At 59.9% G+C, this 57,671-nt stretch carries 36 protein-coding genes (1 of these 36 running past the window's edge); 21 read left to right on the top strand and 15 right to left on the bottom strand.

The features are described 5' to 3' along the window. Window positions 1–135: 135 nt before the first annotated feature. Window positions 136–522 carry a hypothetical protein gene (locus JNN07_01915; GenBank protein MBL9166478.1) on the bottom strand — a complete coding sequence of 129 codons (387 nt, stop codon included), beginning with the start codon at window positions 520–522 and terminating at the stop codon, window positions 136–138. A 228-nt stretch (window positions 523–750) separates the two neighbouring features. After that, window positions 751–2,064: an SGNH/GDSL hydrolase family protein gene (locus JNN07_01920; protein MBL9166479.1), complete on the bottom strand. Its 1,314-nt coding sequence runs from the start codon at window positions 2,062–2,064 to the stop codon at window positions 751–753. 345 nt (window positions 2,065–2,409) lie between these two features. On the opposite strand from JNN07_01920, the gene JNN07_01925 reads away from it, so the two are divergent. Then, a complete protein-coding gene (locus JNN07_01925; protein MBL9166480.1) occupies window positions 2,410–5,796 on the top strand; it encodes a hypothetical protein in 3,387 nt (1,128 codons plus the stop codon). A 275-nt stretch (window positions 5,797–6,071) separates the two neighbouring features. Here the strand turns inward: JNN07_01925 and JNN07_01930 are convergent, their stop codons facing one another. Further along, window positions 6,072–8,477, bottom strand: coding sequence for a hypothetical protein (locus JNN07_01930; protein ID MBL9166481.1), 2,406 nt, complete (start codon window positions 8,475–8,477; stop codon window positions 6,072–6,074). A 3-nt stretch (window positions 8,478–8,480) separates the two neighbouring features. Next, entirely contained in the window at window positions 8,481–9,275 is a 795-nt protein-coding gene (locus JNN07_01935) for a hypothetical protein (GenBank protein MBL9166482.1), read from the bottom strand. 186 nt (window positions 9,276–9,461) lie between these two features. Here JNN07_01935 and JNN07_01940 point away from each other — a divergent pair, with 186 nt between their 5' ends. The 5 genes from JNN07_01940 to JNN07_01960 all read left to right on the top strand — a co-directional run bounded on the left by JNN07_01940 (window position 9,462) and on the right by JNN07_01960 (window position 14,108). Further along, on the top strand, window positions 9,462–10,805 hold the full coding sequence (locus JNN07_01940; GenBank protein ID MBL9166483.1) for a class I SAM-dependent methyltransferase: 1,344 nt from the start codon (window positions 9,462–9,464) through the stop codon (window positions 10,803–10,805). Window positions 10,806–10,828: 23 nt separating this feature from the next. Beyond that, complete coding sequence (locus tag JNN07_01945; GenBank protein ID MBL9166484.1) at window positions 10,829–11,371, top strand: hypothetical protein; 543 nt, start codon at window positions 10,829–10,831, stop codon at window positions 11,369–11,371. A gap of 44 nt (window positions 11,372–11,415) precedes the next feature. Next, on the top strand, window positions 11,416–11,895 hold the full coding sequence (locus JNN07_01950; protein MBL9166485.1) for an Lrp/AsnC family transcriptional regulator: 480 nt from the start codon (window positions 11,416–11,418) through the stop codon (window positions 11,893–11,895). Between the two features lie 32 nt (window positions 11,896–11,927). After that, a complete protein-coding gene (locus JNN07_01955; GenBank protein MBL9166486.1) occupies window positions 11,928–12,434 on the top strand; it encodes a helix-turn-helix domain-containing protein in 507 nt (168 codons plus the stop codon). Between the two features lie 354 nt (window positions 12,435–12,788). Then, window positions 12,789–14,108 (top strand): AGE family epimerase/isomerase, encoded by a 1,320-nt coding sequence (locus JNN07_01960; protein ID MBL9166487.1) that lies wholly within the window; start codon window positions 12,789–12,791, stop codon window positions 14,106–14,108. Between the two features lie 232 nt (window positions 14,109–14,340). On the opposite strand, the gene JNN07_01965 is transcribed toward JNN07_01960, so the two are convergent. Next, entirely contained in the window at window positions 14,341–16,899 is a 2,559-nt protein-coding gene (locus tag JNN07_01965; protein ID MBL9166488.1) for a hypothetical protein, read from the bottom strand. A gap of 348 nt (window positions 16,900–17,247) precedes the next feature. Between JNN07_01965 and JNN07_01970 the strand changes: the two genes are divergently transcribed. Beyond that, window positions 17,248–18,411: a right-handed parallel beta-helix repeat-containing protein gene (locus tag JNN07_01970; protein MBL9166489.1), complete on the top strand. Its 1,164-nt coding sequence runs from the start codon at window positions 17,248–17,250 to the stop codon at window positions 18,409–18,411. 5 nt (window positions 18,412–18,416) lie between these two features. On the opposite strand, the gene JNN07_01975 is transcribed toward JNN07_01970, so the two are convergent. The 5 genes from JNN07_01975 to JNN07_01995 all read right to left on the bottom strand — a co-directional run bounded on the left by JNN07_01975 (window position 18,417) and on the right by JNN07_01995 (window position 33,894). Continuing rightward, entirely contained in the window at window positions 18,417–20,405 is a 1,989-nt protein-coding gene (locus JNN07_01975) for a CRTAC1 family protein (protein MBL9166490.1), read from the bottom strand. Next, window positions 20,402–21,235 (bottom strand): formylglycine-generating enzyme family protein, encoded by an 834-nt coding sequence (locus JNN07_01980; protein MBL9166491.1) that lies wholly within the window; start codon window positions 21,233–21,235, stop codon window positions 20,402–20,404. Before JNN07_01980 ends, JNN07_01975 begins: the two co-directional genes overlap by 4 nt. Further along, window positions 21,222–24,920, bottom strand: a complete 3,699-nt coding sequence (locus tag JNN07_01985) for a VCBS repeat-containing protein (GenBank protein ID MBL9166492.1) — start codon at window positions 24,918–24,920, stop codon at window positions 21,222–21,224. The genes JNN07_01980 and JNN07_01985 overlap by 14 nt, the downstream gene beginning before the upstream one ends. A 131-nt stretch (window positions 24,921–25,051) precedes the next feature. Continuing rightward, entirely contained in the window at window positions 25,052–32,107 is a 7,056-nt protein-coding gene (locus JNN07_01990) for a lamin tail domain-containing protein (protein MBL9166493.1), read from the bottom strand. A 143-nt stretch (window positions 32,108–32,250) separates the two neighbouring features. Then, the gene (locus JNN07_01995) at window positions 32,251–33,894 is read right to left on the bottom strand and encodes a hypothetical protein (GenBank protein MBL9166494.1); all 1,644 of its coding nucleotides are present in this window, start codon (window positions 33,892–33,894) and stop codon (window positions 32,251–32,253) included. Window positions 33,895–34,331: 437 nt separating this feature from the next. Between JNN07_01995 and JNN07_02000 the strand changes: the two genes are divergently transcribed. From JNN07_02000 to JNN07_02045, 10 genes are read left to right on the top strand one after another with little or no spacing between them, the layout of a single operon-like run. Beyond that, window positions 34,332–35,579: a hypothetical protein gene (locus JNN07_02000; protein ID MBL9166495.1), complete on the top strand. Its 1,248-nt coding sequence runs from the start codon at window positions 34,332–34,334 to the stop codon at window positions 35,577–35,579. After that, complete coding sequence (locus tag JNN07_02005; GenBank protein ID MBL9166496.1) at window positions 35,576–36,826, top strand: glycosyltransferase; 1,251 nt, start codon at window positions 35,576–35,578, stop codon at window positions 36,824–36,826. Before JNN07_02000 ends, JNN07_02005 begins: the two co-directional genes overlap by 4 nt. Further along, entirely contained in the window at window positions 36,823–38,022 is a 1,200-nt protein-coding gene (locus tag JNN07_02010) for a glycosyltransferase family 4 protein (protein MBL9166497.1), read from the top strand. Before JNN07_02005 ends, JNN07_02010 begins: the two co-directional genes overlap by 4 nt. A 6-nt stretch (window positions 38,023–38,028) precedes the next feature. Beyond that, window positions 38,029–39,879 carry an ABC transporter ATP-binding protein gene (locus JNN07_02015; protein ID MBL9166498.1) on the top strand — a complete coding sequence of 617 codons (1,851 nt, stop codon included), beginning with the start codon at window positions 38,029–38,031 and terminating at the stop codon, window positions 39,877–39,879. Continuing rightward, on the top strand, window positions 39,863–40,768 hold the full coding sequence (locus tag JNN07_02020) for an aminoglycoside phosphotransferase family protein (protein MBL9166499.1): 906 nt from the start codon (window positions 39,863–39,865) through the stop codon (window positions 40,766–40,768). The genes JNN07_02015 and JNN07_02020 overlap by 17 nt, the downstream gene beginning before the upstream one ends. Continuing rightward, window positions 40,765–41,877, top strand: a complete 1,113-nt coding sequence (locus tag JNN07_02025) for a glycosyltransferase (protein ID MBL9166500.1) — start codon at window positions 40,765–40,767, stop codon at window positions 41,875–41,877. The genes JNN07_02020 and JNN07_02025 overlap by 4 nt, the downstream gene beginning before the upstream one ends. Before the next feature lie 8 nt (window positions 41,878–41,885). Continuing rightward, window positions 41,886–43,013: an aminoglycoside phosphotransferase family protein gene (locus JNN07_02030; GenBank protein ID MBL9166501.1), complete on the top strand. Its 1,128-nt coding sequence runs from the start codon at window positions 41,886–41,888 to the stop codon at window positions 43,011–43,013. 2 nt (window positions 43,014–43,015) lie between these two features. Continuing rightward, window positions 43,016–44,731 carry a hypothetical protein gene (locus tag JNN07_02035; GenBank protein ID MBL9166502.1) on the top strand — a complete coding sequence of 572 codons (1,716 nt, stop codon included), beginning with the start codon at window positions 43,016–43,018 and terminating at the stop codon, window positions 44,729–44,731. An 11-nt stretch (window positions 44,732–44,742) separates the two neighbouring features. After that, the gene (locus JNN07_02040; protein ID MBL9166503.1) at window positions 44,743–45,579 is read left to right on the top strand and encodes a type II secretion system protein; all 837 of its coding nucleotides are present in this window, start codon (window positions 44,743–44,745) and stop codon (window positions 45,577–45,579) included. Window position 45,580: 1 nt separating this feature from the next. Beyond that, window positions 45,581–46,252, top strand: coding sequence for a hypothetical protein (locus JNN07_02045; GenBank protein ID MBL9166504.1), 672 nt, complete (start codon window positions 45,581–45,583; stop codon window positions 46,250–46,252). Here JNN07_02045 and JNN07_02050 read toward each other — a convergent pair. The 4 genes from JNN07_02050 to tnpA all read right to left on the bottom strand — a co-directional run bounded on the left by JNN07_02050 (window position 46,249) and on the right by tnpA (window position 52,577). Then, on the bottom strand, window positions 46,249–47,730 hold the full coding sequence (locus JNN07_02050; protein ID MBL9166505.1) for a DUF1501 domain-containing protein: 1,482 nt from the start codon (window positions 47,728–47,730) through the stop codon (window positions 46,249–46,251). The two genes, JNN07_02045 and JNN07_02050, sit on opposite strands and share 4 nt — an antisense overlap. A 15-nt stretch (window positions 47,731–47,745) precedes the next feature. After that, a complete protein-coding gene (locus JNN07_02055; GenBank protein MBL9166506.1) occupies window positions 47,746–50,697 on the bottom strand; it encodes a DUF1553 domain-containing protein in 2,952 nt (983 codons plus the stop codon). A gap of 75 nt (window positions 50,698–50,772) precedes the next feature. Further along, window positions 50,773–51,726 (bottom strand): PQQ-binding-like beta-propeller repeat protein, encoded by a 954-nt coding sequence (locus tag JNN07_02060; GenBank protein MBL9166507.1) that lies wholly within the window; start codon window positions 51,724–51,726, stop codon window positions 50,773–50,775. A 398-nt stretch (window positions 51,727–52,124) separates the two neighbouring features. Continuing rightward, window positions 52,125–52,577 (bottom strand): IS200/IS605 family transposase, encoded by a 453-nt coding sequence (gene tnpA / locus JNN07_02065; protein MBL9166508.1) that lies wholly within the window; start codon window positions 52,575–52,577, stop codon window positions 52,125–52,127. Between the two features lie 701 nt (window positions 52,578–53,278). Between tnpA and pxpB the strand changes: the two genes are divergently transcribed. The 3 genes from pxpB to JNN07_02080 are packed head-to-tail and all read left to right on the top strand — an operon-like array spanning window position 53,279 to window position 55,538. Next, a complete protein-coding gene (pxpB, locus tag JNN07_02070; GenBank protein ID MBL9166509.1) occupies window positions 53,279–53,947 on the top strand; it encodes a 5-oxoprolinase subunit PxpB in 669 nt (222 codons plus the stop codon). Between the two features lies 1 nt (window position 53,948). Continuing rightward, window positions 53,949–54,812, top strand: coding sequence for a biotin-dependent carboxyltransferase family protein (locus JNN07_02075; protein ID MBL9166510.1), 864 nt, complete (start codon window positions 53,949–53,951; stop codon window positions 54,810–54,812). A gap of 6 nt (window positions 54,813–54,818) precedes the next feature. Next, window positions 54,819–55,538, top strand: a complete 720-nt coding sequence (locus JNN07_02080) for a LamB/YcsF family protein (GenBank protein ID MBL9166511.1) — start codon at window positions 54,819–54,821, stop codon at window positions 55,536–55,538. A 79-nt stretch (window positions 55,539–55,617) separates the two neighbouring features. Here JNN07_02080 and JNN07_02085 read toward each other — a convergent pair whose 3' ends face one another. Beyond that, the gene (locus JNN07_02085) at window positions 55,618–55,989 is read right to left on the bottom strand and encodes a four helix bundle protein (protein ID MBL9166512.1); all 372 of its coding nucleotides are present in this window, start codon (window positions 55,987–55,989) and stop codon (window positions 55,618–55,620) included. 122 nt (window positions 55,990–56,111) lie between these two features. Here JNN07_02085 and JNN07_02090 point away from each other — a divergent pair, with 122 nt between their 5' ends. Beyond that, on the top strand, window positions 56,112–57,671 hold the 5' portion of the coding sequence (locus tag JNN07_02090) for a YjhG/YagF family D-xylonate dehydratase (GenBank protein ID MBL9166513.1). Its footprint extends 405 nt past the window's final position; only the first 1,560 of its 1,965 coding nucleotides appear in the window; the start codon lies at window positions 56,112–56,114; its stop codon lies off the right edge, out of view.

Here is a 57,671-nt window from a genome sequence, read left to right on the forward strand (position 1 = left end):
ACTGGTTCTGGGACTTCATTGCCAAAACTCCGCAAGAACTCTCCGATCGGCTTTGCAAAGCCCTCAAGAGCTTCATCGATGATCCGACCAAAACCGCGTCCAATTGCTCGATTCGGAAATGACTTCTGTCATTCACTATAGCAGATCGAGGGAGTCCTTGCCGGAATCCATGACGTGCCAGTATCGCACAGCGATGCCCAGTTCTTGGGCCATGTCGAGCACTCCCGATTCTTCCATCCAACGAGTCAAGGGCTCGTGAGTTTGGGCCGCCAGGTCCACGAGAATCCGTCGCTCAGGTTCTTCCACCGCCGCCTCCACCAGCGCATCAAGGCTTTCGTAGCGGTCAATGACCACCGGCGAAGCGTAGTCCGCATAGAAACGCAGGAGTGCTCCATGCGATCGATCGGTGTCGAAACCCAAAAAGGGAAGGTTGTGGTCGATGAGGTACTGGGCCAGCACCCGGGACACCAGCGATTTGCCGACGCCGCCTTTTTCACCGCCGACAAAATGAATAGTAGCCATAGTTCTTCTTTTGCTCGTCTGCCTTAAAGTGGATGAAGCGATATCGCTTCGAGCCCGACGCTGGAAGCTCGGCCTTAGCTTTGCAAGCTCCACAGCCCGGCATGAAAAAGTTTCAAGGCGGCTAGGTCTATTGACTCTCGGGTTCGGGTTGATCGGACTTAGAAACAAAAACCGCCGGGAGTTGCTCAGCAACCCCTGGCGGTGTCGTTTACGGTCCTGGAATGGGCGTTACTTGGTGATGGCCTTGATCACGAATCGATGACCCTTGGGTTTGCGAGCCTTGTCGATCTTGGCTTCAGTGGCTGCAACCTCCTCATCCAAACGCTTCAGTTCCGCAGAGCGAGTGGCCTCGACCGCGGCGGATTTGGCCCAGGAGGGGAAGTTGAAGAGTTGCACATCCCGCCACCGGCGGAAGAAGGTGTTATTTTTTTGGAACACCAGCCCAAGCACCTCCCGTGCCTGCTTGGTGATGGCGCCAGCGTTGTTGGAAAGATTGAGGCCTTTGGCCAGCGCTTCGGCGTCCGTTTTCAGCACCGTTTCCCCGTCGATGCTTATCTCATAATTTCCCGGGGCTAGTCCGGCGACCCGTAGCGAGTATTGGCTGAGCTCATCCACCACGGGTGCCAGCTTGAGAGCGGACTCGGCTCGTTCGTCGGTGGGGAAGGGGAGGGAGTCGTCCAGGCGGTCAAAGCTGACTTCGGTGGTGGTGGCTTTCAGTGCGCTCACCTGGCAGCGTTCGACCTCAGCGCTTCCCTTGGCAACATCGACCTGCACGCGGGAGACCAGCGCTGAAGCGTTGAGGCCCTTTAAAACGGCCCAGGCCATGAGTGTCTGGCCTGCCGGTCCGGGATGAACCGCGTCGCCGCCTCCGATGATCGCCTGAGCATCGTGGGCGCGTGCGGCCAGCATCAGGCCCATGTACGGGGCGAACATGTCGACGAAACCAGCTCCTCCCTTGGATGCAACTTCCTTAAGTCCATCCGAGAACTTGCGCAACGACTGGTTGCGGACGTCTTTCTCGGGGTCGGGTCTTTTGTCCTCGATGGGTTGCGGGGTGAGGAATGTGACTCTCGCTCCATTGGCCGATAGAACCTTGTTCAGCTGAGCTTGGCTTTTGCTGTAGGCGCTGAAAATGTCGGGACGGAAGGCCTGGTAGGAGTGGTCGTTCATTCCGAACTTGATGGTGATGAACGTGGGTTTCAGCGGGAGCACATCGCGATCGAGTCCGCGTTGGACCGAATCCTCAACCATTTTTTGCTGAGCGGTGTCGTCAGCGGCGAAGAGCTTGGCCTCGTCCGGGCGGGCGCGTTGGCGTAGCCAGGAGGTGTCGCCACCCCAGCCAACGTTGCGGAAGGAGATCTTCCACTCTGGATGTCGTGTCAGCGCATAGGCTTCGATGTAAGTGGTATAGAGGCGTTGCTCGGTGATGCTGTCGCCGAGGAATACGACCCGATCGCCATCCCGCATGGCGAAGTCTGCTGCAGTCGCGGAAGCCGTGAACAACAGTGCCGCGGAGGCTAAGAAGGAGAAGATAGATTTCATGCTAATCGTGGTTCCCGCCACAAAACCATGGTCCTCCTCCGCATGCAAGGCTTGGATTTCACCACTTCTCGCTGCCTGTCGGACTTGTCCCGCCCGGGCATGAGTCCGGCTGTGGAGTCCGTTTGTGCTGAGTTAACTCTTGGGAAACGTCGCGATAGGCTGCTAGACACACCCCTGCCGGAGTCTTAAATCCTGCTTGTGATTTCCGAGGCAAGGCGCAGAGTGAGCGAAGATGAACTAGACGCCAAAGCAGCTTTCGTTCAACTGAATTGATGGGCTCTAGGCACATCTCGATGACTGATACACCAAGGAACTTTGGGCCACCCTCCAACTCCCATCATCACTGTGAAGACCACTAAACTGAAGCGGCTGAACCGGGTTCTCGTCATCGGGCTGATCGGCTTGCTGGCATCCCCAGCCCAAGCGGCGGTGCGAGGCGTGCCCTCGGACTATCCGAGTATTCAGCGAGCCATCGATGCGAGCCAGAACGGCGACACGGTTATCGTCAGTCCGGGGATATACCATGAAAGCATCAGCTTCAGAAGGCGGGCGATCACTCTCACCAGCGCAGATCCGCGTGATCCCGTCCTGGTTCGGAACACCATCATCCGTGCCATTGCCAATCGCAGTGCCGTAACGTTTGCTGCGGGGGAAAGGTCTAACTCGGTAATCACGGGTTTTACCATTACCGGCGGGTACGGGACCTCCAACCTCATCGGTGGCCCAACGATCTATTATGGCGGGGGAATTTACTGCCTTCGATCTTCACCCACCATCGTTGGAAACATCATCACCGGCAATGCTGGACCCACGGAGCCTAACCGTTCCGGCTATGGTGCCGGGATTGGCTGCATCGAATCGGACGCGGTGATCACGCGCAATCTGATCACGGCCAATAGTGGTTTCTCCGGGGGCGGCATCATGATGGTGCTTGGCCGAGCCCAGGTGGCCAACAACATGATCGTCAGCAACTCGGCTTTGATTGGCGGAGGGGTGGTGATGCAGCAAGGCGGTCGGCTGGTCAACAATACCCTGGTCGGCAACGATGCCCCAGTTGCGGGTAATGTCTATGCGCTTTCGGATGGCTCCGGCCAGTGTTTCCTCACCGCAAACATCATCTCCCACTCTATCCATGGAGGAGGCTTGATTCTGGAACCGACCGACGGGTTCACTCAAACCAGGTTCAATAACGTCTGGGATAACCTGGGCGGGCCAAACTTTGGAGGCGTAGATCGAACCGGTGCGGACGGGAATATTTCTCAAGATCCTCGTTTCGTGGACGCAGTGGTTGGCGACTACCGTCTCCGGGATATCTCCCCTTGCATCAATGCCGGTGATCCTGACTTTCAATCTGACGCGGGCGGCACTGATTTTTATGGCGGCCTGCGCGTCTTTGCTCGACGGATCGACATCGGTGCCGCGGAGTATTCAGATAATCTGAGGCCTGTGGCCGACGCCGGGCTCAATCGAGTGGTGGGCGTTACGGCTCTGCCGTTTTCGATAGGCTTGGATGGAAGCGGGTCATCGGATCCGAACGGCGCCTCCCTCGGTTTTCATTGGGAGCAACTCAGCGGTCCCCTCGGCAGCTTTGAAGATCCCACCGCGATGAAGCCCACGTTCAGTATTCGAGCGCTCGGGACCTATGAATTCGCCTTGGTAGTTGATAGCGTGGGCGGCCGGAGTTTCAGCGATACCGTGCGGATCACGGTCAAGAATGATCCTCCGACGGCCAATGCCGGTGCGGATCAAACCTTCGTCGACCTGTCCGGCACCTCGCTCATCACCCTCGATGGTTCGGGTTCGTCCGACCCTGAAAACGCTGCGCTCCGGTATCACTGGCGGCAAATCGGCGGCTGGAGAATCCAGTTGAGTGACACCAATGCTGCCCAACCCACCTTGGTGCACCCTTGGCCAGGTTTGTACTCTTTCTCGCTGGTAGTGGAGGACGGCATGGGGGCCAGCGAGCCGGATGTCGTGATGGTGGGAATCGGACCTAATCACGCGCCGGTGGCCGACGCCGGCTTGCCCCGCTACTTGTCGGGAGGAGCTGTGACGCTGGATGGAACCCGTTCCTACGATCCGGATGGTTACGGATCCTTGACCTACCAATGGCGACAAATCTCGGGCCCGACCGCTACGGCTTCCGGTACCAACACAGCCAGGCCGGTGTTTAGCGGCCTCGTTCCCCGAGCCACCAACCAAATTTGCGTTTTTGAATTGTTGGTGAGCGACGGCTATCTCCTGAGTGAGCCCAGCCTCACGAGGGTTACCGTCCTGGCGAATTTCGGTACGAACGCTCTCCGATTGGTGAATCCTCCGTTCGATCCCGCCAAACCCACCATCCTCGCCTTCGGTGGGGGCGATTGTGTCACGGGGGGTGGGATGGCGTTTGGCGGAGTCTGGGAAGAGAAGGCGAACTGGCTCACTGTCAGCTCTTATGCAGCGCCCTTTTATCGCTATGGGGATATGTTGATCGCCTATCTTTCCAGCGTTGCGCCCGACTACCGCGGAGCGATTCAGACGATGGGCCATAGCACCGGCAATATGCCGGCAATGGAGGCGGCACGGCACATCAACGCCGCTTACAAGGATACCCGTTACGCAGTGAACCGCGTGTCCTTGCTCGATGCTGTTTGTGGATCCCTCGCGTCCCTCGTGGCCACGTTCCACACGAATCGCGTCGCCGACGAACAGTGCTGGGTCGACAATTATGTCAGCAACGATTCCAATTATCCCGCCGCGCCGATAATCCCGGGTGCCCTGAATGTCGTGTGCCGCCCCGCGCGCAGCCACTCGTATCCTCCGATTCGCTACCTCTCATCCAGCTTGGATTACGAGGCGAACGGCCTGGTAGCCTTCGCTTACTTGTCGGTCATTGGTGCGGGCAGGAACTACCAGCTCAACCCAGCAGCCCAAAAGCACTACCTGGCGATCGACACCGACGAGTCCTTGGCGTTCTTTAACGAGTCTCAGTTCCCCGGCCGGATCCTTGCCCCGGTGACCTTGAGTGGCCCTGCCGATGGGGCGATCTTGCCGTCGGGCGGCACCACGTTCGGGTGTGAACCTGTGGAGAACTCCGTTCGCTATCAACTCCTGGTCGGGACCGATCGGGATCGGGTTACGGATTTTGCCGTGCTTATGGATTCGGCCACCCCTCCGGCCCACATGCTCACAACGCTTCCTCGCCCAAAGGCCTGGTGGACTGTCCGAGCGATCGATCCGTTCGGTTCCTCAATTTACGCTGAACCTCGGCAGATCGCACTTCCCGGGAATCGCCCCCCAATTGCCAACCCCGGCCCCGGCCAGGTCGTATTTGCTGGGGCCAACGGACTAGCCAGGGTGACTTTGGATGCGGCTCGATCGGTGGATCCAGACGCGGATCCGCTCAGCTATACTTGGGTGTGGACTAGTGGTGACCGAGCTTATGTTTCAAACACTGTAAGCGTCTCCATCGAATTGCCTGTCGGTCTGCACACCTTTCAACTAATGGTCAATGACGGTCAGTTGGATTCAGCGATCGCGGAGTCGGCGATCACCGTGTTGGACAGCTCGGTGCCCACGCTCAGCATTCAGAGAAACGGTGACCAGGTCATCCTCCATTGGGCAGATCCGGCTTTCTCCCTTCAGTCCGCTGCCTTTCCGTCCGGGCCCTTTACGAGTGTCGTGGGTGCGAGCAATGGTTATCGGGTGCCCGCATCCCGTTCGCAGCAATATTTTCGGCTGAGCAACTGATTGCGTGGTGTTAGGTGTCGGGTCGGGGTCTCGTAATCGTAATCGTAATCGATTCCGATCCAGCAGCGAGGTGAGTCTATGGACTGCGGAGACACGTCTCCGCTTTTCCTGCGCGCGGCGCCGACACCTCAGGTGTAATTGATTTAATGCTGGCAGCCGACGTGGTTTGCTGCAGCGCGAAGGAAAAGCGGTGGCATGCCACGCGCATCCATAGCGGGAAGCGCTCTGCGTGACGGTCCCTAACACCTAACACCTAACGGCTACCACCTCCCCGCTCAAGGCAGCTTGATGGTCAGCATGGCGAACAACGCGTGCGCGGTGTAGTTGTTCCAGCCGCCGGTGTTCTTCTCGTCGTAGTTGTAAAAGCCGTATTGCAGGCGGGTGATGGTGTTTTTTCTAAAGCGCCAGGTCAGACCGGTCTGCACTCCGTGCAATTCGTAGTCCAACCCCAGCGGCAAGCCGTCGACAAAGTTGGCTTGGCCAAAGTCAGCCTTCGAGTAGTTGTAGCTAGCCGTGAGGTCGGTGGTCTCCGTCAGCACGTAGGTCGCGGTGGCCAGGATGGAATACAAGTCCCCTCGGTAGCGGGAGATGGCGGGGAACTGGTTGTTTTCGGTGGTGGTCTTGGAATGCCGGTAGGTCAGGGTGTTGCCCAAATAGAGCCGCTGCCAGGGAGTGATGGAGTGGTTCAGGCTGAAGGTTTGCGAGTTCTGATCACCACTGTAGATGCTGCCGCCAGGAGTTGCGAAGAGCGCGTCGGTCTCGGTGAGATAGTCGGCATCGCTCCATTTGTAAGTCAGCGTGCTCTTCAGCCAGGGCGTCACCTTCACTGCGCAACGCCCCTCGATCTCGTCGGTCAGGGTCTCCCGACGGCGGATGAATGCCGAGTAGCCCGAGTTAGGCCCCCCGAATGCGCTGTCGATGCGGTTGCCGAAGTGATCTGAATAGTCCTTCTGACGGTAGTGTCCCCCGAAGGTGACGCGGCTCCAGGGCGAGCTGCTAAATCCGGCCCGCCAGTCACTCATCTCCCCTGAAACCGCGGTGTCCCGTAGAAAATCGTATCCAAACCCCAGTCCGCCAGACTGGCTTTCATAGATATCCGTGCTGTCCTGACGAAGCTTGGCCTCCGCGAACAGCACCGTGGACGGCAGCTTGTTGTAACGCAGCGCCACGGTTTCCTCCAGAGTCGCGCGGTCGGTGTTCGCATTCATGGCCTCCGATTCGTTGGCAATGAGAGCGGTGTTGAGCGTCGCGGTGCCAAATCCAGCCTGCCTCATCCAGTCGCTTTGCGCGCCAGCGGTCAGGGTGAAACCCTCCCAGGGCCCGAGGAGGGCGTTGATGTTCACGACGTGAGATTGGCGGTCGAGAATGATCTCCTGGCTGACCAGATCTCCGTTGCGAGGAACGGCTTCAAAGGACCAGACCGTGCCCACCAGTCCCAGGGAGGAGTCGCCTTCCAGGTGACTGAACAGGTAGCCAGCCGACCCGAAGATCCAATCCTTGAACTGCTTCTCGATCCGGATCGAGTTAGCGCCCTGAAAGTGTTTGCCGCCTTCCCGCACGTCTTGGAGATCGGTGACACCGGGAGCGGTCATGCCGTAACCGGTTACCCGACGGCTTTGGGTCTTGAGGTCGAAAAACTGACCTCGGAACTGGTCCTGCACCCGGAACCCCGAGAACTCATGATCGAGATCCAACTTCAGGACATGCACCGACTCCTTGAGAGACTTGTAGGCGGGGAAGATGTTGTTGGTGGTGCTGCCATTCCCCACCGGACCCCAGGCGAGCAGGGATTTCGTGCCGTCGCGATATTGGTATTCGTATCCAATGGTGACGACCGGCCAGTTGGGAAGGGCGAGGGTGAAATCCGCCCAGGCCTTGCCAGTGTCGAGGAAGAGATCTCGATCCAGCGAATAGGAAGAGGGATCTAGCCCGGGATGGTAACCGCCGACATCGTTGTAGTACTTCCGAAACTGTTCCCAGCCCACTCGGATGGATCCGACCTTGGGCTTCTCCAGCGAGAGACTCACTCGATACTCATCGCGCAGGGCGCGGGCCTTCACGGTGAGTTTGGAGTCGTCGCCCAGGCGCTCGCCGAATTCCAGACGCTCGATGCCACCGTTAGCGCCTTCGGGCATCCCATAATGTTCGCGGAACTTGGCCTCGTTGCCGCTGACGGTTGTGAACCCGGCCAAGGAGCTGATAGAGACATCATACTTCTGCTGGGAGGCTTCCGTGCCCCATTTCGCCCCCTGATCGATCCAGGCTCGCAACAGTCCGACCTGTTGCGGGGTGAGGGGATCCCCTTTGCCGACCGGAGGCATTTCCATGTCCTCGACCAGCCGGGCTGCAAAGTGGACCAGCGAGCTTTGGTCGCCCTGGCCGGGAATGATGGCCGGGCCGTTCTCGCCGCCTTTGAGCGCGCGGGCGCTTTCGTCCAGGCGGAATCCCCCTTTGGGTCTCTCGGGACCGTGGCAGCGGAGGCAGGACTTCTCGAACAGCGGTTTAATGTCCCGATCGAAATCGACCTGGCCGGCTGCGGCAGGTGGGAGCTTGGATACATCCACCGTGGCGCCCCAGAGTGTGGTGCGGCCGGAGAGACAACTCAGGGCTAGGCAAGCGGCCAAGGCCCAGCCGGGGTGTTTTGGATGGCCGTGAAAATGGCGATGAAGGGAGGCGCTCATAGCTCAGTAGAACAGGCGGGGGTGGACTTGGGAGCCGTGAACTGCCGTGTGGCAGCCGGCGCTTGAACACCCCCCCAGGCGCAGGCTGTAGGTGTGGTTGACGGCTCCGATGTAGATTTGAACTCCCGAAGTCCCCGGCTGGGGCACTTGGGCGTGGCATTTGAGGCAGAGATTGTTGTCTCGTTCCACGAGCATCTTGGGGTTGATGGATCCATGCGGGCTATGGCAAGCGGTGCAGCCTTCGCGCATCGCTTCGTGCTCATAGACATGCACCTGTCCTTGCTCGCGGTGGCAAGTGACGCAGGACTCGTTCTGACGCGCCATGGCCAAGCCTCCGGCCGGCTTCATGAGATCCAGGCCGTGGGGATCGTGGCATTGGACGCAGTTCATCTTGCCCTCGGGCACAGGATGATGGTTTGGAAGGTGGAACTCAGCCTGGGTTTGAAGATGGCACTCGTAGCAGGCCTGCGGGTTGTGGCCCGGATTGGTGATGAACTTGCCACGGCCTCCGCCCGACTCCACGTGCAGGCTTCCTGGACCGTGGCAGGACTCACAGCCGTGGAGCGTGCCCTTCGCATCCTGACGGATTTGGATCTGCGCGTGACGGCTCATCGCAAAGCTTCTGGAGATGTTGGTATGGCATTCGAAGCACGTTTGATTGCCAACGAAATGAGCCCCTTGAATGTGGGGAGGCACAACCACGGTTCGTTGGACGGTCCCACAGGAGCTCAATCCGAGACTGGCGGCGAAGGCTAATGCCAAGGAAAGGAAGGTGATGACAATGGCACGTGTGCTCATGGGTGGGTGGTGGAGCGGTTACCGTCGGCTGGCTGTGATCGGAACATAGACCCTGCCCGGGCTCGATTGCTTGGGTGCATCGGGTGACGAAGTTGCCGGGAAAGGCATGCCCAGGCAAGTGCGAAGATAAGGCTCAATCCGGACTTGCCTTCTCTCCATGCTCTCAGGATTGTTTGGGCTAACCAGATGACGCGGCAAATTTCGTTTTTTGAGGATGCAACGGAAACCCCGGATTTACCGGCGCCGTTCGCTCGTCAGAAGCGTGTTCAGTCCCATGCACATCCGCCGAATGGTGTGGCGGATGCTGCGGCGTTTGCTCGCTGCATCCGAGACTTCCGGGACTTCGGGAAGTCCACTGTTGAGATACCTATCCAGGTGACGTTGCCGGACCAAACCACCCTATGCATTCCGGGTTTCGTCAATGAGTATTGGACCTCGGCTCAGCGCGCCGCCTCCCGGCTCCATGAGATCTCTTATCGCGCCTGTTTCAAGCCGCAGCTGCCGCGGTTTTTTGTCGAGCATCTCACCCAGCCTGGCGAACGTGTTTATGATCCCTTCATGGGACGAGGAACCACCCTGATTGAAGCCGCGCTCCTCGGTCGCGTGCCGATGGGATGCGACATAAATCCGCTCAGTGTTCGTCTGGTTCGGCCTCGCCTCGATCCTCCAACTCTACCGGAAGTCGCGGCACGGCTGAACGAGATTGACCTGAAATACTCCGGTGAGCTTCGGGAGGATTTGCTGGTGTTTTACCATCGTGAGACGCTGGAGGCGATCACAGCATTGAAGCACTATCTGCTGCGGCGTGAAAAGACGGGGACTTTTGATGCGGTGGATGACTGGATCGGGATGGTGGCCTTAAACCGGCTGACCGGCCACTCCCCCGGTTTCTTTTCGGTGTACACCTTACCTCCTAACCAGGCGACTTCGGTTGCGTCACAAATCCGCATCAATGAGAAACGCCAGCAGGTGCCGCCGGTGCGGGATGTTGCCGCGATTATTCTGAAAAAGTCCAAGCAGTTGCTGGCGGGGTTGGATGCGTCGACCCGAAGGACACTGGCGGGGGTTGCTTCGAAGGCCCGATTGCTCACCTCGAACAGTTCGGCCACTTCTGAGCTCCGTTCGGGATCGGTGGACTTGGTGGTGACCTCGCCGCCCTTCCTCGATGTGGTGCAGTACGCCGCCGACAATTGGCTTCGCTGCTGGTTCTTGGGGATCGACGCCCATGAGGTTCCGATTACCATGACCAGCAGGCTGAGCCGCTGGCGGGAGACGATGACCGAGGTTTTGAAGGAGCTTCATCGGGTATTGAAGCCCGGCGGATATGTCGCCTTCGAGGTGGGGGAAGTGAACGGCGGCAAGGTGAAGCTTGAGGAACACGTCATTCCAGCAGGGGTTGCGGCGGGGTTGAAGCCTGAATTTGTGCTGATTAATGACCAGGAGTTTACCAAAACGGCCAATTGCTGGGGTGTCGATAACAATGGCAAGGGGACCAACACAAACCGAGTCGTGTTTCTGACTAAGAGTTGATTCGATTGAATTTAGACCAGCACATGAGAGCATCGCGTTTTTTTAGGAGTCGGTTTCGAACTCTGGATGACCATCCCAGTCGTGTCTGGCGTTCCTTTATGGCGACTGTCATGGGTGTCTGTTTGATGATGGGCACTGCTGGGAGCGCCGAGGTTAGCGCCGCCGCTCCTCCGTCGGGGGTTAAGATCAAGAAGGTCCTCCCTCATTGGCTGGACAAGCAGGGACGGCACTTGCTGTCGCCCAGTCTCTTGGAGCGGGATGCCTACCAAGCCCTGCTTAGGAAGGAGCCCGAGCGACGGGGTGGGCTGCGATTTGACGTTCAGTGCGGCACTTTGCCGGCCGGCACATCCTTCGTGCTCAAGCTCGAGATTCGCGGATCCAAGAGCAACACGCCTACCTTCGTTCAGCTGGAACAACCATTGCCCCCGAAGGCGCGGTTCCAGCGCTGGCAATCTTTGACCTTGGGCGTCGAGCAGTATCAGGCTCTGGGCGAGTTGGTCGCTTGGCGGGCCACTCTCTGGACCTCCAACCAATTCGTGGCTGAACAGAAGTCCTTCCTCTGGTAGGAAATCTCTTCCCCTCCACACCGCGGCCAGCATAACCTTCGTCCATGGATCCGTTGCTTCAACTGTTGAAGGAAAACGCCGCCCTTCGGCCGGCGCAGCTCGCTTTATTGGTGAATCTCACGGAGGCGGAGGTCGCAGCGCGTATCAAGGCGTATGAGGAGGAGGGGGTTATCCTGGCCTACCGCACCATCCTGAATGAGGACAAGCTGTCCGAAGAGAAGGTCCGGGCGGTTATCGAGGTCAAGATCACGCCCGAACGGGGCGGTGGTTTTGATCGTCTGGCGGAGCGCATCTCCAAGTATTCGGAGGTTCAGTCCTGCTATTTGATGTCGGGCTCTTACGATCTGATGGTGCTGCTGGAGGGCAACACTCTGCGCGAGGTATCCACTTTTGTCTCCGAGAAGTTGGCAACGATCCAGGGCGTGCTCTCGACCTCCACTCACTTCATTCTCAAGCCGTACAAGCAACAAGGGGTGTTGATCCATCAGGAAGCGCCCGAAGCTCGTTTGGCGGTTACCCCCTGAAGAATTGGTCTGGCTTCGACCTTTACCCCTCCATGCCCACCGTCGCTGAACAACTTCGCACCGCTCGTCAGGCCGCCAACCTGACTCTGAATCAGGTTGCTGACACCACCAAGCTCAAGGCAGAGCAGATCGACGCTCTGGAGCGGGCCGACTACTCTTCCTTTCCGGCCCCGGTCTACATCCGCGGATCCATTCGCACCTACGGCAAGCTCCTCAAGTTGGATGTTCCGAAATTGATGGCTCAGCTTGATGAGGAGTTTTCGGACACCAAAGAGCTGAGCGACCCGCCACCACTCACCCCTCCGGCTAGCGGCTTCCTCGACTGGGTGATGCTGCAGTTCTCCAAACTCGATTGGCGGATTGTCGTCGGGTTGGGGGGGGTGCTGCTGGTTCTGATCGTGGTTTGGTCGTTGGTCCGGCCGGCCAACCATGTTAAGAAGGCAGATCCGCTGTCGAATCTGGGGCCTGGCCTGTACTCGCCTCGTCCGACGAGCCGTGGCGATACACTGCCGCTGCCGACGAACGCTCCTCCGCGGTGAGGGGGGACAAAACCACGAGCCAAAGGCAGGGCGAGATTTCACTCGAGCCCACGCCTGCCCCAGGCTGTGAATGACAAAGGGGTAACTCCGCGAGGGCCGGTAAGTGTTCGTCACCACCTGAGCGCTCCACGCGCAGCCCCGTTCCCTTTGAACGACGCAGGGCCCATCAGGGCTCGAATGGAATCTCGCGCTACCCCGTATCGTCGGACCGCCTCGCTGTCAAATCTCGGCCTGCCTTTCTAGGGTTGCCAATCTCACCCACCTAGAATCACACCCTTGGGAAGGCGATTTGTTTCTGACTCGAAGCTTTGCGCTGGACCTCAAGGAGGATCTTTCCCTAAACCAGTCGAGCCTATGATGCGAGCTTCTCTCAGTCTGATCCTGATGCTGGTCGGTCTTCCCTGCGCATTTACTCTCCTCCCCGCTGCCGAGATCTCGCCGGGATTGGATGAGTTTCGGCAGCAGGCCGAGCGTTGCCGTCGGCTCCTGCGCTCGAGCGTGGTGGACTTTTACCTTCCGCACTGTGTCGATGGCACCAACGGCGGCTATTTTCAGGATCTCCGGGGCGGACGATTTGCGTCTTCGGGGGAGAAGTTTTTGACGCTGCAAGCCCGGCAGCTTTGGTCGTTCAGCATTTTCGCCGAGGAAGGGATTGAGCGGGCTGCCTCTCTCTCAGCGGCGCGTTCGGGCTACGACTTTATCCAGCGGCGGATGTGGGATGCCGAACGAGGTGGGTATTTCTCCAAAGTGGATGATCGTGGCGCTATCCTCGACGACCGCAAGCACGCATATCTGAACTCATTCGCCCTGTATGGGTTGGCGGCTTATTTTCGGGCCAGTGGCGATTCAAGCGCACTCCAGGCGGCCAAATCCCTGTTCCAGGTTTTTGAGCTGCGCTTTCGGGATCGAGTGAATGGTGGGTATCACGAGTTTTTCCATCGCGATTGGTTGCCGGTGACGGACGACAAGGCAGGGCGCTACGTGGGTGCCATCGGCACCAAGACCTACAACACGCATTTGCATCTGCTGGAAGCATTCGCTGAGCTGTATCGGGCGTGGCCCGATCCGCTGGTGGCTCGTCGGCTCCAGGAGTTGATCGTGATCAATACCAGCACCATTCTGCATCCGGAGTATCGCTGCAATCTGGATGGTTGGTGGCCCGATTGGCGGCGCGTGGAAACGCCCCAGAATTTGCGGGCCAGTTATGGTCACGATGTGGAGTGTGTGTGGCTGGTGCTGGATGCCGCGCGCACGGTGGGCCTGGCGCCGCACACCTTGCGGAGTTGGGCTGAAACCCTGGCCGGCTACAGCCTCACCTATGGATTTGATTCCCAGCACGGAGGGTTCTTTTACTCAGGTGAGTTGGGGAAGGCGGCGGACGACACAAAAAAGGAATGGTGGGTGCAAGCCGAGGCTCTGGTGGGCTTGTTGACGCTGTACCAGGAAACTGGGCAGCCCCGCTACTACCGCGCCTTCCGTCAGACCCTGGATTTCACGGAGGCCCACCTGGTGGCTAAGGAGGGCAGTTGGTGGGCGACCCGCAATGCCGACGGCTCTCCGAGTCGAAATCTGTCCCGAACATCCATGTGGCAAGGGGCCTACCACAACGGTCGCGCGCTGCTTTGGTCGGCACGAATCCTCGAGGCGTTGGGTTTGCAGAGGAAGAGTCCCTAACTTCTCAACTCATTCCAGACCCGATGCCGCGTCAGGTGGAACAACCTGACCTCGCTGGGGCTTCCGGCTTGAGCGACTCCGTTATTGCCATGTTGACTCGAGACGGTTGCGGCCTCTCGAGAGGAGCCCATGTCACCGGTCCGTGTCCAAGCCTGCGCGCGGTGATGGAGGCACGAAAAAAGGGCCGGACTTGCGTCCGGCCCTTGAATTGGAGACTACTGCTTGGGGAAGATTACTTCCTCAGGCGATAGTAGACAGCGGCACCGGCACCGGGTGCGGCGTAGGGGGAGGCTGCTCCCACGACGTCAGACCAGTTAGCCAGGTCGGTGGACTGTTGGAGTACCGTTCCGGCCTCGGTCCAGCTGACACTGATCGCTCCTGCGCCCGAGCGAGCAATCGCCAGGCTGAAGCTGCCACCAGCGTCCAGCGTTCCGACGCGGTAGGTCTTGTAGCCACCGTTGGCATCATCGTTCAGAAGAACTTTGCTGCCGTCGGGTTTGACACTGAACCATTCGAGGTAAGCGGCTCCGGTGGTCTCTTGATAGACAGTGCGGATCGGATACACGCCCGGAACCTCTACGATGAACCGGAACAACGTGGCAGAGAATTGATCTCGCTCACCGAGGAACAGTGCGTTCGCCGGGTCGTTGATCGCTCCGCCCTGGGTGCGGAAACGGTCGTCGCTGTTGAATCCGAGGGTGATGAGGCCAGCCGGGAGTTCCACGAAGGTCACGATCTCAGCTTGGATTCCGTTCGGATCGATGCCGCTGTCCGGAGCCGGAAGTCCGGGCATCTGGAGGTCATCGGGGAACGATGCATTCGAATCACCGCCCAATTGGCTCAGGTTGATGACCCCTTCGATGTCGAATCGGACCACTGCGTCTTCATAGACACCTTCGCCGACCGCGGCGCCGATGGCGGCGGGATCGGCGGTGTTCTCAAAGCCGCTCTGGCCGGTGAGAGCCAGTTCAGCGTCGTCGATCGTGTTGGGGGTGTTGTCCTGATTGTAGAACACTTTCCACACAAACCCGCGCTTGGTGGCGTCATAGGATCCGGCCTTCATCGAAGCGGTGAGCACCGGGTAGGTCGGAATCGTGAACGTTCCAGAATCCGTGATCACGTTTCCACGGGTGTCTTTGACTTCGATGGCATAGGTGTGTTCACCGAAGCTCAGCAGAGCTGACGGCGTGTAAGAGAAGTCGGTGGCGTCCAGTACCTTCGGGCTCGCGACCAAGGTTACCGCCTTGCCATCGATCGTCAGTTTCACCGTGGCGGGATCCAGCACCGAGATTCCCTTGTCGTTCGCACGGAAGGAGAAGAGGTTGATGGAAGGATTAACCGCCGAGAGGAACAGGCGATCAGCGCCCGCGCCGACATCACCCAAGGTGATCAAAGCCGTTTCCGACGGACTCTTGCCGAAAACGATGGAGTGAGCACCGAGACCACCCCAACCTTTTTGGCCAGGGGTCAGCTCGTCACCGTCGTTGATGGCCATACCCAACCCAAACTGAGTTCCCACCGTAAGCGGGGCCTCGAGTCCCAGCGAGGCGACGGGGAGCTTGATTTCATAGATGGTCTTCTTGTTGACACCATCGCGCGTCACGATCGCTTCCGTTCCGCCGGGGCCGGCTTCGTGCATAATGATCACGTTGTTCACATTGCCTTCCACGCCACCGAGGGCGTAGTTGTAAAGGGCCACCTGGCGGGTCCGGTCGGCGCTAGCAATCATGAGCTGAATGGAGTCGCCATTCCAGGCGCTGTTGGCAGCATTTTCATGATACTCGTCGGTCACCACGAATCCGAAGTAGACATTGTCAGCATCGTACACGATCTGAACGGCGGACGTCTGATCATCCGGGCCGCTCCAGGTACCGCCGTTGTATTCTTCGAAGAGCACATAGGTGCCGGTTCCATTGGGGCCGGAACCTTTGGGGATGGAGAACTTGGGATCCGCGAGGACGGGAACGCCGCCCCATTCATCGAGCGTTCCATCCACCACGATGGGACTGGCAGTCGCATTCGCGGTGTAGGATTGCTTGCCTGGCTCGATGTCGTTTCCGGCCGCCAGAGTGATGAGGGCCGTTTCCGACGGACTCTTGCCGAAGACCAAGGCATGCGCTCCGAGCCCACCCCAACCTTTTTGGCCAGGGGTCAGTTCATCGCCATCGTTGATGGCCATGCCCAGACCGAACTGCGTTCCACCGCCCAGAGTCTCCAGACCCAGCGCGGACTTCGGGAGCTTGATCTCGTAGGTGGTCCGCTTGGTAGCTGAGTCGCGGGTCACGACCGCTTCGGTTCCGCCGGGGCCAGCTTCGTGCATCACGATCACTTCCGCGGTTGCGTCCTCGACGCCACCGAGCGCGTAGTTGTAGAGCGCGACTTGGGAGCTTCGTTCGGCGTTGGCAATCATCAGCTGAATCGAGTCGCCGTTCCAGGCGCTCTTCGCAGCATTTTCATGATAGTCGTCAGTCACCACGAAACCGAAATAAACGTTGTCGGTATCATAGACGATTTGCACGGCCGAGGTCTGGTCATCCGGACCGCTCCACGTGCCGCCATTGTATTCTTCGAAGAGAACGTAGTTTCCGCCGGCCGATCCCTTGGGAATCGAGAATTTAGGGTCGGCGAGGACCGGCACGCCACCCCATTCGGAGAGGCTACCGTCTAACACAATGGCCCGCGGGGTTGGGACCACCGTGTAGAATTCTTTCGTGGGTTCGATATCATTCGCGTAGCCTGTTACGGCAAACGCGAATGGTACTATTAATAGGGATAGTAGTTTTTTGCGCATACTGATTGTACTCTTGGGTTGATGGGGACGCTTTCACTAGAATTAATAGAGAGGTAGGGCGTTGCTGTCAACGTTCTTGTGGCCGTTGAACGTGCCGTTGGGATGGCGGCGTAAGGCCAGGGCTGCCCGCTGCTCGCCCGGGCTTTGGCGGCCATTTCCAAGTTTGAACGGGGAGCTTTAGAAGTATGAACTTCTTGATGGTTTGATATGAATGCTTAGAGGCTGGATCGAGGTCGAATCAGGCTGAAACCGGCCCGGCCAGTGTGCTTCACGAGCGTAGGCTGTTCGTTGTCGCGCGACTTAAATGGCTTGTCTCACCCTCCCGTACCCGCTGAAATCTGGATCTTAATGAAGAGTTTCCCACTCCTAGTACTGGGCTGTTGGGTTCTGGCCGGTGGAGGGTTGGATGCTGCCATCCGCCTGGCCGACGATGGCTACCACGTCTATCCCGGCGACGAAATACAGGAGGCGCTGCAGCAGGCAGCCACGAACCTCATTCAGAAGGTCGTTCGCGTGCATGAAGGGGAGTACCGACCGAGTAGCAAACGCCAGGCCCTCATCTGGTTTAACAAGATGCATGATGGTATCCGTTTGGAGGCAGTGGGGAGAGTTACCCTCCTAGCGTCCAATCCGTTGCTGGCGCTGCCCTCGGAACCGGCCTTCCCAGCGGTGGTGAACCACATTGTGTATTTTGGCGACGGCGTCACCTCGAACACGGTGTTGAGGGGCTTTCGTCTGACGGGGGCGAACGGTTTTGTGACCAAAGCGCAGACCAGGCAGATGGAGCCCAATGTCACGATTCTCAAGAACTACTTTTTTTATTCCGACGGTGGTGCAGTCAAAGTGTTTGGCCGGTCGTATCCCAGACTTCAGAACCTTGAGATTGTGGATAACTACACCAGCCCTTGTGGAGCGGGCATTTCAGTTCAACATCAGGGCTTCAGCCAGCAGCCGGTGCTGATTGAGAATTGCGTTTTCTTTCGAAACCGCGCCCAGGGCACGGGCTCTGCCGTCGATCTGTTGGCGGGCAGCTCTGCCAGCCTGGTTAATTGCCTATTCGTGGGCAACATCTCCAACACCGGAGAGGATCCGGTGGCCAAGGCTTCCGGGGAACGGCCCTTCGTGAACAGCGGTGTCATGACCATCTTTTGGAATTCGCATGCCGTGGTGCGCAATTGCACCTTTACGGGTAACCGCAACGGGGTCGACGACATGGGGGGCGCCAGCCAATATCTCAACTGCATTTTCGCCGACAATCGCCTCGATGCAGGCCTTAAGGGGTATGGTCGCTACGAGTTGGCGGTGAATGCGGGTGGGAAGGTGTCAGGGTGCGTGTTCAACGGCCTGATTCATGACGTGACCGGCGTGGTAGCGGGGGGTGGAAATGCAACCAACGCTCCATCTCCCCGGTTCGATGCCGCTTTTGTCCCTCAAGCCCCCGAATATCAGAAGGCGGGCTACCGTCCCCTCCTGCCGGTTGCTGGCACGCCTGCGCCCGCCGGCCCGCCTTGATCGCTCTACGGCTCCTCAGCAATAGTCAGCAGAGTGTTCAGCCGTTGTGGTTCCCTCAGAACCTGCTGCTTGCCTGAGGGCCAGGAGATCTCGATGCGATCGACTCGAGTGGCTTCGCCCAGCCCGAAGTAGAGCGGCATGGTGCTCTGGGAGAGGTAACCCGATTTGCCATCGTGATAGCGCGTGTAGACCTTCGAGCCGCAGTGCACCTTCACCAGGGCACCGAGGGCATCACGATTCGAGCCGCCTTGGCCGGTGGGCCGTCCCACGAGTTTCACGTTCAAGAAACGAATCGATTTCTTATCAGCCAAGTTGCTGATCAACACCTGAGGACGGTCGCTCCACTCGCTCGTAACCAGATCTAGATCCCCGTCTGAATCGAGGTCGATGGCTGCCGAGGAGCGGGAGCTGGTGGAGCCGACCACCGTTAAGGCCCCACTTTTTTCGAAGCACAGCGGATGCCTTTTGTCCTCGCCTGAGCAATCGAGCGTAAAAAAGTCTTTCTCAATCCGCTGATCGCGGCGGGGTTCCACTCCCACTACATACTCACTATCCACGAAGCGTTCTCCGCGCTCATTGAGCAGCACGGAATTGACGGCATAGCGCAACGGGTAGCCCATTCCGGCGGTTACGAAAAGGTCTTCGTATCCGTCCGCGTTTAGGTCGGCGACGCTCACTCCCCAGGGCCAATAGGTTTCTGTTCCCAGCTTGGAGGAGATCTCCACGAACTCTCCGCGGCCTTGGTTTCGGTAGAACGCGTTTCCGAGGATGTTGTTGGTCGCGCTTTGCCAGGCTGCTGGTGTCCATTCGGAAGAGCACCAGGCGTCGCTCTTTTGTTTGTCGAACTGGGGCGACAGATCAAGGTCTCCTGCCTTGATTTGCGCGGAGGTCATGTCGGAGTGCATGTCCGTGATGTAGAGATCCATCAGGCCATCCAGGTTATAATCGAAGAATTTAACCCCCATGGAGCCCCAGGGAGTTTTGGGAAAGTAGGCGGCCGTTTTTTCTACGAAGCGCTGGCCCTGGTCGTTTTCATAGTATTTGTCGTCGCCCGACATGCTCAGTACATACAAGTCAGGGTAACCATCCTGATTCAGGTCACAGAACGTGGCGTCACCGCTCCACCCTCGATGTTCCAGGCCGGTCTTTCGCGAAACATCCTCAAATTTGCCGTTGCCCAAGTTTTGGTACAAGACGCTCTGCTCACTTCGTGCGGGAAACTGCCAGCCTTGAAAAGCGTCGGGCCGGGCCAGATAAAAGCCGCCGGGCCCTTTTTCATTCCGGGTATAGCTGCCGACGTTGGCAACGAACAGATCGAGTAATCCATCCCGGTTGAAATCGAAGAAGGTCGCGCCGGACGAATGGAGCGCCCGGGTCACTTTGAGCCCTGAACCTTCGGTGATGTCATTGAATCTTCCCTCCCCGAGGTTTTTGAAAAGGATGTTGCCATTTCGCACCGTTGTGACGAATAGATCCGGCCGGCCATCGTTATCTATGTCCGCAAAGGATGCTGTGACGCTAATCTTGTCCGCCAGTCCGACTCCCGCCCTTTCGGTGATGTTCTCGAATCGTCCGCCTCCCCGGTTTCGCCACAGCTGGCTGCTCCCTACTTGATTGATGAAATAGAGATCGAGCAGGTCGTCGCCGTCGACGTCGGCCACCGCCAGTCCATTTCCGTGATCATAGTGCACGGCCTTGTAGTTCTTGGAGGCGTCGGTCACCGGCGTTTGCTCAAAGCGGATTCCGCTACGTTCGTATTGGTCGCTGAACTGAAAGTCGTGGAAGACCTGCCATTCTTTCGCGGCCTGGATCTGGCGGATGCGGTTGGTCTCCAGGGCACGGAGAGTGCCTTCCGTCGGGCCCAGCGGGTTCAGGCGGGGTCTTTCGTTGGTCCCTTCGGCCGCCAGGAGGCGGGCGGAAAGGATCAGCGGGAGGAGGAGGAGGAGGTCCCGGCCCCGGCGGCGGTGACGTAACCTAGCGGGTGTGGTTTTCATGGGAGGAGTGGGTTGGGCCGGGTGGGCGGAGGTTTGATCGGGCTGAGGGCGACTCGGAAGCCGACGAAATGGATGCCATTGGAGGGTGACATCATGAATCGGTTGGCCGAGCGGGCGAATTCCAGATCCTGATTCCATCCTCCTCCTTTGAAAACCTTGTATTTACCGGAGTCCGGTCCAACGGGGTCGGTCAGTGGCGCCGGAGGGTAAGGCTCGAACCAATCTGAGCACCACTCCCATACGTTGCCATGCATGTCGTGAAGGCCCCAGGCATTGGGTAGCTTCAAACCTACGGGATGCGTGATCGCATCGCTGTTCTCGGCGGTCCAGGCATACTTCTCCGCAACGCCCGGCTCCTCGCTGAAGCTGAACCGATTCGTTGAGCCGGCCAGACAAGCATATTCCCACTCCGCTTCCGTGGGTAAGCGGTATTCGTAGTTCGCCGGGAGCCGGCCCGCGGCGCGTTCGCGTTGAGTGATTGCGCTGCAGTAGCTATTGGCCGCGAGCAGAGTCACCTTTTCGACCGGCCGGTTGGAATCGCCGGTGAAATGGCTTGGGTTGTTGGTGAGCACCGAGGCGAACTCCCATTGAGTAACTTCGTATTTTGCCATCCAGAAGTCGTGGGTGATCGTGACCGGAAACTTTAGGCGGGTGAACGTGCCGGCCTTGATGGGGACCATGTTGGTGGTCGGCGTCAACTTGATCTCCGTTTTGGTGGTGGGTGATGAAGTGTTTCGGTCGCAGCCTGATTGGGACAAAAGCACCAAAGCGGCCCAGGCCAGCTGGATTGAGAGGTGTGCCAGTCGTGAAGATGAACTAGGGCTTTTCATGAGAGAACCGGATGCGGAGGAGTGGCTCATTGCTGGGAACCGGAATCGTGCGTTGTTCGCCGGTCGGCCACTGAACCCACACCGCGACCGGGGTTTCCTGGAGGCCCAGCACCTGATGCGCGGCATCTTGTGATCGATAACCGGAGCCAGCGCTGACCAATCGACAAGGGCCCTTTCGGTCGTTCGCATAGACCATTCGCAATCGTGCGCCGATCGCATCGGGATTGGATGGGCCGCCTTGGAGTGCGACGTGCAGCCCTGGTTTGGCCCGGCGGTTGACGTAGAGCATGGTCGGCCGGTTGTTTTGAGACACCGCTAGATCCACCCGGCCATCGTGATTGAAGTCGACCAGCGCCGCCCCGCGCTGTTCGCCGAAGATCCGGATTCCAGAGATGGCGGCATCCAGTGCTTTGAACGATCCGTCCCCATCCCCTTTAAGCCAGAGGCCGAAGCCAGCATCGTCTCGAGTGAGGTCGGTCGACGTTCCAAAGAAGTTCTGGCTCACAAAGAGATCCTCAATGCCGTCGCCATCGGCGTCGCCAGTGTTGATCGAGAAGACGGGGGCCATCTGAGCCTCCCGGGGAAGAGGCAAGGCTTTGAACCGGCCACCCCGATTCAGAAACACCATTGACCTGAGTTCGGTCGCCTCAAGGTGCTGGCACTTCTCGAAGGTAGCGCCGAGCAACTCGGGGACAGTGGCTTGGCCATAGGCGTCGTAAGTGGGAAAGTTGGCGGCAACGCTGGGATAGCCTCGGGCGAGCCAGTTGCGGTCGTGGATGGGTAGCCAGTTGGATCCGGATCGCCAGGCTTCGAGCATTTGAACGAGCCCGTCGCCGTTCCAATCCCCATAGAACAGGCGAAAGGTCGTCGGCTGATAAAGCTCATACACGGTGTTCCGTCCCCAGTTACCCGCGGCAAGATCGAGTCGGCCATCCCCATCGAAATCTCCCACCGTGACGCTCGTCCACCAGCCGGTGAGGTCGCTCAGACCCCAGTCAGCGGTGGTTTCGGTGAAGCGCCCCTGCTGGTTTCGGAAGACGCGCACAGGGCCCCACTGCGTGGCTAGCGCCAAATCCAGAGCGCCATCCCCGTCCAGGTCAGCGAACGTGGCGCCGCTTACCAAACCGAGTTGCTTGAAGGGCACGCTCGCCGGTTCGCTGATCGCCAGCTTGCCCGCCTCATTCAACCAGAGGCTGGACGAGACTGGCTCGGGGAAGTGGCCGGGTCGGAAGCGGCCCCCCACAAATAGATCCAAATCGCCGTCACCATCGACGTCCGCCGCGGCCATGGGGCCGGGGGTGTTCTGGTCGATGAAGCTGCGCTGCGCATTCGAGTTGGAGGTTGAGAGCGAGAGTTGGGTGACGGATAATGTCAGTAGCTCGGACTTTGAACCGGGAGACATTTCCTGCGGTCCCTCGGTCACTAGCAGGCTTCGATCCCCAGGGCTCCTCGACATTCCCAGGACCGCGGTCTGGCCTCCTGGACTAAGTGGCGCACCCTCCCATCTTTGAAAGGAGCGGCCCTCCAGGTTGCGATAGGCACCGAGACTTCCTCCGCGTCCAGCGGCCGAAACCAAGTCCTCCCACCCATCGCCATCCAGATCATACCAGGCTAGGCCAGGACCTAGTTTGCTGAGACGGTGGGGCAGTAGGGCTTGGATGGACCAATCGTCAAAACCCGTTTCTGTATGCACATGTCCCAACTGGGAGCTGACATCCTCGAAGAGGGGATATGGTTGAGGAATGGGGTTGGGCTGGTGTGGGTCGGTCCCAGTTGCCGCAGGCTGCTGAATCTCGTAAATGCGGTTGCTGAGAATATTTTCCAGGCGGGTCTTGGCGCCGTTACGCCAGGTGACCTCCAGCGACATGGGCCGGGTCGCATCGGGATCCACGGCGAACACGCGGGTGGCTTGATCCCCGGCCAAATACCTACCTCCGCAAATCATCTCCTGCGACTGCGTCAATCTGCCGCCCTGCAGCCGGACCTTGGCCCCCACTCCCTCGGTGTTTCCCGAGCCCCCCCTGAGTCGCACCGCGATCCGGCCGGCGGGAGCGTTGTTCTGATAAACAGTCACCGCCTCGTTGAGATTATTGACGATGACATCCAGATCACCGTCGTTGTCGAGATCTCCCTGGGCCATGCCGTAGGAAACTGCCAAGTGGTCGAACCCCCATTCCCGGCCCATGGACTTGAACAGGCCATCGCCTTGGTTTTGGAAAGCAGCGTTGCGGGTGTGGGATCGCGGGTGCAGGCGCATGGAGCGCTTGAGGTCCTCTGGATTCCGGCGACGCTGCGGATCCTTGATCTCGTTGCTGCTGTCCTGATCCATCACATCGAACTCAAACCCATTGGTGATCAGCAGATCCTCAAAACCGTCCAGGTCGACATCCATGAAGATCGGAGACCAGGTCCAGTCGGATGCCGCCACTCCGGCCATGAACGCCGCTTCCACAAAGAAACCCTCAGCCCTTCCGAAGTAGAGCGTGTTGCGATTGTATTGTGGCCTTTCCTCCGGCCGCTCGGCGTCGATGGGATTGGGCCGGTCGCGAACCAGTTGAGTCATCCGCCTTCGGTGCTCTCGTGACAACATATCCACCACGATGAAGTCGTCGAATCCATCGCGGTCCAGGTCAGCGAAATCCACGCCCATCGAGGAGCGGCTGGTGTGCCTGAGTTTCGAGGTGGCGAGTGCCCTGAAGGTGCCCTTGCCGGAGTTGATCCAGATGCGGTCCGGAGAAGTGTTGTCATTGCACACATAAAGATCCGGGCTGCCATCGCCGTCGATATCCCGGAACATCGCCGCCAAGCCCCAGTCGCGAAACGGCGTCAGCGGCTTTCCGGTTTCGTCCGAATACATGCCCGGCTCGGTGTGGATGGCGGTAAAGCGTCCCTGGCCGTCGTTGCGATACAGGGCGTGCACCTCCGGTAGTTCCCGAACTTTGCCGTCCGGCAGCGCTTCAAAGCGGTCGCGCCAGCGAGGCAGGCGGGTGGATTCTCCATTGACCTTCGTGACCTCCCATCGATCGCCCTTCCTCGCCACGGCAAACCGGGTGGTTGGATCAGCCAGGTGCATGTAGTCGATGAAGTGGGTGCAGTATAGGTCCAGGTCTCCGTCCCCATCAATATCCGCCAGTGTCATCGAGGTCGCGGAGGCATTCGTGGAGAGCCCGGAGCCCTTCACCTCTGACCACCGCGCCTTGCCATCGTTTAGAAACAGCCGGGTTCCGACGCCGATGCTGTTCACCAGCAGGTCGAGGTCGTTGTCGCCATCCACGTCCGCGAAGGTTGCCCCGGTGGAGAGTTGAGTTGGGCAGGAAGCTTCCTGGAGTGGGATTTCCTCAAACCGCCAGTTTCCGAGATTGCGGTAGAGGCGGTTCGGGTTTTGCAATCCGCAGAGGTAGACATCCTGCCATCCGTCGCCGTCGACGTCCCCGATCGCCAGGCCGGCGCCGTTGTGCGCGACGGCATTCGTCAGATAGAGATCACCGCGCAGCTCGTTGGTGAAGGTGATCCCAGTTCGGGTGGGGGGCTCCGATGTGAAGCCGATCTTGCCCGCGGGATTGGGCCGCACCTCCATCAGCCGATGGCCTGGGCCTTCGACCCATGGAAGCGCACCGATCGCCTGAGCGCCTAAGCTCAAGTACACCAGGAGGGCAAAATGATGCAGATATCCGGCCGACATCATCAGTAAAGCAGATCAGAAGTCTCGACCTTGTCAATGACTCGCATCACCACGGCTGGAGCTGTTTGTGGCTGACTCTTCAGGGGTTCACTCATTATTCACTATGTTCACCATGAAACAGACATCGGCGGATTCTAGGGGAGCTCCAGTAGGCGGTAATAGCGGGCCTGACCCGGGATCAACGTGTCCGAGAAGATGATCTGCTCCTGGACCGCCAGCTGGTCCTCGACTCGGCTCCAGGTGGCTCCGACCAAGGTTTGGCTTTGTTGCAGTTGGTAAGTTCTTCCGACGATGCCGCGGGTGTGGATGCTCACTCGGTCCCCTGAGGCGAAGATCTGACTGACCAGTAGCTTTTCGTTGGATCCGCCCACCGTGACGGAATAGGTGTAGACGGAGGTCAGGAAGGGAACTCCGTTGTCCCGGGCTTGAACGGTGAGCTGGACCGCTCCTCGTTGGCTTTCGGCTGGCTGCCATCGGACCACCCCCGTCGACCGATCGATGCTGACTCCATCGGGCGCTCCGGGCAACAGTGAGAAGGTGAGTTCCTGGGGTGGAATGTCGCCATCGGTAGCGGTGGCGAAGGTCAGCAGTTGTCCAACTTGGGTGTATTGAGAGCGGGGATTGAAGATGGGGGGGCTGTTGACTTCATCGACCATTACCTGGAACTGAGTCGTGGCGCTCAGCGGTGGATTTCCGGAGTCGGTCACACGCACCGCCAGATTGAACTGTCCGGGGCCTTGGTCTTCCCGGATCCGCCAGCGAAAGCGTCCGTCAGGCAGAATGCTGGCCCCGGAGGGCGCTCCGGGCTCGAGCGAGAAGATGAGGCTCGATGGGGGTGTTTCTCCATCGGTCGCAGTCGCGGTGAATGAAAGCCTGGTGTTCTCGTTCAGCCTCCGGCTGGGGATGGCCTGTATTTTCGGAAGCGTGTTGTTGGACTGGTTGGCTTGGTTCGCCCGGCGCGGGGTTGGATCCGACATGAAAACGAGGTCGGCGGCTCCGTCGGGAAAACGCCCCTGGCTAATATCATTGGTTTGCCCGCCGTAGGTGACAAGATCGATGGTTCTGCCATCCGGTCCGAGCAGCGCGATGATCCCGCCTCGTTTGCTCAGGTTGAAGCTGGCATGCAGGTCGAGATCGGCAGGGTTGGGCGGTGGGGAGAGTTTGTCCGCCCACACCAGCAGATGGCCTCCCGGGGGGATGAGGGTGTCCGATGGAATCCTGTATTGAGTGCGATTGCTGAGGTTGTCGGTGAGATAGAACCCGGAAAGGTCTGCCGTGGTCTCGGCCGGGTTGTAGAGTTCGAACCAATCGTGAAATTTGCCGTCGCCTGGATCTGGAATGAACCCCTCATTGTCCGCCATCCACTCATTGATCTGGACCGCCGAAGGAGTTCCATCGTTGGTGTTCCCCGGGGTGACTTGGGTGAAGCGCTGCCGATAGAATGGCTGGCCGTCCGGGAACGAACCGTAGGACTGGTCTGGTCCCAGGCGGCGATAGTTCAAATAATCCACGATTTGAGGCGTGCCGGCGATGGATCGTACCAGCGCGATCGAGCCATTCGTTAAAGAAAGGGAAAAGCTCGTGTGGAAGACGGTTTCGTTTCCGGCCTCTGGTTCGCCATCGGCCCAGACCTTGAGAAATTCCTTGGGCTGGATGATCGCTGAAGCAGGGAATCGCCAGCTCTGCAGCTGGGCATAGTCGTCCGTCAGGAAGTAGTCGGCCAGGCTGATGGGTTTGCTTCCCGCATTGTAAAGTTCCAGCCATCCATCACGGTCGCCTTGGTTGTCTGAAATCCCGTTTACATTGTAGGGGAGTACCTCATTCAACCAAAGTTCGTCATATTCGGGCAAGGTGGCGGAGACATTGTTCGCCACTCCGGGGGTGGCAAAGACGGGTGCCAGGACGCGCTGAATCAGGAAGGGGGCCGTGGATAAAGTTCGAGCCACCACCGCGACGCCGTTGCTGGAGGGCAGATACCAAAAGGTAAGGGTGTAACGGTTGGTGGCAAAGGGCGAAACCTCCTGCCAAATGGCTTGATTGGTGTTGCCGTTCAGCGGGAAGCCCGCGGTGCTGATGAGGTGGAGACTGGAAGAACCTGAGCGGGCCACCGCTGTGCTCCGCCCCGATTGAGTCAGGTTGGTGCCCACGCCCCAGGTTCCCGCCAAGGGAGACTCAAAGTCGCCGTTGATCACCAGTTCCTTTCCGTCCGGTCCGGTAAGCGACACATCGTCCACATAAGCCTCCCCGGCGGAGGTGAGATAGAGAAGGATGCGGGGACTGCGATTCGTGGCCGTCAGTGTGGCTTTGATCCAGCCACGCTCAGCGGCGCTGCCCCAATTGCTGACGCGACTATTGTCCTTGGTGGCATCGATGAGCTGCAGCGACGATCCCGATCCGTTCGCGGTCTGGGGCCACGGCAGCGTCGGTTCATAGCGCACCCGGTCGACGACGATGTCCCGGTCCGGCGTGGGGCCCGGCTTCACCAGGCTGACGACTTCACCGTCATCCGAAAGTCCGCCCTCATATTCACCGAACACCGGCGCCTCCAAACCGAAGGCCCGGCCGAGGCCGACACGATCACGCGCCAGAACCAGGTGCTGCCCCCGGTTGATCACGCTCCCGGTCGGAAACGTGTAGCCAACGCCATCGAGGCGCCAGCCGGACAGGTCGACAGCTCGGTTGGTGGAGGTGTTGAACAATTCGAGGTAAGCCGCGTTGGGCAGGGCGGGATTGTAGTGGATCTCGTTGATCACCACCACACCGCGGGGGTCTAATTCGCTCAGGGTGCGGGTGATGCTCACAGCCAGGTTCATCCCTGGGATTCTGGCACCCTCCAAGTCGAGGGCTTCGAGGGCCAGGTGATTGTCCCCGGGGGTGAGCGGTACGATGATCCTCCAGGTGGTCACGTAGCTGGAGTCCGTGATCCTGCTCGTCGGGTTCACCCAAGCCAGTGGATACTGAACCCCGTTCACGACTACTGTCTTTACGTCCAAAGGTGCTGAGCCGGTCAGCACAGCGACATCCGAGTTCGTGGTGTAGTTAGCCGATCCAAGCAGGGTGAAGTTGGTGGCATATTTCCTCACCTCGGAGTTCAGGAAGGCCTGCCGTTGTTCGACCCATCGTTTCATGGCGGCAGGATTGCTGATGATGATCCCCCCGGCGGTCATCTCCGCATACTTGGCATCCATCAAGGCAGCCAGGCCGTTCCCGTTCATCGGTCCTTCCGCGATCCTCTTGAGCGAGCGGAGGTACATTCGTCGGAACTCCGGGGTTTCATAAATGCGGACCATTCCCGGGTCGTCCGTGTTGGTTTGGAACAGGTCGTCGCCGGTCGGACCATCGGATCCCTGGTTTCCCAGGACGATGTTGAAATCCCAGGTTAGGAGGGTCCATTTTCCTCGGCTCGGCTTATAGCCGTACATGTTCTGCGCATTGGAGTTTCCGAAGCTGTCCCAGTTGCCGACCGCATGCTGCACGGCGAAAACCCCCATCCACTCTTCCATATCCACTAGATGTTTCATGTTGGCGACGTAGTCGCCTCGCGGGGGGGTATTCGCCGCGTCGATCAAATCCCACACATTGGTATAGTCATTGGCGGTTCCGTTTGCCGCCCTTGTCAGCCAGTTGTAGCGGTAGCGGGCCAGCTTCTTGATGTTTCCAGTGGGCCCAGTGTAGAAGTGCATGAGTCGGCACATGGAAACGGTGTCGAATCCAGCGCCGCCGCTGCCGGTGGAGGTGACGTCATCAAACTCGAACCAGGGCTGCAGCTTGTAAAGATGGCCATCGCTGTCATCGGGAAATCGTTGGTTGACGACATCGGATCCCGGGGTCTGGGTGTCCTCCATGAACGCATTGCCTTTTCTTACCCCGTTAAAATAAAAGCCGATGATGCGGCGATAGTTGTAGGGCAGATCCATCTGCTGCATGACCCAGTAAGCGGTCTGTTCCGCTAGCCCGGTGGCGTCGTCGAACGGCCCGTTGCCGGGTGCGTGGATCTTGTTGAAATTCTCGGTGCCCAGCAGCAGATCATCCAAGGGAAGCTCCAGCGAGTAATTGCAGCCAGCGGTCATTGGGGACTCGATGCCTTGGTGGTAAGGGCTGCCGGAATACTTGCCTCCGATGTTGTAAATGGCTCGGTAGTTTCCATAGACGAACGTGCCTTCCACCCGCTCATTGCTGAGCGACGGCCGGTTGATCCAGGTCTTTAGGTTCTTGGCCGTCATCCAGAAGTGGTAGCTCGAGAACCCGCTGGCTGGGGTGGGTTCTCCAAAGCGGACCAGGCATTCTTGCTGGGGGGCAACTGCCGGGAAGCGAGCCGATTGAGTCGGCGAAGCGTCGTCAGCTGCCTCCAGGTAGAACGCCACGAGTGTTCCCAGGGGTTGGCCGGGTATCACGCCGCTGAAGACTCCATCCTGGCCAAGCAGGTCGCCCTCCTGTCCGGCGTCGTTCATCCTCACGGACGTGTAATTCGTCTCGGGATCGGTTCGATACCACACGGTGAGTGATTTCACGCCATCGGGGTCCGCCACGCGCGCGGTGATAGTTACGTCGTGGTTGGCCGGCGGCAGCACGGGCTGATGCTGAACCGCGGCGATGGCTGGCGGTGCATTGGTGGCTGCCTGGGTGTTGCGCTGCCCTGGGGTTCCCAAGTTGGTGGGGACTTGCAGGACGCCGGGAAGCTCGAACCCATTTCCCTTGAGGCGCAGGATCAGTTCGGGCCATCCCCGGAGCCAGCGGGCCCGGGCGCGGATCGTGCAGGTCTGGCCGGCGGCGAGGTCCGGCGACATGGCGACCCGAATGCGATTGGCCCCGGTGTCGCCTCGCGCGGAGGCTCGCACATGCAGTGACCGGGAACTTTGATATCCCTCGTCGAGTTCGAGAGAGGACTGCACATGGTCGCCCTGCACGACCCAAGGCGCCAGCCCGCTTTCGAAGGTCGAGTTGGAAACCCGGTTGGCCGCGTTGGTGCCGGCGAAGACTTCCACATTGTCCAACAGACACTCCCCCGCGTTGAGCAGGGTGACCTCCAGCCGATTGATGGGCCCGCTGTTGTAAGGTCGGCTGTTGTCGATCAGGCCGGTGGCCTCAATGAGACTCCACGGAGCCTTCTGAGTCTCGTCGCTGTCGCCCCAGTTGGCGGCCAAGCGATGGTTGGCGCGGGGGTCTCTGAGTTCGAGGCTGCTGCCATCGCCGTTTGCCCAACGCCCCCACTGGCCCCCTCGGGCAAACGTCACTTCGTCGATGACTGGATAAATGATGTTGGTCTGCTCCACCCCGTTGGCTCCGCGTGAAACCTCCTCGATGGCCATCGCCAGCGCGACGCGGTTCCCGTCGCGCGTGGGCTTCCCGCTGTAGTCTCCGAAGGTATTTTGCGGCGTCAGCGTTCCTGGATAGCGGGACAGCAGCCGGGATCGATTTTTCCCCACTACCACATAGCCTTGGGCTGGAAGAGTTGCCCCGGGGGGGAAGGTGAAGGAGATGCCTGACACGAATTTCCAGCCCGCGATGGAGAGGGTGTTGGTGCCCTGGTTGAACAACTCGATGAACCCGTCGTCGTCGTCCCCGCTGATCGGCTTGTACATGATTTCGTGGATCACGACATCATGCACGAGAATGTCCGTGTTGGGTGAGCCGGGGCTTCGGGTTTTCAAGGGATACCATTCCTGGTTGCCATCGGGATGCCTGCCTTGTGAGACACCCGGGCGCTGATCATCGAACCGTACCGCATCGATCACCCGATCTCGGTTTGCGTTGACGAGATAAAGGGTTTCTCCCTCCGCGTTGAGGCTGAAGCCGAGCCGAGATTCATCGTAGGTCAGGAAACCTCCCGCGGGAATGATCGTTCCATCGGGGATTCGAAACTTGTTCGTGGTGGGCGAGTCGGTTAGCCAGGCTCCCGAAAGATCGACCGGCTGCGGGTTGTGATTGTAGAGCTCAAGATAGTCCGGGTCGGCTCCGCTGGGGTTGGCCAGGAATTCGTTGATGAGCACCCCTCGGAGCGGTTCCCGTCCCAGGCTCTCCGCCCTGCCGGGAGATCCACCCTTTCGATCACTGATCCCCCATGCCTCCGGGAATGACTCACCGCGCGATGGGCGGGCGAGGGAGAGCGAGTGACCGGTGCCGTCCGCAGCGGCGGGCCAGGGGGGGAGGTGGGAGTAGGGAACATCGAGCATGACCGCATTGACTCGATCCAAGAGCTGCACTCGTCCCGTCGGCTTGAGCGATCCGGTGAAAGGGCCGACGACGTTCGCAATGCCATAGGTCCGGCGGATTGCCTCCGGGTCACGGGCTATCACCAAGTATTGCCCGCCATGCAGGCTCGTGCCGGCTGGGAAAATGAATTGCACATCCCCGCTGAGGCGGTAGCCCCCGATCTCCTCGAAAAATGGATTGGAGTTGAACAGTTCCACGTATTCGAGACTGTTGGTTGATCCCGATTCGAGCGGAGGGTGATTGTAGAGAATTTCGGTGATTGCGAGCCCCGTGGTTCGACTGGATGGGCCGGGAGGTTCGTGCTCCCCGAACGACATCAGACTCCTGGTGGATGAAGTGTTGGCAAAATCCCGGAACCGCGCGGTTGCAGGGGAGGCGGGCGACCGGCTCGCCAGCGCGAAACCCAGGTAGGCTTGGGCGGGTAAATCCACCGAGGCTGAACCCAGAGGCATCCACTGTCGTGCGTCGCGACTGGCGTAGCCGGTGAGACGGTCGTTCACACGCTGGAGGCGGATCCAGGCATCGGGTGGGTTGGGCGGAAAGAACCCCTCCGGCACCGCGTTTGAATCCACCCCTGACCGCGATATAAAAAGCGATCCCGCCAGCCCGGGAGTGGTGGCCACCATGGCGAAGGCGGCATTGGTGCTGAGGCTCGACCGCACCATCAGTCCCGCTTTCGCCCAGGGGTCTCCCGCGTCCAGTTTCGGGATTCGCACCTGCACATCGAAGTCCCCGGTAAGTAACTGCCAATGATAGCGAAACTCGTCCGATTTGCCATCGATGTCGCGTCCGGAGAAGCTGAGGTCGACCCCCGCCGATACGACCGCCGTTGAGCCGGGCTGGCTTGGCCGGCCGATGTCGTCCGACGTGAATGGCTGCGCCCTAAGGACAGTTCCTGGGACGAGGCACACCAGAAGGGAGAGGAGTATCGGCAGGTTGAGCTTGGCCGACAGGAGGCCGGGACGTGCGAGATGCATACTTCAGCGGTCGGGTTAGCCGCTCGACTCTTGCGGAACGTTGCGGTTGAACAGGCCCCACCGTCCGATTTGCGAGCTGGGTCATCATGACCGGTCTCGCGCTCGATTGCCACCTCAAAGATGGGGCTTCCGAGTCGGCTCAGCTAAGGCTGCCGGGCTTCTTCGCAGAGCGAGCGGAGCGCCTGATGGATCAGTGGGGCGGTATCGGGTCCAACCGAGTTGACCTCTCCGTAGGGAGACCCTTTTGCGCCATAAAGATAGGGCGGCTTTTCGTCCCATTCGCTGCGCGGAATGATGTAGCCGATCTCATCGTTGGCCAGGCCGAACACGAACTTCAATTTTCCGGGCATCAGCTCTCGAATAGCTGGGACCTCCACCGGCGCCACCTCAAAGTCCCCTCCCGGCGCTTGCTCAACGCCGCCATTCACGATCTCCGGATAGATCTCCCCCGGGATGCACGCCATGGACGCTTCGCCCAGGGTGATGAGGGCGACCTCCGACTTCATCCGCATCCAGCTCGAATGACCGCGATCGAGCAGCCCCAAGAAGGTGGCGAGCAGGAATCCCTTGTTTTTGACCGGAAACTCCACCGTGCGGGCGTGAATCCCGATGGGGGCAATGGTGCTTCCGGGAAGCTCAAGATTCGAGATGCGGTCCAGGACCCGCCGGGCAAGCTGATTTCCCAGCGCCCGCGTTTTCTCGTGGGATGGCTTCTTGAACTCTTCCCCGGAAAAAGGATCGGTGACCACCGTGGAGGGATGAGTGGTCATCAATCCTCCGACAGCCCCATTGACGAAGACATGCGTTCCTCCCAGCCCGGGCAGGACGACTCGGTTGCTGTGTACAATCCCATTCTCGAGAGCGTCCCGCAACGCACCTGGGAAATCGGCCGTGATCTCTTGGTTCTTGGACCAAGGTGTCTCCGGGTGGTTGCCCCAGCCCACGACTGTTCCCAGGACCTCGGTCCCGGCGGGGTTTCGGAAGAGGACCACGCGCAGGTCGGAGTCGAAGACCTGGGGTTTGCGAGTATCGGCCACGAGTCCGTCGGGCGGGGTCTTGATTTCATGATAGGAGACTTTGGTTTCCTGCAGGCTCTGGGCTGCATCGCGGAGTGCTTGTGCCGCCCCATCGATCACCTGTTGTCGGTAGTGGCGGTCAACTCCGCTTCGCAGCGGGCTGGGCCCCCAGAGTCCCATCAAGTCCGGGGTGGAATGGTTGTGCGTGGAACAAACGACGGTGTAATTGAGCTTGAGCTCGGCCTCACAGGCTCGTCGCACGGCAATGACGTCGTCATAGAAGAACCCAATCGCGTCCAGGACCACGAGTCCGACCCGGGTTTGACCGTCATCCAGAACGGTGGCCACGGCATAGAGCGGGTCGTGAACGCCCGTGGCTGCTCGATTCTGGCTGAATCCCGCCAGCCATATCGGACGTGCTGCGTTGGTCAGCGAGGGCGTGATGTTGATCCGGCCAAACCCCACCCGGAGCGCGGTGGCCGAGGAGCTTGGTTTCCGGTGGATCGTTAGAGAGTAGCCCGGGGTGCGGTCGCGAAAGACATACGCCGCGCGCATTCCCACGATGGCAACCCCCGCCAGGAGCACAAATGCAGCTCCGCGGGCCATTGATTTCCATCGGGACCGGTTATGGCGAACTGGCGCAGGCTTGGTCGGCATGGTGGAGAGATCATGCCGAGGATCCGTCGCGCACGCGATCAGAAACCTTCCGCCTTCAGCCCAATCCATGCCGCCCGACTGCATGGATTGGGCTGAGGGCGGCGAGGGGCACATGGCCCTTTGGGGTATGGAGTTCCTGCTTTAGCAGGTTCCCCGTCCCTTTCCACTTCGCTGCCCGATCCGCTTGAAGGCGAAACTCCGTACGAGAACGGCACCTCCGGCGTATGGAGTTCCTGCTTTAGCAGGTTGGGCGCGCTGGGGAAGGAAGTCCCCCGACCGCAGCTAGTCCACGACGCGACTCTCTGAGTTTGGGCCATCGGGCCCAAACCGTAACGGGCTTCTGAGCCCAAATACCGCTGGGTTCGAATTCGCTGAGGGTTGATGACATGGATGCGGTGAGGGGAGGGAGTGATACGGGCTCTTAGTTGTAACATTCTAGAATAGAACAATATGGGATCTTTATTTGCTCCGGTAGGCAAGCGCTTCAGGGTGTTTGCTGGGTAGTCCTGAGCGGCTGGCACCTGGGGTGCTCAAGAGGAGCTGCTTGTCCTATGTTGTTGTCTGAACATCCAAGTTCATCTGCGGCTCCGCGCTTCTTTCTCTATTCCCATGATGGGATGGGGTTGGGACATACCCGCCGGCATATCGCGATCGCGCGGGCGCTGAGTGAGTTGGAGCCTTCGGCCAGTGTGCTGTTGGTGACCGGCACGGAGGAAGTCACACGGTTGGGGATTCCGGCGCAGGTTGAGATTCTTAAGCTCCCCGGGCTACGCAAGGTGGAGAATGGGAGCTACGTCTCGCGTCGTATGTCCATCTCGGCGGAGGAAATTCGGACTTTTCGCGCCTCGCTTCTGCGGACGGCGGTTCGGTCCTTTAAGCCGAATGTGGTCTTGGTCGACAAACATCCGTTTGGGGCCAGCGGTGAGTTTCGAGAGGCGCTGCGCATCGCCAAAGACCAAGGAGCCAGGAGCGTGCTGGGCTTGCGTGACATCCTGGACTCGCCGGAGACCGTTGCTGCGGAATGGACGCCTTATCGAACCCAGCGTGCGATTGCGAAAAACTACGACCAGGTTTTTGTTTATGGTCATGCCCATGTGTTCGACTCGGTTCGTGAGTACCGGTTTCCCGACGTGCTTGCGAGTCGCACCCGCTTTTGTGGTTACGTGGTTAACCCGGCAGCGACTCCCTCCGGTCGTGGGGGCGAGAAGCGCGTTGTCCCGCTCGCAACCACTCAACAGCCCCTGGTGATCGCCTCGGCTGGGGGAGGTGAGGATGGAGCGTTTCTGATCGAATCGTTTGTGCGATCGGCTGTCGATGTGCCTTGGAAGGGAATGGCTGTGGCTGGGCCCATGATGCCTGAGTCCCGATTTCGGCTCTTGGAGCGGATTGCCCTCAGGAATCGCGTGATCTTTCGTCGGTTCGTGCCGGATCTTCCCAACTATCTCCAGATCGCCTCAGCGGTGGTGTGCATGGGGGGATACAACACGTTGGGCGAGGCGCTGGCGGCAGGTGTGCCGACGGTTTGTGTGCCGCGTGTGGAGCCGCGTGAGGAACAGTTGATCCGCGCTCAGGCCTTCGGCCGGCTCGGCCTGATGACCTGGCTTCATCCCCGGGAGCTGACACCGGCTCGTCTGGGCGCGGCCATTTCCCTGGCGGTGAACCAGAGCCGGCAAAGCATCCGGAGCCGTGTTTCGCGGGTGTTGAATTTTCAGGGAGCCCAGGCGGCCGCACTTCAGCTGCATGCCCAGGCTCGAGAGTCCTTGATCCCGGGGCGACTTCCCCTGTGCAGTAATCCATGAAGACCTCCAATCCCCTCAGAATCGGATATGTGGTGAAGCGGTACCCTCGCTTCTCTGAAACCTTCATCGTGAACGAGCTTCTGGCGCATGAAGCCGCCGGCTGGCCCATCGAGATCTTCTCCTTGGGGCCGTGCATCGATTCGCACTTTCAGAACATCGTGTCCTGCGTTCGCGGGGCTGTGACTTACCTTCCGTCGGAGGTGCCCAAGGCCAGCGAGTTCTGGCGTTTGGTAGAAGAGGCCGCGAGCCAGTTTCCAGGCTTTTGGAGAACCTTTGAAGCGGCTCGGGGAGAGAATGTCCGGGATGTCTACCAGGCGTTGTGTCTGGTGGCGGAGATCAAGAAACGCGGCATCGATCATCTGCATGCCCATTTCGCCACGTCGGCCACCTCGGTTGCCCGGCTTGCGTCCCTCTTTTCCCGGGTGCCCTTTTCGTTCACCGCTCACGCCAAAGACATCTTTCACGAGAGCGTGGTTCCGGAGGATCTCGAGCGTAAACTCAACTCCGCCGACTCGGTGGTCACCGTCAGTGATTTCAATCTGGAATTCTTGCAGAACCACTACGGTGCCGCTGCGGGGAAGGTTGTTCGGCTCTATAACGGACTTCATCTGGACCGTTTTGCCTATGCTGCCCCTGAGGATCGTCCTCCGGTGGTGATCGCGGTGGGCCGTCTGGTGGAGAAAAAGGGATTTAGCGACCTGCTTAAGGCGTGTGCGATTCTTCGCGATTCAGGAACCTCGTTTCGTTGTCAGATCGTCGGTAATGGCGACCAGGAGGACGCGCTCCGAAGCGAGCTGACCCGGTTGGGCCTCGGTTCTCTGGTGGAGTTGTCGGGGGCTCGTCCGCAGAGCGACATCATCCGGATGGTGCAGTCGGCTGCGGTGATGGCTGCGCCCTGCATCGTCGGGGAGGATGGCAATCGAGACGGCATGCCCACGGTCCTCTTGGAGGCCATGGCGTTGGGCACTCCTTGCGTCTCAACCCCGGTTACGGGAATTCCCGAGATTGTTCGCGAGGGAGAGACCGGGTTGCTCGTTCCGCAGCGGGATCCCGTGGCGCTGGCGCTGGCTCTCAAGCGGTTGCTGGGCGACGCCAAGCTCCGCATTCAGCTGGCCTCCCGGGCTCGGCGTTTGATCGAGGCGGAGTTCGACATCGTGCAGAATGCGCAACGGCAACGGGAACTCTTCAACGCCTGTGCACGTGAACGTTCACAAACCCAGACGGGGCAACCCGCTCTCTGCTCATGAGCATGACGTCTCCATCGGCGGTTTACATCTGTGCTGATTCCGGCGTCCCTGTTTTTGGCGAGAAGGGGTGTTCAGTTCATGTTCAGGAAATGCTGGGTGCGTTCTTGGAAGAGGGCTTGGAGATGCGTTTGATCGCTCAGCGGCTCGGGGGTGTGCCGGGCGGGCAGATCGCTCGGGCGCGCTTGTCGGTTCTGCCGCCGCTCGCCGCGCCCGACGTCGCGGGCAGGGAGACGTCAGCCCTGCTGGCCAATCGCGACCTGGAAGCCATTCTGAGCCATTGCGGAGCTCACCGCGCCGAGTTCCTCTACGAACGTTATTCCCTCTGGAGCTACGCCGGCATGGAGTTCGCGCGACGCGTGGGTGTTCCTGGGTTGTTGGAAGTCAACGCTCCCTTGATCGATGAGCAGTTGGAGCATCGCGGCTTGGTGCACCTGGCCGAGTGTCGCGAGGTGGCGCATCGCGTGTTCGAGGCGGCCACCCATCTTCTGGCGGTTTCCGAGGAGTTGGCCGCCTGGCTTGATGCCCAGCCGGGGGCCCGGGGCAAGGTGAGCGTGTTGCCCAATGGCGTCAGCCCTTCCCGCTTCGTCCCGAACGTGGCTCCTGCGCAGGTGCGGGGCTTGGGGGGGATGGTGATCGGCTTTTTGGGCACCTTGAAGCCCTGGCACGGCTTGATGACCTTGCTCGAAGCTTTCGCAGTGGTTCGCCAACAGCGTCCCGACGCCCAGCTATTGCTGGTGGGAGATGGACCTGAACGCGCTCGGCTCGCAGCGAGAGCGGAGGAGCTCGGAATCTCGAGCGCGGTTCACTTTGCCGGGGCTGTAAAGCCCAGCGATGTTCCTTCCTGGCTGGCATCCATGGATGTGGCAGTGGCGCCGTACCCACCCATGGAGTCGTTCTACTTTTCTCCTCTGAAGGTGTATGAGTATCTCGCGGCGGGCCGTGCGATCGTCGCGAGCCGGATCGGCCAGATCACGTCGGTGGTTCAGGATGGAGTCACTGGGCTTCTGGTGGAGCCCGGTCAGGTGGCCCCCCTCAGCCAAGCTCTCCTTCGGCTCTCTGCGGATGCAGGGCTTCGGCAGTCGCTCGGCTGCGCGGGACGAAGCTGGGTGCTTAAGCATCGCACCTGGAAGTCTTCCGCTCGAAGGGTGCGAGCCCTCGCGGCTGAATCCCGGAACCTCGAGGTCAGCATCCCTTAACCGCCTATGGCCTCCACACTACATCTGTCGGAAACGATCAGCCTCTATCGAAGGGCTCGAATTCATTTCGGTCCGGCGCTGGGTGCCTTCCGCGGGCTCATTTTCGGATCGGTTCTCGCGGTTCTGCTGGAAGTGCTCTTTCGATTGCTGGAGCCCTGGCCTCTGAAGGTGATTTTCGACTATGTTCTGCCCGAGCGACCGCCGACTCCGGCAGGGATGCTCAGTTTTCTGGGCTCCTTGCCCCCGAGTGACATCCTGTGGGTCGCATGCATCTCGCTGGTGGCGATCTGTGCGGGACGTGCGGTCGCAGCCTATGTGGCCACGGTCGGCTTTGCCATCATCGGCAACCGTCTCTGGGCACGGATGCGTGGTCGCGTCTACCGCAACCTTCAGTATCTCTCGCTGTCGTTCCACGCGCGTTCCCGTGCGGGGGATTTGGTGGTTCGCGTGATCGGCGACATTGGCATTCTTCAGGATGCCACCGTTAATGCCCTGCTCCCCATGATTGGCAAGGTTCTGATCCTGGTGGGTATGGTCGGTTTGATGTTTTGGCTGCACTGGCAATTGGCTCTAGTCTCGATCGCCCTGGTGCCACTCTTTTGGCTGCGCACGGTCCGATTGACCCGTCAGATCCGGACGGTGGCGCAGCAGCAACGCCAGCGCGAGAGCGACATGGCGGCCACGGCCGCCGAATCCTTGGGAGGAATTCGCACCATCCAAACGTTGTCGCTGGGCAACACCTTTGCGGACGAGTTTTCCAGCGCCAACGAGAAGAACCTCAAAACCGCCGTCAAGGGACGTCGATTGGCTGCCGGTTTGGAACGCTCCATCGATCTGCTCGTGGGAGCGGCGACCGCTTTGGTGCTGTGGTATGGCACCCGGCAGGTGATGGCGGGATCCTTGCGCGCGGGCGACCTCCTGTTGTTTCTCGCCTATCTAAAGTACGCCTACCGGCCGATTCAGGACTTCGCCAAGTATAGCGCTCGACTCAGCAAAGCCAGTGCCTCCGCCGCTCGCGTTTTCGATCTGCTGGAAAGCACCCCTGAGGTGCAGGACCGTCCCGACGCCATCCCTGCTCCGCCTTTTCTGGGGCACGTGGAATTTGATCAGGTCTCGTTCCTCTATGAAGATGCCAAGTTCGTGCTAAAGAAGGTTCAACTGGTAATTCCCGCCGGGCGTCATGTGGCATTGGTCGGGCCCTCAGGAAGCGGCAAGTCGACTTTGGCGAGCTTGATTCTTCGGTTGTACGATCCTTGTTCCGGACAAATTCGCATCGATGGAGTGGCTTTGGATCGCTTCACTGTTGAGTCGCTCCGGCAGCAGATCAGCGTCGTTCTGCAGGACAACCTGCTCTTCGCCACTTCCGTGCGCGAGAACATTGCCCTCGGGTGTGCGGGGGTGTCAGACGAAGCGATTGAGGAAGCGGCTAAACTTGCCCGCGCGGATGAGTTTATCCGCGCTCTCCCTGCCGGCTACGACACGGTGATCGGAGAGAGGGGTGTGACCCTTTCCCACGGCCAGCGCCAACGCATTGCCATCGCACGCGCCGCGGTCCGTCTGGCACCGATCCTCATCCTCGATGAACCCACGACTGGCCTCGATGTGCAGAGCGAGCAGGCGGTGCTAGCCGCGCTGGAAAAGCGCTATGCGGGTCGGACCGTGTTGCACATAACCCACGACCTCAGCCATGCGCGTCGTTCCGATACCATCATCTATCTGGGCAGGGGTCGAGTTCTCGAGCAGGGCACCCATGAGGAGTTGGTGAAGCAGCGAGGTGCCTACGCGGCGCTTTGGGATACTGCTACGGGCAACAATGCATCCAAGGCTAATCAAGATTCTTATGTTGTCACTCTCTGACCAGTCGCTTGCGCCGGATCTAGGGTTGGTGCTGTCGGCTCGCGGATACGAGTTGGAGGCCGGCGATTATCAGGTGCGGCGCCCTGACCGGGAGGCGCTCCCCGTCCGAACACCCGCCGGAGTGAGTGCGGTCGCCAAGCACTATCCTCGCGGGGGCGGGGAGGCCGCGTTCGCCAATGCAGTCCTGGTTTGGAACTCGAGCTTCGGTCGAGCCCGCCGGCCCGCGGTGGTGCCGGAGCCGCTGCACTATGAGGCGGATCTTTCCCTGGCGATCTTCGCGCGTGTCCCCGGGACCCCCATGGAAACGCATCCCCTGGCCGACTCGGCCATCGAGCCATGGGAGAGAGTTGTGGATCTGCTCGCCGAACTCCATCGATCCGATGCACTGCCAACGACCCGTCGAAGCGCTCGCGGAGTCCTGCGCTCCTTGGGTCGGCGTCTTGACTGGATCAAGACCCATTCTCCGGAACACCAAGCCTCCTTCCAGCAGGTCCTGGTGGCCATGGAGAATCGGCGGCGCAAAGGCTCCGGGTTGGTGCCCAGCCATGGCGATTTCTCCACCCGCAATATTCTGGTGCACGAGGAGACGTTGGTCGTGATCGATTGGGACCGTTTTCAATGGGCAGATCCTGCTCGCGATCTGGCCTATGTGGCGACCTCGAGTTGGCTCGCCTCACTGCGGCGCGGCCGCCAGCCCAACCACGCTTTGATCAAGCGCCTCGTCCGGCGTTACGAATCGGTAAACCCGGCGAACACGGTCGCCGCCACGATGTCCTTTTACACAGCCGCCGCCTTGCTGAGGAGAGCGGCCAGCCTCTTGCAGCTCTGGCCTGCCGAACGCTATCTGGCAACCCCTCTGATCAACCTAGCCTTGGCGGAAGTCGCATGAAGATAACTGTCCTGAGCCATAATCTGTCTTCCAACGCGTCCATGAGAGCGCATCGGCTCGCCTTGGCAGCGCGGGCCTTCGCCGAGGTGCAGGTGGTAGGACCGGTGGAGAAGGGCGGTCTTTGGCCTGCGTTGCCTGAGGAGTCTTGGATCCGCACGGTGCCCGAGGGGCGCTTTCCCCGCTTTTATCGCTCGTTTCTCGAGTTGATTCAACTCTGCCAGGGGTCTGATGTCTTGATCGCAGTTAAGCCCCAGTTGGCGTCCTACGGCGCAGCCTTGGTGGCGTCGGAAAAGCTCGATATCCCGGTGATTCTGGATGTGGATGATCTCGACACCGGGTTCGCTCCTCGGGCCGAGTGGGCAGCGAAGCCGTCCATGGCCGATCTTAGCAGGCCTGGATCCGCAGTCTTTGTCTCACTGCTGAGCCGGGCCGGAGGAGCGGCTTCCGCCGTCACTTCCGCGTCTCGCTCGCTGCAGAAGCGATTCGGTGGAACCTTGATCCCGCACGGTTCAGACACGGAGCGGTTTAATCCACCGATGATCGATCGATCGTCGGTGCGTCGCGAATTTGGCTTCTCTGGACCCACGGTGCTTTTCGCTGGGACGCCCCGTTGGCACAAGGGCTTGAAGCCACTGGCCAAAGCCGTCGGATCGGTTGCAGGCGCAACCCTGGCGGTGCTGTGCCGCCCTGCGGACCTGGCCGAAAAGTCTTGGTCCAAGTATCCCATTCAGCGGCTTTCGCCGATCCCGTACCACGACCTGCCCAGGCTGCTGGCAGCGGCTGATCTCGTAGCCGTGCCTCAGCTGGACACGGAGGTGACCCGCTATCAGATGCCCATGAAGATTTATGACTGCATGGCGATGGGTAAACCCATTGTCGCGAGCGCCGTGTCGGATCTGCCCGAGGTGCTTGAGGGTTGTGGAATGTTGGTGCCGCCCGGTGAGTCGGAGGCGCTGGCGGCCGCCATTCGCAATCTGCTGGAGAATCCAGCGCTCTCCGCGGAACTAGGGCGAAAAGCGCGAGAGAGGTGCCTGGACAATTTCACCATTGGCCATCTCTCGGAGCGCTTGCGGGGAGTGGTTGAGGCAGTGGTCAGGAGGGGCGCGTGAGCTGTCGCGTGTCCATTCCTCTCACGGTACTGGAAGACCCTGGTTTTCTACCCCTGCGCGAGGCCTTTCACCCGGAAACGATGGAGTCCCGGCTCCGCACGCTTTTGCAGGAGCGTGGTTCGGGAGCCGAGGGTTCCGCACCGGTCGCGCGGCAGTTGGAGTCGATTCGGGTGTTTCGCCACAAGCCGGCGAAACGTTGTCTCGTGGAATACGCGATGACGGATGGCGGCCTCCGCGTTCCAGGAGCCCCCTGGCACTTGATTGGGAAGATCCGAGCGAAGGGCCCTGATCAGCGGAGTTATACGCTACTGCGTAAACTGTGGTCGAGCGGCTTTGATGCAAAGTCGGTGGACGGAATAGCGATCCCCGAGCCCATCGGCCTGATCGAATCCTCCCACCTTCTCCTGCAACGGAAGGTCATCGGCGATTCCTTGGAGACGTTCCTGAGAGTCCCCCAGGCGCTGGCTATCGCGCATCGGGTGGCCGAGGCAGCGGTTAAGCTGCACCGCTTGGAGCTGCGTCCGAACCGTAAGCACACCGTCGCGGACGAGTGCTCCATCCTGCGCGACCGTTTCGATCGACTTTCGGAGACGCGGCCATCGCTGAGGGCGCGCCTGGACGCCATCTTTGAGTCTTGTTGTCGGTTGTTCTCGGCTTTCGAGGAGCGGGAGAGCTGTTGCATCCATCGTGATTTTTATCCAGCCCAGGTTATCCTGAGTGGTCCGCTCGTGCATCTGTTGGATTTCGATCTCTGCTGTTGCGGGGACCCGGCGCTCGATATTGGCAATTTCTTGGGACACATCACCGAGCAGAGTCTGCGCGAGCATGGGCATGCCGGAGCCTACTCGTGCTTTGAGCTGATGCTCAAGGAACGCTACCTGGAGTTAACCGCGGTCGAGTTGCGTCCTCGCATTCGGGCTTATCAGACGGTAACCGTGGCCAGGCATCTCTATCTCTGCACTCTCAAGCCTGACCGCGTCTCTATCCTGCCGTTGCTGCTCGATTGGTGTGAGGAGCGTTTAGGGCTTGGTTCCAGCGGGAAGCCCCGCGTCCAGGTCATGCCCGGCGCTCGGAACCACAGCGCCCCATCGGTCAATCCAACGGATTCCGTCCCAGTCACCTTCAAGTCTGAATGAATATGATGATCAGCGTTTGTTGGATGGCCACCCAGCCAGGTCGACGCCGGGGGCTGAGGACGGGCCCTGGTGCAAGGGTGCTTGCGGCGGTGCTCTGGGCCGTCACCTCCGCCTCGTGCTTATGGGCAGATTCCGTCTGGAACAAGGCTGGCTCGGGCACTTGGATGGAAGCTGCCAGTTGGCTGGGCGGGCTTCCTTCGTCGACGCAGGCGGTTTCGGTGGTGAACGCCGGCAGCAAGGTGGTGACCATCGACTCCACCGCGCCCGCGGGGAATCGGGTCATCCGCCGGCTCAACTTAGCTGGAACGGCAGGCTCCACCAACACGCTTCGGCTGAGTGGTATGGGGGCCGTGCCGCTGCTCTCCTCCAACACCGTCAGCCTTGGAGTCGGCGGGCGTCTCGAGATTCTGAGTTCCAGGTTCGTGATCGATGGCTCAGCTCAGGGTAGCTTGACTCTGCTGTCTGGGGATCTGCTGCTCGACGGCGGCGAGTTGTCCTGCATTGCAGGGGCTCGAGCGCGGATCGGACGGGAGGGGCTGGGTAGCATGACTCTTCGTGCGGGGATGTTTCGCAGTGCGAGCGACCTGGTGCTCGGCGGCTTGGCGGGGTCGGTTGGACGACTCTCGATGGGGGGCGGGACCTCGATAGTGTCCGGCATCCTGATCCTGGGAGATGACCCGCTCTCCCGTGGCGAGTTTCAGCTAAACGGTGGGAGCCTCATCGCCACGAACGGCACGGCTCGAATCGGTGAGGACGGGTCGGGATCGTTCATCCTGTCCGACGGGTTGGCGCTCATGGAGGATGTTTCGGTGGGGCGTTCTTCCAACTCCGCTGGTGTGTTGCTTCTGACGGGGGGAATCCTGCGGTGCAATGACCTGTCGGTAGGGCGATTTAGCAGCTCCACCGGTCAGTTCGTGCTGCGCGGCGGCACCTTTCAAGCGTCAGCAGATTCTCTTTATGTGGGGCGGGAGGGCGTCGGAGAGATGCTGCTGGAATCAGGGCAGGCGCGAGTTCTTGAGCTGCAGTTGACGGCTGCTTCAACCGCTCGCGGCCGGTTGAGTCTGAGCGGGGGCACCTTGACGGTGGGCTCGAATCTCACCGTGGGGGTGGTGGCTGGGCGGGGAGCCGAGGCGGTGATCTCAAGGGGAGCCTTGAACGTAACCAATTTGGAACAGACGGCGCTGCTGCAGGTCGGCAGTGGTGGACTGCAACTCAGCGGAGGATCCGTCCTCGTGGATCGATTGCTGCTCGCCAGCGCCCAAGGCACTTTCGTTTTCAACGGTGGCGAGTTGAGCACACGCCAGAGCGAGGTCTCCAACGGAAAGGCATTCGTGGTGGGCGACGGAGTTCAGATCGCGAATCTACACCTCCAAGGAGGAGTTCATCGCTTCCCCAATGGTTTGGTCATCAACTCCCGAGCAACCCTGACTGGCTGTGGAACGATTGTCGGTAATGTTACGGTGCTTGCCGGCGGCGCGAGCCTCTTAAGGTGTGGCGGGCCCGAATTGGCGCAGTTTCGCCGGACTCCCCAGGGCGTCGGGTTCTCCTTTGTAGGAACTGCGGGGGTGACTTATACGGTCGAATACACGGATGAACTGGTGCCTGCCCTCTGGAAGACGTTGCGTACGGTGGTGGGCAATGGAGGAGCAAGCTCGGTGGAGGATTCCTTCGCGCCGCTGGGAAACCGGTTTTACCGCCTCATCTCCCCTCAACCCTAATAATCTTTATGATGAGCCTGAAGTGGAATGTTGTTCAGTCGGGGCTTGGCGCCGCACGTCGTCAGAAGCCGTGCCGGCGAGTGGGGATCCGGCACGGTGCCTTCACCCTCATTGAGCTCTTGGTGGTGATCGCGATCATCGCCATCCTCTCCGCGTTGCTGCTGCCCGCCCTTTCCTCGGTCAAGGAGAAGGCTCGCACCCTGTCCTGCGCCAGTAATTTGAAGCAGATCCAGCTGGCGATCACGCTGTATGCCCACGACAACGACGATGCGTTGGTCGCGGCTGAACTCAGCACCTCGAACGGGGCACCCTATCGGGAGGGGTGGTGCACGCTGCTGCGCAATGCTGGCTACATTTCCGCCCCGCAATCCATCTCCTACTACGGCATTTCTGAACAAAATACCGTGCTTCGCTGTCCGGCTGGCCGGCCTGAGGTCTATTCCGTGAACCCCACATCGCGCTCCGACGAGGAGGGCGCGAAAGCACGCCCGTTCGTGTCGGAGAGCACCGGGCAGAGGAGGTACGTGCACACCTGGTACGGCATCAACGGAGCACTGGGAAACTCGCGATCCTATCCGTTTTTGCGACTCCCCTTGGACGACGACGAGGACAACAAGCGGATGCGTCCTGGAACCATGACCCGTTGGGCGAGTGTTCCGTTCCAGCTGCCCACGGTGTTCGATGGATTCTGGATCCTCAACGGCAAGGATGAGCGGGTGAACGCGCGTCACGAGCGCCGGCCCAAGACCAACGTGGCATTCTTTGACGGGAGCGTGCTCAAGTTCAACACCTATGACATTCCGAACGTCCGTGACACCAACGCAGCTCCGATCCGATGGAGACTTTAATATGAATCAGAACCAAACTGATGCAGCACCCAAGAATACGGCTCGCCTCTTGGGCGCTGGCATGCTCGCCTTGTTGGCAATCGCAGCGCTGGCCTACCAGTGGGTCCAGCACCAGCGTGGCGACGTCCGCCCCCACCTCGGGGCGGGGGAGATGCTCGTCGAACAAACCGTCCAAGTGCTCCAAAGCAAGGAAAAGAAGCGCATCGTTTTGGTCACGGTTCAGAGCCCTGGACCGGAGCTGAAAGCCCAGGAAGATGGGTTTCTGAAGAAGCTGAAGCAGTATCCTGAGCTGCAGCTGAAGGAGATTATTCGGATCGACCCAGAGGACGCCCGCAAGTATTCGCCAGGTACGGGGCTCTCCGCGCGTCGATTTGCGCGGATCGTGGAAAACAATCTGAAGGCGGAGGCGATCGTGTCCCTGGTTGGAACTCCCGACCCGAAGGATCCCGCGATGTTGCAGCTGACGAACAAGGTGCCGCGGTTTGTCGCGGTGACCCGGGATCGGGATGAGCTGCCCGCGTTGTTCGCCAAGAAGTGGATTCGGGCGGCGGTGGTTCCCCGCTATGATTTTCCCGCTCCTGCTGCCGACGATGCCCGCGGACTGCGGGCGGCCTTTGATCGCTACTTTCAGGTGGTCACCACCAATGAAGTCGCCAGCCTTCCCAAGCCCTAGATGATCGATCGAATGGGGTCGGCTCCCTCGACCCCGACGAGTTTTTGATCCAGGCCTCCGTAGAAATAGGTCAGGCGATCAGGATCCAAGCCCATCTGTGTGAGCACGGTGGAGTGCAGGTTTTTGACATGGAGCCGGTCGGTCACTGCCGCTGCCCCCAGTTCATCGGTCTCTCCCACGGTGGTGCCTCCCTTGATCCCGCCGCCGGCCATCCACATCGTAAAGCCGTAGGCATTGTGGTCGCGACCGGTTCCTTCGGCGTATTCAGCGGTGGGTTGACGACCGAATTCGCCGCCCCAGACGATCAGCGTGCTGTCGAGGAGCCCGCGTTGTTTGAGGTCTTGAATCAGGCCCGCGATGGGCTTGTCGGTTCGCCCGGCATGGAACGTGTGATTCTTGAGCAGGTCGCCGTGGGCATCCCAATTGTCATCGTTGTGCGCCCCGCCGGCATAGAGTTGGATGAAGCGCACCCCGCGCTCGACGAGTCGTCTGGCCAGAAGGCAGCGGCGGCCGAAGTCCTCGGTTCTCTTCTCGTTGATGCCGTAGAGCGCTTTGGTAGCTTCGGTTTCGCGACTCAGGTCGACCGCCTCCGGCGCGTGCCGTTGCATGCTGAACGCCATCTCATAGCTGGCAATACGTGCGGCCAGGCTGCTGTTGTCCATACGCGACAACTGATGCTCCTGGTTGAAATCTTTGAGCGTGTCCAGAACCCGACGTTGTGCGGCTTCGGATTCTCCTGCGGGACGGTTGAGGTCGAGGATCGGATCGCCGGCCGAACGCATCAGGGTAGCCTGGTAAGTGGCGGGCATGTAGCCACTCGACCAGTTCTTGGATCCGCTGATCGGGCCGCCGGTCGGATCCAGCATCACCACGAACCCTGGTAGGTTCTCGTTGACGCTGCCCAGGCCGTAGTTCACCCAGGAACCCAGGCAGGGACTTCCGGAAAGGATCTTTCCCGTGTTCATCTGGAGCATGGCCGACCCATGGATCGGCGAATCAGCCATCATGGAGTGGATGAACGAGATGTCATCGACGCAGGTGGCCAAGTGAGGAAAGAGATCGCTGACCTGCTTTCCGCATTGACCATACTGCTTAAAAGCCCATTTGGGACCTACGACGCGGCCCTCATTCTTCTTTCCACCCCGGCCAAAGGTTTTGACCTGAATCGTTTTTCCATCCAGGCGGTAAAGTTCCGGTTTGTAGTCGAAGGTGTCTACCTGACTGGGACCTCCGTACATGAACAGGAAAATGACGCTTTTGGCCTTGCCGGGGAGCTGAGGCTGCTTGGGAGCCAGTGGGTTGACGAATTTGGATGCGGGCGCGGCCTGCGCTTTGGAACCGAAGAACGAGTCGAGCGAGAGTAGTCCGGTCATCGCCAAGCCCGTGAACCCGGCCCCGGCTTCCCACAGAAACTCGCGTCGGGTTCGGCCGCAAAAATCTCCGGACTGGCCTGGCTGAGAGCTGGATGATTCATTCATAGCCGCTGGTTTAAGTTAATCCAAATAGACCATCTCGTTCAAGTTCAGCACGAGGAGACAAAAATAGCGGAGCGCCACATCGGGGGAGGCTCCGTCCTCTTGCTGTAAGGAGCGCATCAGCGCCAGGCTGCGGTCGATCTCCCCCTGAGCGGGGACACGTGAGGTGGCGAGGGAGATGGCGCGACGGACCTGTGCCGTCGGATCGTTCCGGCACTCACGCTGGAGCCGTGCCGCCAAGACATCCGCCTGACGGTTCAAGAAGCCACCATTCAACATTCCCAAGGCTTGAGTCGGTTGAACTGTGGCGAATCGCACTGGGGCAGAACGATCCGTCTCGGCGACGTCGAAGCTCTCGAGGATCGGCGTCATGAGGGAGCGCTTCACGTGAATGTAAATGCTCCGTCGGGCTTGTTCCTCCGGCGGAGACTGCCCCCACCCACTGCCGGGCACGGACTGCCCAGCTAGAACCTCTTTAGGAATGTCCACATAGACTCCGGGACCATACATCTTCGGGTTGAGCACGCCCGTGACCGAAAGGATTGAATCGCGAATTTCCTCGGCGGTGAGACGACGCATGTCAAATCGCCAAAATTCGTTGTTCATCGGATCTTTGGCCAGGGCGTCCGGCTGACCAGCGGAGGAGCGTTGGTAGGCCTGGGAAGTCATGATAAGCCGGTGCATCGCCTTGAGCTTCCATCCTTGGTCGATGAACTCGGCAGCCAGCCAATCCAGGAGCTCCGGATGTGTGGGGCGATCCCCTTGCAACCCGAAGTTGTTGGGGGAGCGAACGATGCCCCGGCCGAAGTGATGCTGCCAGACCCGGTTGACCATCACGCGCGCGGTGAGCGGGTTCTCGCGGGAGGTGATCCAGTCGGCCAGGAGCGTGCGGCGGCCCGAGGTTTTCTTTTCCGGCGAGGCGGCGGCTTTGAGGGGTTGGGAGGCGCCCAATACCTGCAGAAAGCCTGGTTCCACCTGGTCGCCCTTCAAATTGGGGTTGCCACGCAGCAATACGAAAGTATCCGGAGGATTCGAACCTGCTTCGGTCACTGCCAGCGCGAGATCGATGGGGAGCTTCGTTTGTTTGAGTTGTTCCAGCTCGGCTTTGGATTTTTGATAGCGAGACCAGTCCTCTCTGCCCAGCACGGCCTCCCCTTGAGATTTGATGAGGGTAGCCAGCTCCGCTGCCGAAGATGGCTTGATGCCGCTCTGAGTTGCGCCGACACTAAGGGGACGACGTGAGAATCCCGCTCCCGACCACGCCAGGCTTAAGCCCAAGGCGTCGGCCTTCTGAAAGTAGTCCAATTGGAATGGCACGCGTCCCTGCTGGAGCGTTAGCGTGACCTTCTGTTCCTTTCCTTGGGCATGGATTCCGTCGTAAGCGAGGACGGATTTTCCATCCAGGGACAGGCGAGCCCCATCATCGCTGTCGAGGAAGAAGGTGTAGTCTCCGGTTTGAGGCACGATGAGCGTTGCCTCAAACACGAACCCAATGGCGGTGTCGCGTGTCCGAGGGCTTAGGTCGACCAGATTGTTGGTGAGCGCGCCCGTGTCTTCCGGTTTGATGAGGGTGAAGTCGGGAAGCTTTTCCCAGGTGTCGCGATAGAAGCGATAGCGGAGCCCGTCCAGATCGGGACGGTTGGCTGACTGGCTTTCTCGATGCCGAGCTTGGAATTGATTCTCGAGCGCGGTCACTTCGCGCTGCAGTTCATTGCGGCGAGAATCGAGTTCGCGCTGCTTCTGCTCGTGAGCGATTCGATCCGCCGCGGTGTTGAACACGGGGACCTCATCGGTCGGGCCACCATTGCGATAGTGGTTCACGTTTTGAAAAAACGAGACGAGACGATAGTAGTCGTTCTGGGAAATGGGATCGATTTTGTGATGGTGACAGCGGGCGCAATCCACGGTGAGCCCGAGGAAGGTTTGTCCGGTCGTGGTGACGATGTCATCGAGTGCGTCATAGCGCGCCAGTTCGCGGTCGGCCGGTTCGTCATCCCAGATGCCGAGGCGATAGAATCCGGTGGCGATGATGGCGTCAGCGCCCGCTTCGGGAAGCTCGTCGCCGGCAAGTTGCTCCTTGAGGAAGCGGTCATAAGGTTTGTCGGCGTTCAGCGAGCGAATGACATAGTCCCGGTATCTCCACGCATGCGGCTTGGCGCCGTCGCGTTCATAGCTGTTGCTCTCGGCGAACCGCACGAGATCGAGCCAGTGACGTCCCCATTTTTCTCCATAGTGCGGCGAGGCGAGTAATCGGTCGATGAGCGTTTCCCAGGCGTTGGGAGCGGAATCCTTCTCGAAGGCTTGGACCTCCTCGGGAGTGGGAGGCAGCCCGGTTAAGTCAAACGTGGCTCGGCGGATGAGTTCGCGTCTGGAAGCGGTCGGGTTGGCGGTTAAGCCGCGGCTCTTGAGCGAAGCCCCGATGAGGGCATCGATCGGATGTTGAGGCTTACCCTCGATTGCCGGCACGGTGGGACGGCGGACCGGTTGGAAGGCCCAGTGTTGTCGGTCGCGTTCGGCGATTTGGAATTCCTTGCGGGGGGCAGGGGTCGTGACTGATGGATCCCCCGCCGGCATTGCTGCCCCGCCTTTGACCCAGCGCGCCAGGTCTTCCACCTGGGCATCGCTAAGACGCTTCTTGGGCGGCATCTTGAGGTCATCGTCCACGTAGCGCACCGCCCGGATCATCCGACTCTTTTCCGGATCGCCCGCCTCGAAGATAGCTCCACCCTCGCCTCCCGCGCGGATTCCTTCCGGAGTGTCGAGTCGGAGATGTCCCTTTTGTTTTTCCGGGCCGTGACAGGAGACGCAGTGCTCAGCGAGGACCGGACGAATCTTCCGTTCGAAGAAGACCTCGTCCGTTTCTGCCCCCGATCCCACCAGTGGGAAACTGGCCACCCAGCTCACCAAGAGCCCCGTCAGCAGGGTCATTGCTACAGGGCCCTTGCCCGTGCTGGGACGCAGAGAATCCATTGGATGCTCCTGTCTTGCAGGGGTGTTTCGACAGGTCGAGACTGGAACGGTTCGTGGCATCAATCCGGAGAGGTTTTATCGGGACGGCAGCACCATTTGCACCGGCATGGAATTCCCGAAGTTCTTAAAGTCCTTGAAGGTCCAGACAACCTGTTTGGCGGGCGTCACCTCGATGAACTGAGGGTTCTCGGGGCCCGCATGGCAGTTCCCGATGAGTGTGTTGCCGTTCGCCAGGCGTTCCACGCGGGTGACCCAGGCGAGTGTAATGCCCGGGAGATCGTTTTGCTCCACCTTCCAGACAATCTCCTTCTTGGGGGTGACTTCCAGGACGCTGTGGCCGTTGCCGGTGCCGATGAGCGTGTTGCCGTTCTTCAGACGGGTTGCACTGAAGACTGAGTTCCCGAAGGCCTCTGGTCCGTGCCCGCCCTTACGCGCCTTGCCGAAGAGAGGAACCTCGAACTCCCAGACGATTCTGCCCTTTTTGTCATACTCGCGGACGAAGCCATCGCTTTCATGAGCGACCAGGTAGTTGCCGTTGGAGAGCTTGCGGGCGAGACGGGTGTCGCTATGCGCATTGGGGTGATTGACCTTGAGCTTGACCTCGTGCCGGATCTTGCCGGACTTGTCGACCTCGATAATGCGGGAAGGCCCGGATTCCACAATCATGGTTCGGCCGTTGGACAGGCGCTGGAACGCGTGAACCTCCACCTTCTTTCCCGCGTTCCCGTTCATCTTCCCCGAGTCGTATTCCCAGACGACCTTTTTATCCGGCGTGACCTCTACGACCCGCTGCCAACCTTGTTGGGTGAGGATGTTGCCGTTCGGGAGCACATGCGCGTCATGGATGGCTCCGACGGGAAGTTCCCACTCGAGGGAACCGTCGGTTCCGACGATGGCCAGGCGGCGAGTCGAGTCGTCTCCGGCCAGAATTCGTTTGGGAGTGCCGGTTTGAGCGCCTAGGGCGGAAAAGGTCGAGCAAGCCACCAAGAACAGGGGTAGGGCGATGGAACGCAGAATGGGTATGTGCATAGCGCCATGTAACGACTCTTTGGACGCGAATGGAATTCGATTTTTTGGGGGAGGGGCGAGGAGGATGGGGCGGGCCTTCAGCCCTTGATGGGACGGGGGACGTTACCTGGGGTTGTCACCCCAGGCTGGGATAGAACGCACCTTTGGTGGTGAGGATGAGATCATCCCGATGATGGCGTGGCCCCCCAGGCCGGGATTGAGCCCACCATTGGTGCTGAGGGGCGAGAAGTCACCGATCTGAGATGCAACCCAAACGAGACTCGGGAGGCTCAATCCACATGGGATGCAGCAGTGGTGTCAGAGTCTGCGGGCCAAAGGCCCAGCCTCATCCCAGCCTGGGGTCACAACCCCAGGTTGAGACGCAACTAGGTTGTAGGGCTGAAAGCCCGTTCTATGGCTCAGTCCCATACATACGCCTCGTCATATTTCACGCCATATTTTCTAAGGAACATTCGAAACTCTTCCTGGAATGTCCGTGTCCGATGGTGGTTCTCTTGATCGTCAATATAGGCCTTGAGCGCTTCCACATCCGCAGGTCCGACGGAGAAACACCCGTATCCGCGCTGCCAGGCGAAACCTCGAAGCTCGGCGGACTGGGTCTTTACCCATTTCGAAGAGGTTGCTTTTAGCTCTTGGACGGTATCCGCAATGGTGATGGTCCGGGACATGCGGATAGCCAAGTGAACATGGTCAGCCACCCCTCCAATTCGGTAGGCTTCACAACCGATGTTGCGAGTAACCGTGGAGAGGTAGGCATGCATTGTTGGACGGATGTTGGGATCGAGGAAGGGATGACGGTCCTTCGTGCTGAAGATGACATGGATGATGACCAGGCTTAGTGATTGTGGCATGCGGATATTGCGGGCTTTCAGCCCTGGTTGGGTTTAGGTGTATTTCCTGGGGCGGTGCCCCAGGCTGAGATAGGACGCGCCGTTGGCGCTGGGGCAATGCGGGGCTTCGGTGTTGGATTTGGGTGCCCGCGAGAGGAAGCCAGTTGGTGTAGGGTATGACTTTCGGATTGTGGCATACGGATATTGCGGGCTTTCAGCCCTTGTTGGGTTTGGGGGTATTTCCTGGGGCGGTGCCCCAGGCTGGGATAGGACGCGCCGTTGGCGCTCGGGAAATGGCACAAGGACGGAGCGGACGACATCCAGGATGGATAGTGGAGCCATGCCTCTGGCCCTGGCTGCGAACCGTCCTCCTGTCTCCTCCGACGGGCCAAAGGCCCAGCCTCATCCCAGCCTGGGGTGACAACCCCAGGTTGAGACGCAAATAGGTTGCAGGGCTGAAAGCCCGACACATCACCGGTCACGTTCATGTGGTGCCCTTTCGCGGCTAGCCGCCTCGAGGACGCTCTTCTCCTTTGGGCTGCGGGACCTCTCCTTCAGACGGACGGAGACCCTGCAGCTTGCTGACGAAAATAGGTCACCTATCCTCTAAGGCAAGCCCGTTGTCCCCTTCATGAACCTGATCAAACTCTTTCTTCCGGGCCTTGGTCTTTCTCGTCAACGCCCTCGACTCGCGAAAGACTCTGCCTGTAGACTCTTTCGCGATGAGATGGGTTCCTTATGGTCCTCAAGCCCTGATGTTTTACTTCGCCGACCAAGTCGGCGAGGAGGCCTTTTCCCGAGGACGGGCAATCGCGGCGCGGCTGGAAACCAGCCCTCCGGAGGGAGTGGATGGTTTTGTCTGCGGATTTACCTCGGTCTTGTTGGAGTTCGATTGTGAGAAGGTGCCGGATCCGAAGGGCCGGGTCTTCGAGTGGATTGCGTTTCTAAAATCGGCTCTGACCGCTCCGCTGGTGCCGGCTCCCCTGAAGTCGATTCCAGTGACTTATGATGGCCCGGACTTGTCTCGGGTGGCGGAGCATGCGCGGCTGTCGGTGGATCAGGTGATCGAGCTTCATTCGCGAACGATTTACAAAGTGTACCTCCTGGGGTTCGCTCCCGGCTTTCCCTATCTCGGGGATCTCGATCTGCGCCTCCATACACCCAGGTTGGCCTCCCCTCGTCCCCGAGTTCCCGCGGGGTCGATTGCTATCGGGGGACAACATACCGGCATTTACCCGCTGGATACCCCGGGCGGTTGGAATTTGATCGGTCGTACTCCGCGCATTTTGTTCGATCCGATGCGTGCCACGGTATCGGGGCGTGGGGAGGACGCCTTCCTGTTGCGCCCGGGTGATCGAGTTCAGTTTGTTCCGAGTGCGAAAGCTACCTGACATGAGCATGGACGTTTTTTATGTGTTGGATCCGGGGTTCGGTTCCCATTTGCAGGACCGGGGACGGTCGGGATGGCGCCGGTTTGGTGTGCCGGTCGGAGGAGTGATGGATCAGCATGCGGCGGAGATGGCGAATCACTTGATGGGGAATTCGCCTGATGCTGCGGTGCTCGAGATGTGTTTTCAGGGGGCGAAGCTCGCTGCTTTGAGGCCCGTTTGGGTGGCGGTCACGGGGGCGGATGCCGGAGGAAATATTCAGATGTGGCGGTCGGTTCAGCTCCAGACCGACGATGTGGTTGGTTTTCCACGCAGCCAGCATGGGATGTGGACGTATCTGGCAGTGGAGGGTGGTTTCACCGATGACCTAACTTTGGATAGTCTGGGCGCTTCGCCACGGGTTCGGCTAGGTCGCGTGCTCACCCGGGGCGCGATCCTCCGTCGATCGGAGTTGAGCTCCTTTGAGTTGCCGCGTGGCGTCGGCGCCCGTTCGGCACCATTGCCGGATCGCCGTCTCTATTCGCATCCTCCCGCACTCCGCGTCTGGCCGGGCCCGCAGTGGGACTGTTTTCCCGACGCCGTTCGCGCCGCCTTTTTTCATAATTCTTGGAAGGTGAGCTCCCGGAGCGATCGGACCGGCTATCGTTTGGAAGGCCAGCGTTTGCGTCCCCCTCCTGGTCAGTTGGTAAGTGAGCCGGTGCGCGTGGGAACCATCCAGGTTCCTGAGGACGGGATGCCAATTGTCACCTTGAACGACGGGCCGACTGTGGGTGGGTATGCCAAGCTGGGTGTTCTCGATTCGGAATCTTTGAGTTGGTTTGTTCAATGTCGCGCTGGCCAGGCTGTTCGCTTCGAACCCGCTTCCTGAGATGCCATGACGTGGGATCTTAACTGTGATCTTGGCGAAGGCGAATCGCCGCGTCGAACCGCTATTCTGATGAAGTCGATCACTTCCGCCAATGTGGCCTGTGGTGGGCATGCTGGGGATGTTGAGTCCATGCGGAGGTGTTCGGGACTGGCCCGCCAGCGTGGAGTGAGGCTAGGTGCCCATCCAGGTCCGTGGGATCGGAAGAACTTTGGTCGGGCTCCGGTCTCCATCACCCCGCGTGAATTGGAACTCTTAATGGTGCAGCAGGTGGGAGCCCTCGAGCTGATAGCGCGGGAAGAAGGGATTCGGTTGCACCATGTGAAGTTGCATGGTGGGCTTTATCATGCGGTAGAGGCCTCCGATCGATTGGCTGAGGCCTATGTGGAGTGCGTGATCAGCCACTGGCCTCGGCTTAAAATCTACGCTCGTGCTGGAGGGGCAGTCCACCGAGTAGGGAAACACCTGGGCGCGGTAGTCTGGGGGGAAGCATTCGTCGATCGCGGTTACCTCGTTGATGGCGGTTTGGTCCCCAGAACTTCGGATGGTGCTCTCATTGAGAAGGCGGGTGCCGTTCGCGATCGCCTCACGGATCTTTGTAAGCATCGGCGCGTGACATCGATGGGAGGGACGGCTTTGCCAATGGATTGGCGAACCCTCTGTGTTCATGGGGATACCCCGGCCGCCCCCGCCGTAGCTCGGTGGGCGAGGGAATTTTTGGAGCGGTAAAGGAAGGCGGTCTCGGTCTCGGTCTCGGTCTCGTAATCGTAATCGTAATCGTAATCGTAATCGATCCCTCCCCTCCGCCCTACTCGTGCAATCGGTAGTCCGAGTTGGATTTTATCAACGCTACCAACATCGAAACGATACTCCACAGACGAGCTTTACCGGGAGCCACTTCCTCGATGGAGAAACGGCCCTTTGAGCTCAGAATGTCCAATGCCGCGGCACTTTCGAGGGCTGAACCGCGGGCGTTGTCGAAAAAGCGACAACGATCCGCTTTGGTGAACTTCCCATTTCCCTCGGCAATGTTGAGTGCAATCGAGGTGCTGGCTAGATCCAGCTGATCAGCTGCGGCTAGGGTTTTGGGGAGACGTTGTAGCACCGGTTCGAGCCATCTAACAAAGTCTAAGGCGGCCTGATAAACTTCTAGTTTTTCGTGGTCTAGTCGATGATTCATACTCCTTTCGAGATCCAATACCCGAAAGCGATTACGATTACGATTACGATTACGATTACGAGGAGGGAGGGGTGTCCCTTCCCTGGACACGAGTCTTTCCTCCTGGCAAGGTGCTCGCTCGAATGAGCCTCGACACACAACTCCTAGAACCGACCATCTCGGGTGTTTACGACGTGCGGACGAAAGCGGCGGGGCCGCAGGGGAGCCTGCCGCTCACCGAAGAGATGCTCCGAGATCGCCCCAGCGGTGACCTGTTCGGACTCACGCAAAACGTAGGCATGGGATGGGACCCCAGCGAAGCGGGTCGCAAACCGTATCTCATTCTCAGCACTCAAGGCGGATTGCGTGCGCCAGATGGCAAGCCAATTGCGCTGGGGTATCACACCGGCCATTGGGAAATTGGACTGCTGTCCGAGGCTGCGGCGCGGGAGATCCGTCGCTTGGGCGGGGTGCCCTTTGCCGCCTATTGCTCCGATCCATGCGATGGTCGCACCCAAGGAACAGAAGGGATGTTCGATAGCCTTCCCTATCGCAATGATGCAGCGATCGTATTCCGTCGGTTGGCGAGGTCGCTGCCCGTGCGAGCGGGTGTGCTTGGTGTAGCGACTTGCGACAAGGGACTTCCGGCGATGATGATGGCGCTGGCTGGCCTGCCTGATCTTCCCTCCGTGCTGGTGCCGGGTGGGGTGACGCTGCCTCCGGAGGATGGAGAAGATGCGGGTAAGGTGCAGACCCTGGGCGTGAGGTTCAGCCATGGATTAATTTCGCTGCAGGAGGCGGCTGATCTGGGCTGTCGCGCGTGTGCCTCCCCGGGTGGCGGATGCCAATTCTTGGGAACGGCTGCAACCTCCCAGGTGGTGGGAGAAGCGCTCGGCATGTCGCTGCCTCATTCCGCGTTGGTACCCTCGGGCCAGGGCCTTTGGACGGATATGGCGGTGCGCTCGGCGCGCGCGGTCATGCATTTGGAGAAGCGGGGGCTTCGGCTGCGCGACATTCTCACCGACGCCAGTTTACGCAATGCCATGGCCTTGCACGCGGCGTTCGGCGGTTCGACCAATTTGCTGTTGCACATCCCGGCCATAGCCCATGCGGCGGGGTTGCGGCGTCCAACGGTGGACGATTGGATCGAGATCAATGGCCAGGTGCCTCGTCTCGTCGACGTGCTTCCCAATGGACCCGCCTTTCACCCCACGGTTCGGGCCTTCCTGGCGGGTGGCGTGCCGGAAGTGATGCTCCATCTGCGTGAGTTGGGTGTGATTGACACGTCCGTGCTGACCGTCACGGGATCGACTCTCGGGGAGGTTCTCGATTGGTGGGCCAAATCGGAGCGACGTCAGCGCTGTCGCGAGATCTTGAAAGCGCAGGATGGGGTGGATCCGGACGACGTCATCATGTCGCCCGCACGAGCGCGCGAGCGTGGGCTGACGAGCACGGTTACCTTTCCGCGTGGGAATCTGGCGCCCGAGGGATCGGTCATCAAGAGCACGGCAATCGATGCTTCGGTGGTGGATGCGGATGGAGTCTATCGGAAGGAAGGGCCGGCTCGTGTCTTCGTCTCGGAGCGCGCGGCGATTCAGGCCATCAAGGACGGTAAGATTCACTCAGGGGACGTGTTGGTTCTGATGGGATGCGGCCCCATAGGGACCGGCATGGAGGAGACCTATCAACTCACTTCGGCTCTG

Source organism: Verrucomicrobiales bacterium (assembly GCA_016793885.1).
Taxonomy (GTDB): Bacteria; Verrucomicrobiota; Verrucomicrobiia; order Limisphaerales; family UBA11320; genus UBA11320.

Bases quoted from the DNA above. Each gene is read 5' to 3' on its own strand.
- JNN07_01915 (MBL9166478.1), bottom strand. From the start codon at position 522: ATGGCTACTATTCATTTTGTCGGCGGTGAAAAAGGCGGCGTCGGCAAA.
- JNN07_01920 (MBL9166479.1), bottom strand. From the start codon at position 2,064: ATGAAATCTATCTTCTCCTTCTTAGCCTCCGCGGCACTGTTGTTCACG.
- JNN07_01930 (MBL9166481.1), bottom strand. From the start codon at position 8,477: ATGAGCGCCTCCCTTCATCGCCATTTTCACGGCCATCCAAAACACCCC.
- JNN07_01935 (MBL9166482.1), bottom strand. From the start codon at position 9,275: ATGAGCACACGTGCCATTGTCATCACCTTCCTTTCCTTGGCATTAGCC.
- JNN07_01940 (MBL9166483.1), top strand. From the start codon at position 9,462: ATGACGCGGCAAATTTCGTTTTTTGAGGATGCAACGGAAACCCCGGAT.
- JNN07_01945 (MBL9166484.1), top strand. From the start codon at position 10,829: ATGAGAGCATCGCGTTTTTTTAGGAGTCGGTTTCGAACTCTGGATGAC.
- JNN07_01950 (MBL9166485.1), top strand. From the start codon at position 11,416: ATGGATCCGTTGCTTCAACTGTTGAAGGAAAACGCCGCCCTTCGGCCG.
- JNN07_01955 (MBL9166486.1), top strand. From the start codon at position 11,928: ATGCCCACCGTCGCTGAACAACTTCGCACCGCTCGTCAGGCCGCCAAC.
- JNN07_01960 (MBL9166487.1), top strand. From the start codon at position 12,789: ATGATGCGAGCTTCTCTCAGTCTGATCCTGATGCTGGTCGGTCTTCCC.
- JNN07_01965 (MBL9166488.1), bottom strand. From the start codon at position 16,899: ATGCGCAAAAAACTACTATCCCTATTAATAGTACCATTCGCGTTTGCC.
- JNN07_01970 (MBL9166489.1), top strand. From the start codon at position 17,248: ATGAAGAGTTTCCCACTCCTAGTACTGGGCTGTTGGGTTCTGGCCGGT.
- JNN07_01975 (MBL9166490.1), bottom strand. From the start codon at position 20,405: ATGAAAACCACACCCGCTAGGTTACGTCACCGCCGCCGGGGCCGGGAC.
- JNN07_01980 (MBL9166491.1), bottom strand. From the start codon at position 21,235: ATGAAAAGCCCTAGTTCATCTTCACGACTGGCACACCTCTCAATCCAG.
- JNN07_01985 (MBL9166492.1), bottom strand. From the start codon at position 24,920: ATGATGTCGGCCGGATATCTGCATCATTTTGCCCTCCTGGTGTACTTG.
- JNN07_01990 (MBL9166493.1), bottom strand. From the start codon at position 32,107: ATGCATCTCGCACGTCCCGGCCTCCTGTCGGCCAAGCTCAACCTGCCG.
- JNN07_01995 (MBL9166494.1), bottom strand. From the start codon at position 33,894: ATGTGCCCCTCGCCGCCCTCAGCCCAATCCATGCAGTCGGGCGGCATG.
- JNN07_02000 (MBL9166495.1), top strand. From the start codon at position 34,332: ATGTTGTTGTCTGAACATCCAAGTTCATCTGCGGCTCCGCGCTTCTTT.
- JNN07_02005 (MBL9166496.1), top strand. From the start codon at position 35,576: ATGAAGACCTCCAATCCCCTCAGAATCGGATATGTGGTGAAGCGGTAC.
- JNN07_02010 (MBL9166497.1), top strand. From the start codon at position 36,823: ATGAGCATGACGTCTCCATCGGCGGTTTACATCTGTGCTGATTCCGGC.
- JNN07_02015 (MBL9166498.1), top strand. From the start codon at position 38,029: ATGGCCTCCACACTACATCTGTCGGAAACGATCAGCCTCTATCGAAGG.
- JNN07_02020 (MBL9166499.1), top strand. From the start codon at position 39,863: ATGTTGTCACTCTCTGACCAGTCGCTTGCGCCGGATCTAGGGTTGGTG.
- JNN07_02025 (MBL9166500.1), top strand. From the start codon at position 40,765: ATGAAGATAACTGTCCTGAGCCATAATCTGTCTTCCAACGCGTCCATG.
- JNN07_02035 (MBL9166502.1), top strand. From the start codon at position 43,016: ATGATGATCAGCGTTTGTTGGATGGCCACCCAGCCAGGTCGACGCCGG.
- JNN07_02040 (MBL9166503.1), top strand. From the start codon at position 44,743: ATGAGCCTGAAGTGGAATGTTGTTCAGTCGGGGCTTGGCGCCGCACGT.
- JNN07_02045 (MBL9166504.1), top strand. From the start codon at position 45,581: ATGAATCAGAACCAAACTGATGCAGCACCCAAGAATACGGCTCGCCTC.
- JNN07_02050 (MBL9166505.1), bottom strand. From the start codon at position 47,730: ATGAATGAATCATCCAGCTCTCAGCCAGGCCAGTCCGGAGATTTTTGC.
- JNN07_02055 (MBL9166506.1), bottom strand. From the start codon at position 50,697: ATGGATTCTCTGCGTCCCAGCACGGGCAAGGGCCCTGTAGCAATGACC.
- JNN07_02060 (MBL9166507.1), bottom strand. From the start codon at position 51,726: ATGCACATACCCATTCTGCGTTCCATCGCCCTACCCCTGTTCTTGGTG.
- tnpA (MBL9166508.1), bottom strand. From the start codon at position 52,577: ATGCCACAATCACTAAGCCTGGTCATCATCCATGTCATCTTCAGCACG.
- pxpB (MBL9166509.1), top strand. From the start codon at position 53,279: ATGAGATGGGTTCCTTATGGTCCTCAAGCCCTGATGTTTTACTTCGCC.
- JNN07_02075 (MBL9166510.1), top strand. From the start codon at position 53,949: ATGAGCATGGACGTTTTTTATGTGTTGGATCCGGGGTTCGGTTCCCAT.
- JNN07_02080 (MBL9166511.1), top strand. From the start codon at position 54,819: ATGACGTGGGATCTTAACTGTGATCTTGGCGAAGGCGAATCGCCGCGT.
- JNN07_02085 (MBL9166512.1), bottom strand. From the start codon at position 55,989: ATGAATCATCGACTAGACCACGAAAAACTAGAAGTTTATCAGGCCGCC.